Annotated in this window: 56 protein-coding genes and 1 riboswitch (2 of these 57 only partly in view); of the genes, 30 read left to right on the top strand and 26 right to left on the bottom strand. The window is 45.5% G+C overall.

Translation table 11 applies throughout. From position 1 onward, the window contains the following. On the top strand, nucleotides 1-1215 hold the final stretch of the coding sequence (locus BSQ33_RS11020) for a valine--tRNA ligase (RefSeq protein WP_088134103.1). 1647 nt of this gene lie to the left of the window's left edge; 1215 of the gene's 2862 nt are visible here — the last part of the coding sequence; the start codon falls outside the window, past its left edge; it ends in the stop codon at nucleotides 1213-1215. 88 nt (nucleotides 1216-1303) lie between these two features. Here BSQ33_RS11020 and BSQ33_RS11015 read toward each other — a convergent pair whose 3' ends face one another. The 4 genes from BSQ33_RS11015 to rluA form a co-directional block, all read right to left on the bottom strand. Next, nucleotides 1304-2299 (bottom strand): M48 family metallopeptidase, encoded by a 996-nt coding sequence (locus BSQ33_RS11015; protein ID WP_088134102.1) that lies wholly within the window; start codon nucleotides 2297-2299, stop codon nucleotides 1304-1306. Next, the gene (locus tag BSQ33_RS11010; protein ID WP_021020239.1) at nucleotides 2299-3471 is read right to left on the bottom strand and encodes a YjgN family protein; all 1173 of its coding nucleotides are present in this window, start codon (nucleotides 3469-3471) and stop codon (nucleotides 2299-2301) included. The genes BSQ33_RS11015 and BSQ33_RS11010 overlap by 1 nt, the downstream gene beginning before the upstream one ends. A 205-nt stretch (nucleotides 3472-3676) precedes the next feature. Continuing rightward, a complete protein-coding gene (locus tag BSQ33_RS11005) occupies nucleotides 3677-4639 on the bottom strand; it encodes a D-2-hydroxyacid dehydrogenase (protein ID WP_088134101.1) in 963 nt (320 codons plus the stop codon). Nucleotides 4640-4689: 50 nt separating this feature from the next. Then, a complete protein-coding gene (rluA, locus tag BSQ33_RS11000) occupies nucleotides 4690-5427 on the bottom strand; it encodes a bifunctional tRNA pseudouridine(32) synthase/23S rRNA pseudouridine(746) synthase RluA (RefSeq protein ID WP_021020237.1) in 738 nt (245 codons plus the stop codon). Between the two features lie 354 nt (nucleotides 5428-5781). Between rluA and BSQ33_RS10995 the strand changes: the two genes are divergently transcribed. After that, nucleotides 5782-7071, top strand: coding sequence for an NRAMP family divalent metal transporter (locus BSQ33_RS10995; protein ID WP_021020236.1), 1290 nt, complete (start codon nucleotides 5782-5784; stop codon nucleotides 7069-7071). A gap of 111 nt (nucleotides 7072-7182) precedes the next feature. On the opposite strand, the gene rapA is transcribed toward BSQ33_RS10995, so the two are convergent. Beyond that, the gene (rapA, locus tag BSQ33_RS10990) at nucleotides 7183-10089 is read right to left on the bottom strand and encodes an RNA polymerase-associated protein RapA (protein ID WP_088134100.1); all 2907 of its coding nucleotides are present in this window, start codon (nucleotides 10087-10089) and stop codon (nucleotides 7183-7185) included. Between the two features lie 471 nt (nucleotides 10090-10560). Between rapA and BSQ33_RS10985 the strand changes: the two genes are divergently transcribed. The 9 genes from BSQ33_RS10985 (at nucleotide 10561) to BSQ33_RS10945 (ending at nucleotide 20727) form a co-directional block, all read left to right on the top strand. Beyond that, the gene (locus tag BSQ33_RS10985; RefSeq protein WP_021020234.1) at nucleotides 10561-10860 is read left to right on the top strand and encodes a hypothetical protein; all 300 of its coding nucleotides are present in this window, start codon (nucleotides 10561-10563) and stop codon (nucleotides 10858-10860) included. 50 nt (nucleotides 10861-10910) lie between these two features. Beyond that, the gene (locus BSQ33_RS10980; RefSeq protein ID WP_021020233.1) at nucleotides 10911-12287 is read left to right on the top strand and encodes a PhoH family protein; all 1377 of its coding nucleotides are present in this window, start codon (nucleotides 10911-10913) and stop codon (nucleotides 12285-12287) included. Nucleotides 12288-12882: 595 nt separating this feature from the next. Beyond that, nucleotides 12883-14274, top strand: a complete 1392-nt coding sequence (locus tag BSQ33_RS10975; protein ID WP_088134578.1) for a glycoside hydrolase family 1 protein — start codon at nucleotides 12883-12885, stop codon at nucleotides 14272-14274. Nucleotides 14275-14476: 202 nt separating this feature from the next. Continuing rightward, nucleotides 14477-16345 carry a beta-glucoside-specific PTS transporter subunit IIABC gene (locus BSQ33_RS10970; RefSeq protein WP_088134099.1) on the top strand — a complete coding sequence of 623 codons (1869 nt, stop codon included), beginning with the start codon at nucleotides 14477-14479 and terminating at the stop codon, nucleotides 16343-16345. A gap of 95 nt (nucleotides 16346-16440) precedes the next feature. Beyond that, the gene (gene licT, locus BSQ33_RS10965; protein ID WP_198298097.1) at nucleotides 16441-17289 is read left to right on the top strand and encodes a BglG family transcription antiterminator LicT; all 849 of its coding nucleotides are present in this window, start codon (nucleotides 16441-16443) and stop codon (nucleotides 17287-17289) included. Nucleotides 17290-17568: 279 nt separating this feature from the next. Beyond that, nucleotides 17569-18573, top strand: a complete 1005-nt coding sequence (locus BSQ33_RS10960; protein ID WP_021019070.1) for an ornithine carbamoyltransferase — start codon at nucleotides 17569-17571, stop codon at nucleotides 18571-18573. Between the two features lie 273 nt (nucleotides 18574-18846). Next, a complete protein-coding gene (gene pyrB, locus BSQ33_RS10955; RefSeq protein ID WP_021019069.1) occupies nucleotides 18847-19776 on the top strand; it encodes an aspartate carbamoyltransferase in 930 nt (309 codons plus the stop codon). Nucleotides 19777-19790: 14 nt separating this feature from the next. Continuing rightward, nucleotides 19791-20255 (top strand): aspartate carbamoyltransferase regulatory subunit, encoded by a 465-nt coding sequence (gene pyrI / locus BSQ33_RS10950; RefSeq protein ID WP_021019068.1) that lies wholly within the window; start codon nucleotides 19791-19793, stop codon nucleotides 20253-20255. 85 nt (nucleotides 20256-20340) lie between these two features. Next, complete coding sequence (locus BSQ33_RS10945) at nucleotides 20341-20727, top strand: RidA family protein (protein ID WP_021019067.1); 387 nt, start codon at nucleotides 20341-20343, stop codon at nucleotides 20725-20727. 115 nt (nucleotides 20728-20842) lie between these two features. On the opposite strand, the gene BSQ33_RS10940 is transcribed toward BSQ33_RS10945, so the two are convergent. The 8 genes from BSQ33_RS10940 to mlaF form a co-directional block, all read right to left on the bottom strand. Then, nucleotides 20843-21586: a 1-acylglycerol-3-phosphate O-acyltransferase gene (locus BSQ33_RS10940; protein WP_021019066.1), complete on the bottom strand. Its 744-nt coding sequence runs from the start codon at nucleotides 21584-21586 to the stop codon at nucleotides 20843-20845. 95 nt (nucleotides 21587-21681) lie between these two features. Further along, the gene (murA, locus tag BSQ33_RS10935; RefSeq protein WP_021019065.1) at nucleotides 21682-22947 is read right to left on the bottom strand and encodes a UDP-N-acetylglucosamine 1-carboxyvinyltransferase; all 1266 of its coding nucleotides are present in this window, start codon (nucleotides 22945-22947) and stop codon (nucleotides 21682-21684) included. 9 nt (nucleotides 22948-22956) lie between these two features. Beyond that, the gene (gene ibaG / locus BSQ33_RS10930) at nucleotides 22957-23211 is read right to left on the bottom strand and encodes a BolA family iron metabolism protein IbaG (protein ID WP_021019064.1); all 255 of its coding nucleotides are present in this window, start codon (nucleotides 23209-23211) and stop codon (nucleotides 22957-22959) included. A 17-nt stretch (nucleotides 23212-23228) separates the two neighbouring features. Then, a complete protein-coding gene (locus BSQ33_RS10925) occupies nucleotides 23229-23537 on the bottom strand; it encodes an STAS domain-containing protein (protein ID WP_021019063.1) in 309 nt (102 codons plus the stop codon). Next, nucleotides 23534-24169, bottom strand: coding sequence for a phospholipid-binding protein MlaC (gene mlaC / locus BSQ33_RS10920; RefSeq protein ID WP_021019062.1), 636 nt, complete (start codon nucleotides 24167-24169; stop codon nucleotides 23534-23536). The genes BSQ33_RS10925 and mlaC overlap by 4 nt, the downstream gene beginning before the upstream one ends. Before the next feature lie 3 nt (nucleotides 24170-24172). Further along, nucleotides 24173-24682: an outer membrane lipid asymmetry maintenance protein MlaD gene (gene mlaD / locus BSQ33_RS10915; protein WP_021019061.1), complete on the bottom strand. Its 510-nt coding sequence runs from the start codon at nucleotides 24680-24682 to the stop codon at nucleotides 24173-24175. 2 nt (nucleotides 24683-24684) lie between these two features. After that, nucleotides 24685-25476, bottom strand: a complete 792-nt coding sequence (gene mlaE / locus BSQ33_RS10910) for a lipid asymmetry maintenance ABC transporter permease subunit MlaE (protein ID WP_021019060.1) — start codon at nucleotides 25474-25476, stop codon at nucleotides 24685-24687. After that, nucleotides 25466-26269, bottom strand: coding sequence for a phospholipid ABC transporter ATP-binding protein MlaF (gene mlaF, locus BSQ33_RS10905; RefSeq protein WP_021019059.1), 804 nt, complete (start codon nucleotides 26267-26269; stop codon nucleotides 25466-25468). Before mlaF ends, mlaE begins: the two co-directional genes overlap by 11 nt. Nucleotides 26270-26799: 530 nt before the next feature. Here mlaF and BSQ33_RS10900 point away from each other — a divergent pair. From BSQ33_RS10900 to mgtE, 12 genes are all read left to right on the top strand, one after another. Next, nucleotides 26800-27765 carry a calcium/sodium antiporter gene (locus tag BSQ33_RS10900; RefSeq protein WP_021019058.1) on the top strand — a complete coding sequence of 322 codons (966 nt, stop codon included), beginning with the start codon at nucleotides 26800-26802 and terminating at the stop codon, nucleotides 27763-27765. 21 nt (nucleotides 27766-27786) lie between these two features. Further along, nucleotides 27787-28758: an arabinose-5-phosphate isomerase KdsD gene (gene kdsD / locus BSQ33_RS10895; protein WP_021019057.1), complete on the top strand. Its 972-nt coding sequence runs from the start codon at nucleotides 27787-27789 to the stop codon at nucleotides 28756-28758. 8 nt (nucleotides 28759-28766) lie between these two features. After that, a complete protein-coding gene (kdsC, locus tag BSQ33_RS10890) occupies nucleotides 28767-29315 on the top strand; it encodes a 3-deoxy-manno-octulosonate-8-phosphatase KdsC (protein ID WP_420070632.1) in 549 nt (182 codons plus the stop codon). Next, nucleotides 29312-29875: an LPS export ABC transporter periplasmic protein LptC gene (gene lptC / locus BSQ33_RS10885; RefSeq protein WP_021019055.1), complete on the top strand. Its 564-nt coding sequence runs from the start codon at nucleotides 29312-29314 to the stop codon at nucleotides 29873-29875. The genes kdsC and lptC overlap by 4 nt, the downstream gene beginning before the upstream one ends. After that, on the top strand, nucleotides 29856-30353 hold the full coding sequence (gene lptA, locus BSQ33_RS10880; RefSeq protein WP_021019054.1) for a lipopolysaccharide transport periplasmic protein LptA: 498 nt from the start codon (nucleotides 29856-29858) through the stop codon (nucleotides 30351-30353). The genes lptC and lptA overlap by 20 nt, the downstream gene beginning before the upstream one ends. Before the next feature lie 3 nt (nucleotides 30354-30356). Further along, the gene (lptB, locus tag BSQ33_RS10875) at nucleotides 30357-31082 is read left to right on the top strand and encodes an LPS export ABC transporter ATP-binding protein (protein WP_021019053.1); all 726 of its coding nucleotides are present in this window, start codon (nucleotides 30357-30359) and stop codon (nucleotides 31080-31082) included. A gap of 73 nt (nucleotides 31083-31155) precedes the next feature. Continuing rightward, nucleotides 31156-32631: an RNA polymerase factor sigma-54 gene (locus BSQ33_RS10870; protein WP_021019052.1), complete on the top strand. Its 1476-nt coding sequence runs from the start codon at nucleotides 31156-31158 to the stop codon at nucleotides 32629-32631. A gap of 24 nt (nucleotides 32632-32655) precedes the next feature. Continuing rightward, nucleotides 32656-32943 (top strand): ribosome hibernation promoting factor, encoded by a 288-nt coding sequence (hpf, locus tag BSQ33_RS10865; protein WP_021019051.1) that lies wholly within the window; start codon nucleotides 32656-32658, stop codon nucleotides 32941-32943. Between the two features lie 2 nt (nucleotides 32944-32945). Further along, the gene (gene ptsN, locus BSQ33_RS10860) at nucleotides 32946-33395 is read left to right on the top strand and encodes a PTS IIA-like nitrogen regulatory protein PtsN (protein ID WP_021019050.1); all 450 of its coding nucleotides are present in this window, start codon (nucleotides 32946-32948) and stop codon (nucleotides 33393-33395) included. A gap of 18 nt (nucleotides 33396-33413) precedes the next feature. Then, complete coding sequence (gene rapZ, locus BSQ33_RS10855) at nucleotides 33414-34280, top strand: RNase adapter RapZ (RefSeq protein ID WP_021019049.1); 867 nt, start codon at nucleotides 33414-33416, stop codon at nucleotides 34278-34280. A gap of 40 nt (nucleotides 34281-34320) precedes the next feature. Further along, nucleotides 34321-34599 carry an HPr family phosphocarrier protein gene (locus tag BSQ33_RS10850; protein ID WP_021019048.1) on the top strand — a complete coding sequence of 93 codons (279 nt, stop codon included), beginning with the start codon at nucleotides 34321-34323 and terminating at the stop codon, nucleotides 34597-34599. A 112-nt stretch (nucleotides 34600-34711) separates the two neighbouring features. Next, nucleotides 34712-36070 (top strand): magnesium transporter, encoded by a 1359-nt coding sequence (gene mgtE, locus BSQ33_RS10845; protein WP_021019047.1) that lies wholly within the window; start codon nucleotides 34712-34714, stop codon nucleotides 36068-36070. A 165-nt stretch (nucleotides 36071-36235) separates the two neighbouring features. On the opposite strand, the gene BSQ33_RS10840 is transcribed toward mgtE, so the two are convergent. From BSQ33_RS10840 to pmbA, 5 genes are all read right to left on the bottom strand, one after another. Beyond that, complete coding sequence (locus tag BSQ33_RS10840) at nucleotides 36236-36730, bottom strand: Hcp family type VI secretion system effector (protein WP_021019046.1); 495 nt, start codon at nucleotides 36728-36730, stop codon at nucleotides 36236-36238. Nucleotides 36731-36854: 124 nt separating this feature from the next. Next, nucleotides 36855-37328, bottom strand: coding sequence for a hypothetical protein (locus tag BSQ33_RS10835; RefSeq protein WP_088134098.1), 474 nt, complete (start codon nucleotides 37326-37328; stop codon nucleotides 36855-36857). A 53-nt stretch (nucleotides 37329-37381) separates the two neighbouring features. Next, nucleotides 37382-37840 (bottom strand): DUF1240 domain-containing protein, encoded by a 459-nt coding sequence (locus BSQ33_RS10830; RefSeq protein ID WP_088134097.1) that lies wholly within the window; start codon nucleotides 37838-37840, stop codon nucleotides 37382-37384. After that, complete coding sequence (locus BSQ33_RS10825) at nucleotides 37840-38715, bottom strand: hypothetical protein (protein WP_088134096.1); 876 nt, start codon at nucleotides 38713-38715, stop codon at nucleotides 37840-37842. The genes BSQ33_RS10830 and BSQ33_RS10825 overlap by 1 nt, the downstream gene beginning before the upstream one ends. A 254-nt stretch (nucleotides 38716-38969) precedes the next feature. Further along, nucleotides 38970-40316, bottom strand: coding sequence for a metalloprotease PmbA (gene pmbA, locus BSQ33_RS10820; RefSeq protein WP_088134095.1), 1347 nt, complete (start codon nucleotides 40314-40316; stop codon nucleotides 38970-38972). A 109-nt stretch (nucleotides 40317-40425) separates the two neighbouring features. On the opposite strand from pmbA, the gene yjgA reads away from it, so the two are divergent. Beyond that, complete coding sequence (gene yjgA / locus BSQ33_RS10815) at nucleotides 40426-40953, top strand: ribosome biogenesis factor YjgA (RefSeq protein WP_021019041.1); 528 nt, start codon at nucleotides 40426-40428, stop codon at nucleotides 40951-40953. A 318-nt stretch (nucleotides 40954-41271) separates the two neighbouring features. Here the strand turns inward: yjgA and thiQ are convergent, their stop codons facing one another. The 5 genes from thiQ to mpl all read right to left on the bottom strand — a co-directional run bounded on the left by thiQ (nucleotide 41272) and on the right by mpl (nucleotide 46802). Beyond that, on the bottom strand, nucleotides 41272-41979 hold the full coding sequence (gene thiQ / locus BSQ33_RS10810) for a thiamine ABC transporter ATP-binding protein (RefSeq protein WP_027694100.1): 708 nt from the start codon (nucleotides 41977-41979) through the stop codon (nucleotides 41272-41274). After that, complete coding sequence (thiP, locus tag BSQ33_RS10805) at nucleotides 41966-43564, bottom strand: thiamine/thiamine pyrophosphate ABC transporter permease ThiP (RefSeq protein ID WP_088134577.1); 1599 nt, start codon at nucleotides 43562-43564, stop codon at nucleotides 41966-41968. Before thiP ends, thiQ begins: the two co-directional genes overlap by 14 nt. A 14-nt stretch (nucleotides 43565-43578) precedes the next feature. Further along, nucleotides 43579-44589, bottom strand: a complete 1011-nt coding sequence (thiB, locus tag BSQ33_RS10800; RefSeq protein WP_021019692.1) for a thiamine ABC transporter substrate binding subunit — start codon at nucleotides 44587-44589, stop codon at nucleotides 43579-43581. Nucleotides 44590-44644: 55 nt separating this feature from the next. After that, nucleotides 44645-44781: riboswitch (TPP riboswitch) on the bottom strand. Nucleotides 44782-44821: 40 nt separating this feature from the next. Continuing rightward, on the bottom strand, nucleotides 44822-45445 hold the full coding sequence (locus BSQ33_RS10795; protein ID WP_021019691.1) for a flavin prenyltransferase UbiX: 624 nt from the start codon (nucleotides 45443-45445) through the stop codon (nucleotides 44822-44824). Next, nucleotides 45438-46802, bottom strand: coding sequence for a UDP-N-acetylmuramate:L-alanyl-gamma-D-glutamyl-meso-diaminopimelate ligase (gene mpl / locus BSQ33_RS10790; protein WP_021019690.1), 1365 nt, complete (start codon nucleotides 46800-46802; stop codon nucleotides 45438-45440). The genes BSQ33_RS10795 and mpl overlap by 8 nt, the downstream gene beginning before the upstream one ends. Before the next feature lie 304 nt (nucleotides 46803-47106). On the opposite strand from mpl, the gene fbp reads away from it, so the two are divergent. Then, nucleotides 47107-48120, top strand: a complete 1014-nt coding sequence (fbp, locus tag BSQ33_RS10785) for a class 1 fructose-bisphosphatase (protein WP_021019689.1) — start codon at nucleotides 47107-47109, stop codon at nucleotides 48118-48120. Between the two features lie 135 nt (nucleotides 48121-48255). Next, nucleotides 48256-48786, top strand: a complete 531-nt coding sequence (gene ppa, locus BSQ33_RS10780) for an inorganic diphosphatase (protein WP_021019688.1) — start codon at nucleotides 48256-48258, stop codon at nucleotides 48784-48786. Nucleotides 48787-48872: 86 nt separating this feature from the next. On the opposite strand, the gene BSQ33_RS10775 is transcribed toward ppa, so the two are convergent. The 3 genes from BSQ33_RS10775 to BSQ33_RS10765 form a co-directional block, all read right to left on the bottom strand. Then, complete coding sequence (locus BSQ33_RS10775) at nucleotides 48873-49223, bottom strand: gamma-glutamylcyclotransferase family protein (RefSeq protein ID WP_021019687.1); 351 nt, start codon at nucleotides 49221-49223, stop codon at nucleotides 48873-48875. 150 nt (nucleotides 49224-49373) lie between these two features. Further along, nucleotides 49374-53150: a translocation/assembly module TamB domain-containing protein gene (locus BSQ33_RS10770; protein ID WP_088134094.1), complete on the bottom strand. Its 3777-nt coding sequence runs from the start codon at nucleotides 53148-53150 to the stop codon at nucleotides 49374-49376. Next, entirely contained in the window at nucleotides 53147-54865 is a 1719-nt protein-coding gene (locus tag BSQ33_RS10765) for an autotransporter assembly complex protein TamA (protein ID WP_021019685.1), read from the bottom strand. The genes BSQ33_RS10770 and BSQ33_RS10765 overlap by 4 nt, the downstream gene beginning before the upstream one ends. Nucleotides 54866-55315: 450 nt before the next feature. On the opposite strand from BSQ33_RS10765, the gene msrA reads away from it, so the two are divergent. From msrA to BSQ33_RS10740, 4 genes are all read left to right on the top strand, one after another. Next, nucleotides 55316-55945 (top strand): peptide-methionine (S)-S-oxide reductase MsrA, encoded by a 630-nt coding sequence (gene msrA, locus BSQ33_RS10760; protein ID WP_021019684.1) that lies wholly within the window; start codon nucleotides 55316-55318, stop codon nucleotides 55943-55945. 85 nt (nucleotides 55946-56030) lie between these two features. Then, a complete protein-coding gene (locus BSQ33_RS10755; protein ID WP_021019683.1) occupies nucleotides 56031-56345 on the top strand; it encodes a DUF2607 family protein in 315 nt (104 codons plus the stop codon). Between the two features lie 233 nt (nucleotides 56346-56578). Further along, nucleotides 56579-57274 carry a zinc uptake protein ZrgA gene (zrgA, locus tag BSQ33_RS10745; RefSeq protein WP_088134093.1) on the top strand — a complete coding sequence of 232 codons (696 nt, stop codon included), beginning with the start codon at nucleotides 56579-56581 and terminating at the stop codon, nucleotides 57272-57274. Nucleotides 57275-57335: 61 nt separating this feature from the next. Then, nucleotides 57336-57671, top strand: partial view of an ABC transporter ATP-binding protein gene (locus BSQ33_RS10740; RefSeq protein ID WP_021019680.1) — the beginning only. The gene runs 375 nt beyond the window's last position; the window shows 336 of its 711 coding nt (coding positions 1-336); its start codon is at nucleotides 57336-57338; its stop codon lies beyond the right edge, outside the window.

The raw sequence follows: 57671 nt of genomic DNA, 5'->3' as shown, positions 1-57671 counted from the left end.
GAAAACGGCGATAAAATGTCGAAGTCCAAAGGGAATGTTTTGGATCCTATCGATATGATCGACGGCATTGACCTCGAAACGCTGGTTACCAAGCGAACCGGCAATATGATGCAGCCTCAACTGGCGGCTAAAATCGAAAAGAATACGCGCAAAACTTTCGAAAATGGTATCGAAGCTTATGGTACCGATGCGCTGCGTTTCACACTGGCCGCAATGGCATCAACCGGACGAGATATTAACTGGGACATGAAGCGTCTGGAAGGTTACCGGAACTTCTGTAACAAACTCTGGAATGCCAGCCGCTATGTGTTGATGAATACTGAAGATCAGGATTGCGGATTCACAGCGGATGCCCAGCTTGAATACTCACTGGCTGATCAGTGGATCGAATCTCAGTTTGAACTGGCAGCCAAGAACTTTAATCTCCATATCGACAACTTCCGCCTTGATATGGCAGCCAATACCCTGTACGAGTTTATTTGGAACCAATTCTGTGACTGGTATCTGGAACTGACCAAACCAATTTTGTGGAAAGGCACTGAAAATCAGCAACGCGCAACTCGCCGTACCTTGATTACCGTACTGGAGAAAACATTGCGCCTGGCTCATCCTGTCATTCCTTATATTACTGAAACGATCTGGAAGAGCATCAAACCGCTGGTTGCTGGTATTGAAGGGGAGACAATCATGTTGCAGGCGCTGCCACAATATGATGAAGCAAACTTCCACCAGAAAGCGCTTGATGACATTGAATGGGTGAAATCTTTTATTACCAGCATTCGTAATCTGCGTGCCGAATACGATATTAATCCAGGTAAACCATTGTCTGTCATGCTCAAAGCTGCTGATGACAACGATGCTGCTCGTCTGGCAGCAAACCAACAAGTGTTAACTTCTCTGGCAAAACTGGCAGATGTACGCATCTTAAACGCAGGTGAAGAAACACCGGCATGTGCAACAGCACTTGTAGGTAAATCTGAACTGATGATTCCAATGGCTGGCTTGATTGATAAAGTTGCGGAGCTGGATCGCCTCGCGAAAGAGATTGCCAGAACGCAGGGTGAAATCAAACGGATTGAAGGCAAGCTCGGGAACGAAGGGTTTGTCGCCAAAGCACCTGAAGCGGTGGTGGCTAAAGAACGAGAAAAACTCGCCGGCTATCAAGAAGCATTGGTGAAACTGGAAGAACAGAAAACGACGATTGCAGCCCTGTAATCGCCAAGACACCAAAGACAAAAACAGCGGCAAATGCCGCTGTTTTTCTTGAATCATCGATTGTTATCAAATCCACCGGTGTGTTTTCCTATGGCTGACGCATCGATTCAATCCGTTCTGAGAAATTAGGATGTGAACTCAGCCAGTCCGGCATATGTTGCATTTGCTGCTGCCGAAGTAATTCAAACATCTCAGCCATTGGCTCACTGGTATGATAAATCTTCAACATTGCCTGTTTAGCAAACAGATCGGCCTGACGTTCCATATCACGCGACAACCCCGTATTCATCACAAAAACACCAGCACCAATCATCTGATGCACAACACCTGATGTATCCCCTGTCAGCGAAGCCACGACGACCGCTGTCAAACTCGATTCAACCAGTCGCGTCATCATGTGACGATGATAAACGTGCCCCATCTCATGCAAAATCACCCCATCGAGTTGCTGATCGCTCTGAGCAAGTTCAACCAAAGGATCAAGGAGTACGATTTTGCCACCGGGCAACGCGAATGCATTGGCGATCTCACTGTCGCGAAACTCAATCTGTACAGGGAAAGGCATTGCTGGGAGTTGCTTTTGGAATAAAGCAACCCGCTTTCTGATAGCTTGTTGCTGCTTGAGCGGAATCTGGCTTGTTGTAAACTGTTCACCCAGTTGATCGAGGATTTTTTCTCCGACAAAAACAGGGACACGCTCAGGCAACATTCGAGCCGCGTAGTGACTCACCCATGGAATTCCATACCGATAACCGGTAAACAGCATCGCGATACAGAAAACAATACTCACTAAAATCAACCATAGGTTAGATTCAACCTGGCGGATTCTGAGTGATTTCTTGCCCTTCTTTTGCAGCAAACTGTCGATATCTTTATTTTGCTCAGGGACAAACACCCACCCATCGGGAAAAGTGATGCGTACGGGGAGATTACCAACACTGTCACTGAGTGTTAACAGCTCAAGCGAAGTCTGACTAACCAACTCGTTATCACAACGCAATGCGATCTGCTCTCCGGAGATTTCAATATCCGCAGAACACCGCTGTGATAAACGGGGCGGATAAGCCGCCCCTTCGGCTCGCATTATCCAATTCCTAAATTGATATCAAACGCTTGCACCAGCTCATCTCCCAGAGCAGAACGCACATCAGAATCTTGATCCACAGCTTCGAGTATATCTAAATCACCGATCACTTGTGTCTGCTCAGCAGCATAATTCGCCATACGCACTTTCACCCAAGGATGTGCTAACCCTAAGGTGAAAATTAACCCCAACATATTTGTCAGTAATAACCCCACATACTTCAATACTGAGAAGCTAGAATTGAGCTTAAGTGACTGGTTATCCAATGAAACAATCGTTTGAGAATAAACGTAATTTCGAATTCGGACACTCATATAAGCAGCGGAAATCATCCCAATTATAATGAATAAGAGATAGCCAATGATTATCCCACCAAGCATAGTGTCATTCATCGAATACATTAAGCTGTCGATATCCATGATGATATTCATCACCATTGAATAAAAGAAAATGCTGCCAAGCACCAACATCATCAACGCGCCACCGATAAAAATACCAATCGCACCTAAATTAATGAAAAATAGCTTTTTACTGGTAAGAACCGCTGAAAATTCAGCATTACCATATCGGTAGCCATTCATAAAATAGCGCCATACTCCTGTCATCACCCATGCTTGAATAAATGCACACAATGCAACAAAAGCAATTGCCATCACGACAGTCAACAACACACTATTGACCATCCGTGTGATAACGACGATACCAGCAATCCCCAGAATAAATCCGAGAATGGCAACCACACCACGCCCCATAAAAGTGATATAAGCTTGTTTCAGTGTGCCTGCAAAAGCAAAGTGTGTATTTCGGTAACTGGTCATTGCCGAATCAAAGCGGACATTACTCCACATCATCCAAGGCAATACCAAATAAAACAAAATTAATAAGACAGCAGACGCCACTTCAGAGACAGAACTCAACATCACCCAAATTAATAAACACAGCATGGCAACAGCGCGCCCTTTGAGGATTTGTTTCGGTGTCCCGTGATATTCAAAGTTATCCTGAGCGAGATAGGTATTGCCATAGAAATAACGTTTGGTTCTTACTTTGGCCCAAGCCGAATAAATTCCCAAAGTCACAACGGAGAGCAAAATATTCACAATCCAAATGCCAAAAAACTCCCCAGTCCGTCCATTAAAACGGAGAGGATTCACAGTATTATTTTCGTTCATGAGTCAATCCTGACGTTACATTCAATAGAGCACCAAATCACCAACGTAATAATTTGGCTAAATCATATAAGCTGGCAATATTATCAACAATACGAATAGCCTGCACGCGTCTAAACGACAAGCTCATAAATGTGAGATGTCTTGCCAAAAAATAGCGCTCAGATATCCCCATTTACTTATTTAACGTGATGATATTCATCATTGACTAAACAATTCGGTTCTGTTTTTTCCCTTGATGAAATACCGTAATATTGTCGACGAGTCGCTGAACCAGTTGCTGAATCGCAGAATCACTGCCCCAAGCTATATGAGGCGTCAATAACAGGTTGGGTAAATCCATACTGGCAACCAGTGGATTGCGTTCATCGGCAGGCTCCTGCGTAAATACATCGACACCGGCAGCAGCAATGGTGCCAGATGTCAATGCATCAACCAGTGCGGCTTCATCCACAAGCCCCCCTCTTCCGGTATTGATCAGAATCGCGTTGGCTTTCATCATCGATAACTCATCCGCACCAAGCAAATGGTGAGTCTCTTCGGTTAAAGGGCAATGTAATGAAACCACATCAGCCTGACGTAACACCGTTTCAAACGGCAAAAATCCTTCTCGGCAAACGGATGCCCCTTTACGCTCAGCAAAGATAACCTGCATCCCGACAGCCCGGGCCAGTTCAGCGGTTGCTTGTCCCAGTGCACCATGACCGATAATCCCGATAGTACTACCGGCCACATCACCGATTGGATGCGTGAAAAAGCAGAACTGACCATGCTGTTGCCACTCTCCCCGGCCAATATCTTGATGGTAGGCCATCAAATGACGACGGAGTGCGAAGATCATCCCAATCACATGTTCGGGCACTGAACGTGTCGCATAGCCCTGCACATTTGTGACCGCAATGTCATGCGCCCGACAATAATCGATATCGACATTGTTCACGCCGGTTGCCGCAACCGCAATCAGGCGTAATTTAGGAAGTTGAGACAATGAATCCGCGTTGAGCACCACTTTATTGGTAATAATCATGTCTGCATCGCGAACTCTTTCCAGTAACTGCGATGGTGATGTTTCATCATAACTCACCCACTGATGTTCAAAAGGAAGCTCAGGCACATGAATATGGGCGGGGATTGTGGCTCGATCAACAAATACGACTCGCGGTAATGACATCCTTTTCTCCTTATCTGGGTTAGAAACCCGAATCTAGGTTGGCAACCTGACTATGGCCTCGGCAGCTTCTTATAATCCGGCAGTTTTCTCTCGGGGTCAAAATGTTCGAAGATAATCTCTTCCGCTGGCGGATAAAACTCACACGGCACGAATATACGTCTTAACCAATGATTTTTGGGATGATAGAAACTCAGTTCTGCGGCATGTAAATGGAGTCGCGTGGCAAACGCTTTAGCTTCTTCTGGCGCATAAAACTCATCCCCCACAATCGGATGACCAATTGCCAGCATGTGAACCCGCAACTGGTGGGAACGCCCCGTCACCGGGAAAAGACGGACAACCGTTGTCAACGCTTCTCTGGCAACCACCTGAAACAAAGTCCGGGACGGCTTACCGGTTTCAAAACAAACTTTCTGGCGGGGGCGATTCGGCCAGTCACAAATCAATGGTAAATCAACTTCACCTTCATCCTGGGCAACATTGCCCCACACTCGTGCATAGTAGACCTTATGCGTTAATCGATACTGAAACTGTTTTTTCAATGCACTTTCTACGTGTTTATTCTTGGCAAACAGCATCAGTCCGGACGTCGCCATATCCAAACGGTGAACGACCTGAATTTCCGGATAGTCCGCCACCAACCGAGACCACATGCTGTCATAGTGTTGCGGATCTTTGCCGGGTACAGAAAGCAAGCCAGACGGTTTATTAACCGCCAAAATATGCTCGTCCTGATAAATAATCTCCGTCCACGGTGTGGTCGGAGGCGTGTACGATGTCATTGCCATATCAGCATCTCTAGGGAAAAACGCGCTGCATTATATACCGAAATCCACGCAAGATGCAGTGCGGTTAATCTGGCGTCACATGTCAATTCAACATAAGAAAATTGTCGCCAAGAGATCGTACCACCGGGTGATTTGTCCTCATTTCTTAACATTTATGTCTATATAAATTGACACCTACTACAAATGTGATATTCATGTGCTTTATTGACAAAATAACAAAAACACGCATGGAAAACATAGCGTGCATGTTCAACCTGTCGTCACCAACGATAGCGCAAACACACAAAATAAAAACGACACAACATCGCTGCAAACAATTGCTTCAAACTATTTGCTTTAAACTAAGGAACAAGAATGGAAAATGCTGCCGCTTATCCCTCTCCACAGGGGTTTTCATTGTCCAGAGTGATCAAATCACTCGGTCCCGGAATTATGATGGCTGCCGCAGCCGTCGGTGGATCGCATCTCGTGGCATCAACGAAAGCCGGGGCAATCTATGGCTGGCAACTGGCAGCCTTAATCTTGCTCGTGAACTTTTTTAAATACCCTTTTTTCCGGGCAGGAATTCAATACACAATGGGGACAGGGGAATGTCTGGTGCACGGTTATGCACAACTCGGCAAACCTTATCTGTGGATTTTCATGCTGCTGAGTATCATTTCGGCGGTGATCAATACGGCAGCGCTGACGCTCTTTAGTGCCAGCCTGCTGGGATATTTCATGCCGTTTGAATTATCCAGCCTGACTTTATCGATCATGGTCGTTACCACCTGTTTGATCATTTTATTTGCCGGCCACTATAAAGCGCTCGATTCACTGGCGAAAGTGATCATGGCAGTGCTCACAATTGCCACGCTATCAGCCGTCGTTATTGCAATTGGACATCCCGTTGCAACCGTGCCCAGCGCACCTGATCCATCGCCCTGGACACTTGCGGCAATCGGCTTTCTGGTTGTGACCATGGGATGGATGCCGGCCCCGATTGAGATTTCGAGCCTGACCTCAATTTGGCTGAAAAATCAGTGTGCCCAACAGAATGTCACACCGAAATCAGCGCTGTTCGACTTTAATGTCGGCTATATCGGGACTGCGATTCTGGCCATTATCTTTCTGGCGCTCGGTGCATTACTGATCCATGGCACAGGCACCGAATTGTCGAAATCAGGGATTGGATTTACCCACCAGTTAGTCAACTTATACGCATCAACCATTGGTGAATGGGCCCGTTACCTGATTGCGGTCATCGCTTTCTTCTGTATTTTTGGCAGTACGATTACCGTTATCGATGGCTATTCGCGCGTGATAGCTGAGTCACAACGTCTGTTAACACAGCAACCAACCAATGAGAAAACGGAGACAAAAAAACATCGTTATCTCTCGCCCTGGATGCTCATCGTTTCGGTAGCTGCGCTGAGTATTCTTGCTTTTGCTAAATCGGCCTTACTGCCGATGCTGAATTTCGCCATGATTATGGCATTCGTTACGACGCCCGTGTTTGCCCTGCTCAACTATATTCTGGTCACCAGAACACCATTGCCGGAATCGCTGACTCTGGGGCCTAAAATGAAATTATTGTCGATCACCGGGCTGATTTATCTATTTGGCTTCCTTGCACTCTTCCTCTGGTGGAAATGGTTCATGTAAACGGTCAATACGCTCGGTTCAGTACTTCTGCGTATCAAAAAAGCCATCATTACTGATGGCTTTTTTGTGCTTGTATGGTGATGAATACGACTGACTGATATCAAACCACAATCATTGATGTGAAACCACAATCAAACGTAGTGAATCCAACTGATACTGCGCTTGCTGAATCAACACAGACAATACTGAAATCTGATTACCCAGAATCTCAATTTCTTCTTCCCGAATATTCGGATTGACTGCTTTCAGCGCCTGTAAACGTTCGAGCTCGCGATTCAAGGCCGAGACCATTTCCTCTTGAGCCGTGTGTCGAATGCTCTCCACCTTCGACTGGATCACCGCTTCACTGCGCTGAATCAGTTGATGAACCTCTTGCTGAACGGAGGTCACCAGCTTGTTTGCTAAATGACGGTTAACCGGACTCAGTTGGCGATTGAATCCTTCGAATGCTACCTGAGATGACAGGTCATTGCCCTGCGCATCCAGCATCAGACGAATTGGTGTTTTAGGTAAGAAGCGGCCGATACCGCTGCTTTTAGGTGCCTGAGCATCCACGACATAGACTAACTCGAGTAAAATCGTCCCGACCGGCAGTGCTTTATTCTTCAACAAAGAAACGGCTGACGTTCCGACCCCCTCACTCAGGAGGAGATCAATCCCTCCCTGAATCATCGGATGCTCCCACGTCATAAAGTGGATATCTTCCCGCGAGAGTGCGGTTTCCCGTTCAAAGGTAATCGTCGCACCTTCATAAGGTAACCCAGGATAACTTGGTACCATCATGTGCTCAGAAGGGGTCACTATCAGCGAGTGCTCACCGCGATCATCCTGATTCAGCCCAATGGTATCGAACAGGTTCAACGCAAAAGCGACCAATTCGGTATCACCATCCGTTGCTGCAATGTCACGAACAATCTGTTCCGCTTTTTCACCGCCATGAGAATGCATTTCCAGTAACCGATCTCGCCCGTGTTCCAGTGCGGCTTTCAAGTCGTGATTTATCTTACGGGCATCGCTGATCAACGAATCCAACTGGTGCGGATCTGATGACGATAATTGCGCCATCAAACGTTCAGCGAAGGATTCAAATACAGTATTCCCCGTCGGGCAAGTTTCCGCGAAAGCATTCAAGCCTTCATGATACCAACGGGCGATAACTTCTTGTGACGAGCCCTGTAAATAAGGCACGTGGATCTCAACATCCTGTTTTTGACCAATCCGATCCAGACGTCCGATACGCTGCTCTAACAGATCCGGATTCATCGGCAAATCAAACATAACCAACTGACTGGCAAACTGAAAGTTTCGTCCTTCAGAACCAATCTCACTGCAAACCAGTACCTGCGCACCACCTTCATCCTGAGCAAAATAAGCAGCGGCTTTATCACGTTCAATAATCGACATACCTTCATGAAAAACCGTCGCCCGAATGCCTTCGCGTTCGCGCAATGCCTGTTCAATCTGAAGTGCGGTCTCCGCTTCGGCGGCAATCACCAAAATTTTATCACTACGCTTCGACTTCACTTTATCGAGCAGCCAGTTGATCCGCGGATCAAACATCCACCACACCTGCGAGCTATGCGCCTGAGCATGATAGGCACGTTCAGGGTACATACCGCTTTCGATTTTCAGACTGTGGGCTGCATCAAGTGAAGCAATATATTGCTCAATAAAATCTAGATATTCCAATGGTTGCGCCAGTGGAATCAGATTGACACAACGCTGTGGAAATCCCTGAATGGAAGCGCGCGTATTACGAAACAGTACTCGTCCGGTCCCATGACGGTCCATCAAGTTACCAATTAACTCATCTCTCGCACTGACTTTTTCTTCACTGCTGGTATTGCCGTCAATGATCCGGAACAGCGGTTCGACATCCTGCTCAGAAAGCAGCTCGACAATATGATTTTTCGATGCATTGGATAACGCCCGGTCTTCAGCCAGTGCAGACACTGCCTCAGCAACGGGTTCATAAGACGCTTCTTCTTTAATAAATGCATCAAAGTCATAAAAGCGGTCGGGGTCTAATAAGCGTAATCGGGCAAAGTGGCTTTCCCGGCCCAGCTGTTCAGGCGTTGCCGTCAATAACAGAACGCCGGAAATCTGTTGCGCCAGCGCTTCAACAATCAGATATTCGGGGCTAGGCTGATCAACCTCCCACGCCAGATGGTGCGCTTCATCAACGACCATCAGATCCCAACTGGCTGCTTTGGCTTGTTCAAAACGCTGCGGATATTGCCGGAGAAAATCAAGAGAACAGAGCACATACTGCTGAGTTTCAAACGGATTTTCAGCCTCACTCTGTGACTCGATACAGCGTTCTTCATCAAAAATAGAAAAGTGCAGGTTGAAACGACGCATCATTTCGACCAGCCACTGATATTGAAGAGTTTCAGGGACAACGATCAAAATTCTTTCTGCTCTGCCCGCCAATACTTGTTGGTGGATGATCATTCCCGCTTCAATCGTTTTCCCCAATCCGACTTCATCAGCCAGCAGAACGCGAGGCGCATGGCGTCGCCCGACTTCATGAGCAATGTAAAGTTGGTGGGCAATCAAACCAACACGGCCACCACAAAGTCCGCGCATTGGGCTTTTATGCTGCTGATGCTGATTGACTAATGCGCGGTAGCGCAATGCGAAATTGTCCATCCGATCGATCTGACCGGCAAACAGTTTATCCTGAGGTTTATTAAATCGAATTTGGTGGCTTAAAAATATTTCTCGCAATTCAACCTGAGTTTCCTGCGTATCCTGACGGGTACCGATATAAGTGAGCACCTCATTGTCTTCACTCACCTGTTCAATCAGTAACGTCCATCCTTCTTGGCTATCGACGGTATCACCGGCATGAAAAATAACTCGGGTGACCGGTGCATCATGGCGTGCATAAACCCGATTCTCTTCTGATGCAGCAAACATTAATGTGACAGTTCTGTCATCTAATGCCACTACAGTTCCTAATCCTAAATCGCTTTCGGTATCACTTATCCAACGCTGCCCCAACGCAAAAGCCATGAATCAACCACCTCATTTTGATCAAAGTATCACTAAAAAATCTGCCCTTTACTAACCCGTATCATTATGACCGTGATTCCAACAAGGTGCAGAAAATGGGGGCTCATCTTACTTGATGCTGTGATACAGGTCACGTGAAATCCACTCCGCTACGGGATGACATAAAAATGTAAAAAAATGATGTCATTTGTAAACAGATTGATTGCTATACTTACATCATTCGGTATATAGCAGAATTTGAAACTTGGGCAGCACAATGGAAGTGCATGAATCGGGTCATTCAGTTGGCATGATGCCCACAACAAATAGCGTAGTAAGCAACAACCCAGTTTCAGTGACTGCGTTTGTTGCACTGGTTTGTTAAAAGGTTTGCAGTACGTCGAGAGACATACAAACCCAACATAGTATGACTCTGACAGGTGCTGACAAGCTATCTCTTCTCAGTCGCCGCTTAACGGCAAGGAGACGCTTATGGACGATACCGACCGGAAACCATTTGTCTTGGCCTTGGATACCAAGACCCGCCCCCCTCAATCGCTGGCGATTGATTCCTTCCAGCAATATGATGTCGCCTCAATTTCTCCCCCTCCCAACCGAATTCAAGACGATAAACCAGATATCACAAGGGATACTCGCGTCACAATCCGTGCTTTGGACTCTCAGTACCAGACCGGAAACTATCGGTGTCAAAAAGGACAGCACATTCGAGCGATACAGATATTCTCAACGCAGTGCCTGCTCTCTCACAGCAGCGATAACGTCATGAGATAAATCATGATGACAGAAACATCGGTCTTTCCATTCTATGTAGGAAACAGATTATGATATCAAGAACCAACACTCCCCGAGTTTTAGATACTTCAGCGTTAGTCCACGACCCGAAAAGTTTACTCGCATATCAAGATGATGTTTATATTTGTTTAACTGTACTCGAAGAGTTGGACAATCTAAAAGAACGCAGAGAAAAATCAGTCAGTGCCGATGCTCGCGTCTGTATACGAATGCTCGAAGATTTAGTCAATGGTCATAATGCAGAAGAGTTACAAGCAGGTATTGACCTACCATCGAGTGAAGTCGGTCAAAGAGGCAAATTATTCATTGCTGTAGATACCAATATTGAAGTCGAAGAATCCCTTCGTCACGGGATTGGCAGTGATGCCGATAACCACATCATTAATTTTGCATTCCAACTGCAGAAAAAGCTCGGCAGAGATGTGTCGTTGGTCAGCCGCGATATCAATATGCGACTGAAAGCCCGAACGATTGGCGTATTCTCTGAAGATGTGCCGATTGATAATCAAATTACAGACATCGACTTACTTTATTCCGGCGTACAATATTTTGAAGGCGATTTATTTAATCGGATAGAGACGGATAAAGATTTCAAACTATCCGGTGACTGTTATCAATTCGATCGCCATTTATTTAATGAAGACGTTCAAAAAAATATGTACTGGTTTGATGATGAACAGCATATTGGGGTTGTGACACAAGTCACCCCGACACATGTCATTACAAAGCTGTTACCGAAAAAACACGGAAAAGTCTGGGGAATTAGTCCTAAAAATCAAAGACAAGCAATTGCATTAAATCAGTTAACCGACCCCAATTATGACTTGAATATCATGCTGGGTCCTGCGGGGTCAGGGAAAACATTCTTAGCGGTCGCAGCCGCATTACATCAAGTGATCGAAACAAAGCAATATAAGAAAATTGTCGTGGTCAGAAGCCGGGATTTTATGGATGACGATCCGGGATTTTTACCCGGTGACTTAAAAGAGAAATCGCTCCCGCTCATGGTCGGTATCACAGATGCTCTTATATCCATGCATTCCGGCGAAGGTGAGGATTGTAATGTTCATCAAACGGTCGAGCACATTATCGAGCGGGCCAACATTGAATTTACAAGTATGGCTTACTTCAGAGGTCGTTCGCTGGACGATGCGGTGTTAATCATTGATGAAGCACAGAATATGACGCGTGCACAAGTCAAAGGGATGCTGAGCAGAGGCGGCAAAAATTGTAGAACAATATTACTTGGCAATCTAAGTCAGATTGACGATAAATTTGTGAGTGCCGCATCCAGTGGTTTATCCGCAGCGGTCAATGTTTATAAAAACTATGAAAAAGGCTCTATTCTCATCTTTGATGAAGTAGAAAGAAGCTCACTCGCTGAGTTCACAGAAACCTACTTCTAAATTTTAAACGCAAGGCTCGCAGTAAATATTCTATGGCGAGCCTTTCCGACATATGACGAATGTAAACATATGTTTAGAAATGCTGACTCAAAGCGTATTGCCGTTAAATTAAGCCAGTAAGAGTAAAAATAGCCAAGACAGTGAATACAAAATTTAGCTGATTAAATAACACGCTGATTCTCAACGAACTGATAGCGTTTCAACCCGATAGATGTCAGTAAACGATTATTGGTACGCTCGACACACTTTATGTAGCATTCACCGTTCAAAATCATAGGCACTTTCCTTGAATGACGCCGATTGAAGGCACTCTGAATCCTGCATCTTGAGGTTACTTGGGTATAACCCTATAAGCAATCAGTGTCGCTAATATGTTATAACGATCAAACTATCAATTATTCCATGTGATAATCATCACATAATTACACTATGCTAGTTTTTTTGTTCTATTGATTTGTTTATGGTCTCTGAAAATAAAAGGGCGTTACCTTTTTTTGGGCGAAACCTGAGATAAACGTAGTTAAATACTGCGTTTATCTCAGGTTTTTTTTTGGATTCCGGAAATGAAAACCGGATGATGAATCGGGAGATAAAGATGAAAGGCTTTCCAGAAGATTTTTTATGGGGCGGAGCAGTTGCTGCAAATCAGGTAGAAGGCGCATGGAATGTTGGCGGAAAAGGTGTATCAACTTCAGATATGCAATTAAATGGCATTCATGGAGCGATCACTCACAGAGAAGATTCTAACGTAGAGTGCATTAAAGATATTGCGATCGATTTTTATCATCAGTACCCGGAAGATATCAAACTTTTCGCCGAAATGGGTTTCAAGGTATTACGGACATCAATTGCGTGGTCAAGAATATATCCCAATGGGGATGAAGCTGAGCCCTGTGAAGCCGGGTTAGCATTTTATGAGCAATTATTTGCCGAGATGGCTAAATACAATATCCAGCCTTTAATTACATTATCTCATTATGAAATGCCATATGGTCTGGTAAAAAAATTAGGTGGATGGATTAACCGAGCAACCATCGATCATTTTGAAAAATATGCTGTAACAGTATTTAAGCGCTATAAAAATCAAGTCAAATACTGGCTGACTTTTAATGAAATTAATATGTCTCTTCATTCTCCTTTCACAGGTGTTGGACTTGAAGGTAGCCCTGATGAACAACAAATTTATCAGGCAATTCATCATCAGTTAGTCGCAAGTGCCCGAGCAGTAAAAGCTTGTCATGAGATCATTCCTGATGCCTCGATTGGCAATATGCTACTGGGAGCCTTACGTTACCCGATGACCTGTCACCCTAAAGATATGTTAGAAATGCAAAAGAAAAACCGAGAATGGTTATTCTTCGGTGATGTTCAGATTCGTGGTGATTATCCGGCATGGATACAACGATATTTCAGTGAAAATAATATTCATCTCGATATCACTGAAAGTGATTATGCAGATTTAATGAATACTGTTGACTTTGTTTCTTTCAGTTATTACATGAGTGGCTGCTCGACTTGGGAACCTGAAAAATATGAGGGGTCTCGAGGTAATATTATCCGACTCATTCCTAACCCGCACTTAAAAGCATCCGAATGGGGCTGGCAAATTGATCCAGAAGGTTTACGTTACTTACTGAATGAGTTGTATGATCGTTATCAAAAACCACTTTTCATTGTAGAGAATGGATTTGGTGCACGAGATGTCGTTGAAGAAGATGGTAGTATCCATGACGACTATCGTATTGAATATTTACGCCAACATATTGCTCAAATGAAAGAAGCGATAAAAGATGGCGTTAAGATGCTAGGTTATACCAGCTGGGGGCCTATTGATCTGGTGAGTGCTGGTACAGCTCAGATGGAAAAACGTTATGGTTTTATTCATGTTGATCGTGATGATCAAGGAAATGGAACTTTAATTCGTAGACGCAAAGACAGTTTCTATTGGTATAAAAAAGTCATCTCAAGTAATGGTGAATGTTTGTAAATATCTTATACCGTAAATATACACAGTTTAATATATGCCCTAACATCTAGGGCATATATGACAAGACAAATTTAAACTTTCTAATTATGGGATTGAATGTTGCAACTCTACTAAATCTTATTTGTAGCCACACAATCCTCTCATAGATTTATGACTTTAATATATCGATTTGTTCAGTACCTTATTATTAAGAGGAATTCTTATGAACACTAAAGAGCTAGCCTCCAACATTTTGCAAGAAGTTGGTGGTGAAAATAATGTAGCTTCGTTAGTTCATTGCGCGACACGTTTACGTTTTAAAATTTTAGATATAAATAAAGTAAACATGAATGCACTTAATGAACTAGATGGCGTTATCACAGCGATTAACTCTGCTGGACAAATTCAAGTTGTTATTGGTAATCGAGTTTCAGATGTCTACATGGAATTTGGTTCTATTTCATCAGTTTTGAGCGAAAATAAAAAATCAAATACACATAATGATGCACCAGAAAACAAAGGAAACATACTAGAAAAGCTTGTCGATGTTGTTTCATCTATTTTTACACCATTATTAGGTGCGATGGCAGCATCAGGTGTACTGAAAGGGGTCCTTTCGATTCTAACGGCACTGGGCCTACTATCTCATACACAAAATGAATATGTTATACTCTCCGCTGCATCTGACAGTATTTTTTATTTCTTACCAATCCTATTAGCAATCACCTCCTCAAGAAAATTTGGTGCCAATACTTTTGTCTCTGTCTCTATTGCAGGAGCGATGATTTATCCAACGATTCAAGCTCTTTATGAAAGCGGTCAAGATGTGGCGTTTTTTGGTATCCCTGTTATTTTAATGAAATATACAGGTTCAGTGCTTCCAATTATCCTTTGTATCTGGGTAACCAGCTATTTAGAGAAAAACTTAAAAGATTTATTCCACGATAGTATTCGCAATATAGTGACACCATTTTTGTTAGTGACAATCATGGTACCACTGACTTTAATGTGTATTGGTCCTGTCAGTGTAACTGTCAGTACAGCTGTCGCTGAGGTCTTTGTTGGTATATATAAATTCAACCCAATCATCGCAGGCGCACTATTCGCAGCATTCTGGCAAATCTTTGTTATTTTTGGCATTCATTGGGGCTTTGTTACGCTTTTCATCAACGATTTATCGATTCTTGGTCGAAGTTATCTGAAAGCCGCGACCGGACCGGCTGTATTTTCACAATCAGGTGCCTTATTAGCCGTTATGGTACGTACTAAAGATGAAAAAATGAAAGCCTTAGCCGGGGCTGCATTTATTACTTCATTATTTGGTATTACCGAACCCGGTGTTTATGGTGTGACACTGAAGCTGAAAAAACCATTCATATGTGCAGTCATTGCAGCAGGTTGTGGTGGCGCCATCGTCGGCTATGCTCAAAGTTCTGCGATTTCTATGGGAATGACCAGCTTACTAACCGTACCTATTTTTTACGGCCCGGGCTTCACTGGATTTATTTTAGGCTGTCTCATCGCTTTTGTGGTCAGTTTTATACTGACTTTGATTGTTGGCTTCCAGAATACAGCGACAGCTAAAGAGCAACCCGAGGTATCTGCACCGACTAATCTTACGCCAAATGAGTTACCGAAAGTTGTCGGAGACAAACTGCTTGTTGCCGATAAAATGATGAGTCTTCCGATTAAAGGTGAGGTTATTGCACTGGAGAGTGTTGATGATAAAGTATTTTCCTCCGGCGCCGTCGGTGATGGTATTGCAATCATACCGGCAGAAGGGCTCGTGTACGCACCAACCGATGGAATCATTGCTCATACCTACGATAGCGGCCATGCCATTGGATTACTTTCAGATACTGGCGCAGAAATCTTGATTCATGTCGGCATTGATACCATACAGTTACAAGGCAAATATTTTACGATGCATGTCAAAGAAGGTGATCGCGTCGTAGAAGGACAATTGTTAATTGAATTTGATAAGGATTCGATTATCAGTGCGGGTTACCAAGTTGTAACACCGTTTGTAATTACTAACGTTGCCACAATTCAAGAACCCGACACATCAACTTTAACACCTCATACATCTTGACAATATAGTCAACAGTAAACTTTAATGAATATCAGGTAATTAAAATCAACAATAATCATATTAACATATGATTATTGTTAGATTTTTTAGGTGAGATGATGAAAATTGACCGAGTTTTAAATAATAATGCAGTATTTGTCGTGACAGATAATGGTAGTGAGTCCGTTGCATTAGGTCGTGGTATCGGATGGAACAAAAAGAAAGGCGACATCATCCAAGAATCTGATATTGAAAGCCATTTTTTCAAATCTCAGGGTGGCATTCATGATTTTTTTGCTGATATTCTGTCTGAGATGCCTCCCATCTACCTTACTCTGACTGATCAAGTGATCAAAATGGCACGTGAGGATTTACAGATCGAGCTCCAAGATACATTATTTTTATCTCTCTGTGACCATATTAACTTTGCTGTTTTACGTTACAAAAAAGGGATGACTATCCGCAATCAGTTTTATTGGGAAATTAAGCAATTCTACCCTTTAGCATATTCAGTCGGAGAAAAAGCTTTAGCATTGATCAACAAGACATTAGAACTTGACATCCCAACAGATGAAGCCGCTTTTATTGCGCTTCATCTTGTCAATGCTGCTGGTGAAAATAACATGAAAAATGTTATACAAAAGACTGAAATAGTGAAAGATATATTAAGTATTATAAAATATGATTTAAATATTAATTGGAATGTTCAAGATATCAACTATCAGCGCCTGCTGACACATTTAAAGTCTTTCGCTCAACGTCTTTCTAATAAGAACCTAGTTGACCATGAACAGGTCTCTTTATATGACGACATCGACCAACGATTAAGTTTATCTTGGAATACAGTGAATAAAATTGAAACTTATTTAAATAAAAAACATAGTTATACTCTAACTTATGATGAAAAAGCATTTTTAACCATACATATAGAACGTGTGCGTAACATAAATTTGTCCAATTCATAGCTGTCATGTCAAGTATACGGATGTTGATGCTCGATTAAAGTCAATCAGAGATAGAACCATTAATGCCCCAAAAACCTCTCTTACCCGTCCTTGATGCACCACAATCAAGCAACGTTGCTCTGCAATAACTGAGGCCCAATTTATTGAAATATGCAATAAAGAGCAAAAAATGCGGATCAACATGAATAATTTGCCATTTTTTTAAACTAATTATTCACATAATAGGGTGTTCTATGGTTTACTAACCGTATTCGTGGTGACCTTTTGCAGGACTGAAGCATGGCTTTTAATTTACGCAACCGCAACTTTCTCAAACTTCTCGACTTTACACCAACCGAGATCCAATTTTTGCTGGATCTGGCAGCAGATTTGAAAAAAGCAAAATATACCGGTACCGAGCAGAAAAAACTGCTGGGCAAAAATATTGCGCTGATTTTTGAAAAATCATCCACCAGAACCCGTTGCTCGTTTGAAGTTGCTGCATATGATCAAGGGGCACAGATCTCTTATATTGGCCCATCTGGTTCTCAGATTGGTCATAAAGAGTCGATGAAAGATACCGCCCGGGTCCTTGGCCGGATGTATGATGGGATTCAATATCGCGGTTATGGTCAGTCCATCGTAGAAGAACTAGGCGCTTACGCGGGGGTTCCCGTCTGGAACGGATTGACTGATGAATTCCACCCCACTCAAATTCTGGCTGACTTCCTCACCATGCAAGAACATAGCCGTGGCAAACATCTCTATGAAATCTCCTTTGCCTATTTGGGGGATGCCCGTAATAACATGGGGAATTCGCTGATGGTGGGTGCCGCTAAAATGGGGATGGATATTCGTCTTGTCGCCCCTAAATCATTCTGGCCGGAAGAGTCGCTTGTCAAAGCTTGCCAGGAAATCGCCAAGACCACTGGTGCAAAGATCACGTTAACCGAAGATGTTGCCGCAGGTGTGAAAGGGTGTGATTTTCTCTATACCGATGTTTGGGTATCGATGGGCGAAGCGCCCGAGGCTTGGGACGAGCGTGTCGCATTGATGACCCCTTACCAAATCAATATGCAAACCATTCAACTGACGGGGAATCCTCACGTTAAATTTATGCATTGTCTCCCGGCATTTCACAATGATGAAACAGTCGTCGGTAAGGAAATTGCTGAGAAATATGGCATGCAAGGGCTGGAAGTAACCGAAGAAGTCTTTGAGTCGGGTTATTCAATTGTATTTGATGAAGCAGAGAACAGAATGCACACCATCAAAGCGGTGATGGTCGCTACGCTCGGCGCTTAACGGCTTGCATCGCAGAGGCTGAAATTAATTCTTTGCAGACACGATGTAATCGCTTGCACTCAATCAAGTTAAGCGTATAATGCCGAGCAATTTGTCTCAGAGGGAACATCATGGGCGTTCGGGATCATGCCGCAACACACGCTTGTCAACGCTGCATTGGGGTAAGCAAAGATACTTGCCTCATCTTATGGTTCTCCTTTGTTACTCTTTTTGAAAGCCTCCCTGATCGGGGGGCTTTTTTATGCCTGTCAGAAAATACTAGGGAAGATGATCATGACGAATTCGCTATACAGAAAGCACATCATCTCAATCTCTGAACTCACACGTGATGAGTTAGAGTTGATTGTCAATACAGCAGGTCAGCTAAAAGCAACGCCTCAACCGGAATTGATCCGCAATAAGGTCATTGCCAGTTGCTTTTTTGAACCATCAACACGGACACGGCTCTCTTTTGAAACCGCGATCCAACGTATTGGTGGTAACGTGATTGGATTCGATAACGGTGGTAATACATCGTTGGCGAAAAAAGGCGAAACGTTGGCAGATTCAGTACAGATTATCTCTTCCTATGTTGATGCCTTTGTGATGCGTCATCCACAGGAAGGTGCTGCACGTCTGGCCTCCGAGTTCTCTAACGGTGTCCCGGTCATCAATGCTGGTGATGGTGCCAATCAACATCCGACTCAGACCTTGCTCGATCTCTTTACCATTACCGAAACACAAGGTCGTCTCGATGGGCTGAACATTGCATTTGTCGGTGACCTTAAATATGGACGTACCGTGCATTCTTTGACTCAGGCACTCGCCAAATTTAACAACAACCGTTTCTTCTTCATCGCACCGGATGCACTGGCAATGCCCGACTATATCTTAGAAGAACTGGAAGAAGCTGGTCATGAATATAGCCTGCATACCGATATCGAGAGCGTGATTCCTCAAGTGGACATTCTCTACATGACCCGGGTGCAGAAGGAGCGCTTTGATGAATCGGAGTATGCGCATATTCGCTCGGCTTATATTCTTAATGCAACTCAACTTCAGGATGCAAAAGAGAATATGAAAGTGCTTCATCCACTGCCTCGCGTCGATGAAATCACCACGGATGTCGATCAAACACCACACGCTTATTTCTTCCAACAGGCAGAAAATGGCGTATACGCACGCGAAGCTCTGCTGGCGCTTGTGCTGAATGAAACACTGTAAGGGAGTAACTGATCATGCCAAAAGATTCACAATTACAGGTAGAAGCCATTAAAAATGGAACTGTTATCGACCATATCCCTGCACAAATCGGCATCAAGGTATTGAAGCTTTTCGACATGCATCAATCCTCGCAAAAGGTGACTATCGGTCTGAACCTGCCTTCATCAGCATTAGGTATTAAAGACTTGTTGAAGATCGAGAATGTGTTCATTAACGAATCTCAAGCCAACAAACTGGCGTTATATGCACCTCATGCTACCGTCAACCAAATTGAAAACTACAAAGTTGTCAAAAAACTCGCATTGAAACTGCCACAACGCATCAATAATGTTTTTGCTTGCCCGAACACCAACTGTATCTCCCATGATGAACCTGTAGAAAGTAGTTTTAGCATTGTGGAGAAAAAGCATGATATCCGGTTGAAATGTAAGTATTGCGAAAAGGTTTTCTCAAGAGAAATTGTCACAGAGCGAACTTAATACAACGCAGCGATTGAGGCTTTACCTCGACTCTGAATCAAGGCAAACTGACCTTTCTGAAGCAACATGTAATGGATAGAAAACAATGACAAAAGTAATTCATACGGAATCAGCGCCAGCAGCTATCGGCCCCTACGTTCAAGGTGTTGATTTGGGTAATCTCATCATGACATCCGGACAAATCCCGGTAAACCCGGTGACAGGCGAAGTACCGGTCGAGATTGCAGCACAAGCTCGCCAGTCTCTGGAAAACGTCAAAGCGATCATTGAGTCGGCAGGTTTAACGGTCGCCAATATTGTGAAGATGACTGTTTTTGTCAAAGATCTGGGTGACTTTGCAACCGTCAATGAAGTCTATGGCAAGTTTTTCGATGAACATGACGTTGCCAACTATCCGGCTCGTTCTTGCGTCGAAGTCGCACGTTTACCCAAAGATGTTGGAATTGAAATTGAAGCTATCGCTGTCCGTTAAGCCAATTTGAAGTGTATCGGGTTTGGTTGAATGACTGATACATCGACATCGACATCGAAAAAGGTTGATAGCAATATCAACCTTTTTCATCACTAAGATAAACGCGTCATGCGTATCAGTTCGTCACTGATCCTCGGCCCTGATTTAAAACCGCAACCTCTTGATCCAACGATTCAAGCTTCTCTTTCATCACTCGATGAGATTCCTTAGCCAAGCGACGCACATCTTCTTTTTGCATGCCTTCCGTCGGAATCGGAGCCATCATCTCAACAATCACGTGGCCGTTATTCCAGCGATTTAACTTCAGATGATTGGTTGAACTACACACAATCGGTACAACCGGCACGCCAGCGGCAATTGCCGCATGAAACGCACCGACTTTAAAAGGCAATAACCCGCGTCCACGAGAACGAGTCCCTTCCGGAAACATCCATACAGAGACACGATTGTTTTTGACACTATCGACCACCTGATCAATCGTACCTTTCGCTTTGGCTTTATTGGCACGATCAATCAGGATGTTGCCCGTCAGCCAATAGAGCTGTCCGAAGAAAGGAAGCCATACCAGACTTTTCTTCCCAACCGTAACGACTCTCGGTGTCACCGCCGCAGAAACGGTAAACATATCCCAGTTACTCTGATGGTTAGCGATATAGATACTTTGCGTCTGCTGAAGAGCATTCTCTGGCAAACGCAACTCAAGCTTAACTCCGAAAATCCGGGACATTCGAGCAAACAACCGCCCAAATGTATAAACATGCTTCGGATTACGGGGACTCAATAAACAGTAACCGCATCCGAAGACAAACATGAATAGCGCAAATATCACGACAGCTAATACACGTAATAGTGCAATCATTCTGTTCTCCTACAAGAGCGCCCCTCCATACGGGCAGCCCCACACAATAAAAAAGCCGAAACCCGACGGTTTCGACTCACAGTCCAACATATTGATTAACCGGCGTCACTGAACCTTTCAATGCGAGCGCCCAGTGCGGATAATTTATCTTCAATACGTTCATATCCACGATCGATGTGATAAATTCGATCAACAATGGTTTCACCTTTGGCAATACATCCGGCAATCACCAGACTGGCTGATGCACGTAAGTCGGTTGCCATGACCTGAGCTCCGCTCAATTCATCAACATCACCACAGATAACGGTATTGCCTTCGATCTCAGCTCTCGCTCCCATTCGCATTAACTCAGGCACATGCATAAATCGATTCTCAAAAATCGTTTCTGTAATCACACCACCGCCTTTTGCCATGATATTGAGCAACGTAAACTGCGCTTGCATATCAGTCGGAAAGCCTGGATGCGGTGCCGTCCGAACCGATACCGCTTTTAGTGTTCTTCCGGTCATATCCAGCGAGATCCAGTCTTCACCGATTTCAATCAATGCACCGGCTTCTTCCAATTTCGCTAAGACTGATTCAAGCAGATGCGCATGTGTATTGCGACAAACGATTTTGCCACCAGAAACGGCTGCTGCGACCAAAAATGTACCGGTTTCAATCCGGTCAGCCACAACGGTATGTTTACCACCGCCTAACCGTTCAACCCCTTCGATGGTGATTGTATCCGTTCCTGCACCAGAAATTTTTGCCCCCAATGTGTTCAAAAACATTGCTGTATCAACAATTTCCGGCTCACGTGCGGCATTATCTAAAACAGTCACGCCTTCAGCTAGTGTTGCCGCGCACATCACGGTGATTGTCGCCCCGACACTCACTTTATCCATGACAATATGCGCGCCCTGCAAACGACCATCCACAGTGGCTTTCACATAGCCATCTTCCAACACGATTTTAGCGCCCAGTTGCTCCAGCCCCTGAATATGTAGATCCACAGGACGCGCGCCAATCGCACAACCGCCTGGCAGAGAAACTTGTCCTTGACCAAAACGGGCAACCAGTGGGCCTAACGCCCAAATAGAGGCACGCATCGTTTTGACTAAATCATAAGGTGCACAGTATTGATCGATACGGCTGGGATCAACGTGCACTGAACCATTCCTGTCTACTGTTGCGCCTAACTGCTGCAATAAAGCCATGGTTGTATCAATATCACGCAAATGGGGAATATTAGCGACTTCAACCGGTTCCTGAGCCAGAATTGATGCAAACAGAATCGGAAGCGCTGCATTTTTAGCCCCGGAAATAACGACTTCTCCCTGTAAAGGTCGATCTGATCCGGTTACTCGAAATTTTTCCATGAATCAACCTTACAAAGACATCAGTTTTTTATCGCGTTCCCATTCAGCCGGGGTGTAGGCTTTAATGGAAACCGCATGAATTTCATTACGCTGAATATATGCCATTAAGGGGGCATAGATGAGCTGCTGTTTCTTCACTCGGCTCATCCCATCGAAGCATTCATCAACTGCGATCACTTCAAAATGGCTGCCTTCCCCTTTAACATGGATTTCGTGAAGATGAAGTGCCTCATCTAAAATCTCTTGTACTTGTGCACTATCCACTATCTACCCCTAATTACTTATTCCGAAATATGGTTTGTTACGAGCGACTCAACGTTACTTAACTGAAATAACATTTGGAGTTGCTCTGGCACGAAACTGAGCATTATATGACAGTTTCGTTTTTTTGCATGTTCTATTAAATGGATGAGCAATACCATGCCTGCGGAATCGACTCGTACCACATTTTCAAGTGAAAGCATGATTTGCTCATGGGTTGGCTGCCACTGCTGCAGAAACTGCCACAGTTCAGGGACCGTTTCCCGATCCAGTGCCCCACTTAACTCAATATTGTCCTGCTCAAGCGGATGCCACTGCGGATGTGTCATGACTTTTTCTCAATTGTTATCGGTTGCTGAGAGAGTGCTTTTAACTCTTTCGCCACCGCTAATATACCGTCATTATTAATTTTGCCGCTCCATTCAGAGCGTTTACTGGATAGCATACTGATACCTTCAGCTATCATATCGAAAGCCTGCCATTCACCCGCCTTCGATTTTCTCAGTTTAAACTCAAGTTTAATATCAGGATTCGGTGTATCAATAATATTAACCATCACGGTCGAGATCCGGTCTGTTGCATCAATCTTCGGCGCGGGCCCGAATTGAATTTCCTGATCACTGTACTGCGTTAAAACCTGCGCATAACTACTAATGAGATATCCTTGAAACGCATCGATAAATGCCAGTACATCATCTCTCTTGGCCCCTTTCAGATAAGGACCTAACAATTTCAGTGCCGCATACTGGTAATTGACATAAGGCATCAGTTCATCTTTGACGATCACTTTCAGATAGTTCGGATCCTGATGAATCTTACCTTGTTCAGATTTCAAACGCTGAAACGTCTTTTCTGACACTTGCTTCATCATCTGATAAGGATTGTGCATATCAATGGTTTTCGCCTGACTCGTCATCGAACAGAACAAAACCACCAGTAACATCATATAACGCATTAACATCCCTTACTCCTTCGTATCTGTCTGCTTTTTCTTATCATCGCCAGAATTACCACTCCGATAGAGGAACTGCCCGATCAAGTTTTCCAGCACTAATGCAGACTTCGTATCTTCAACCTTATCGCCATTACTCAGCAACTCGGTTTCATCTCCCCAGACAAATCCGGGTACTAAACTAATATACTGTTCCCCAATCAACCCGGATGTCAAAATCTGCAGACTAGACGTCGCGGGAAATTCTTTATACTGACTGCTGATTGATAATTTGACCATCGGCTTCAATGATTGTGGATCCAAGCTGATATCAGACACCCGCCCGATAACCACACCACCGACCTTGACAGGAGAACGGACTTTCAGACTGCCAATATTGTCAAACTCTGCGGTCAGTTGATAAGTATCATCCGCTCCCAGACCTTTTACATCAGCGACTTGAAAAATCATCACCAAAATTGCGCAAATTCCGGTAATAACGAAAGTGCCCACCCAAAATTCTATTTTTCGTGTTTGTTGCATGTTTAGTTCCCAAACATCAGTGCAGTTAAAACAAAATCAAGACCTAAAACAGCGAGAGACGAATAGACCACTGTTTTTGTTGTCGCTCGGCTGATACCTTCAGAGGTCGGCATCGCATCATATCCATTAAACAGAGCAATCCATACGACGGTAAAAGCAAACGCAAAGCATTTCACCATACTGTTACCAATATCATGCCCTAACTCAACATTGGCCTGAATGGTTGACCAGAAGCTCCCATCGTCAATCCCTTTCCAGTCGACACCAACCAATTGTCCTCCCCAGATACCGACTGCCATAAAGATCATTGCCAAGACTGGCATTGAAATGACACCAGCCCAAAACCGAGGTGCGATAACGCGCTTCAATGGATCAACAGCCATCATTTCAAGGCTCGACAACTGCTCGGTGGCTTTCATTAACCCAATTTCAGCCGTCAGGGCTGAGCCTGCTCGTCCAGCAAATAACAAGGCAGTCACAACCGGCCCTAATTCGCGTAATAACGAGAGAGAGACTAATGTCCCCAAACTACCTTCAGCCCCATAATCAACCAGAATGACATACCCCTGCAAACTCACAACCATGCCGATAAACAATCCCGACACAATGATAATGGCCATGGATAGTACACCGACACTATAGATTTGCTTGACGAGCAGCGGAAAATTCTTCACTGGGTGAGGTCGGCTCAGTAACGCGCCAAGCAACATAAATGTCGCACGACCAAATGCTTCACAGATGTCAAATGTTCTCCGCCCAGTGTGAACGGCAAACTGAATAAAACTAGCCCACATGAAATAGGTCCTTCTCAAGTGATGGCGCAGGGTAGCGGAAAGGAACCGGCCCGTCAGCTTCACCCTGTAAAAACTGCCTGACCCGGGGATCATTGTTTTGTCTCAATGATTCAGGCGAACCTTTGGCAATGATTTTCCCGTCGGCGAGAATATATACCCAATCCGCAATACTCATCACTTCCGGAACATCGTGAGAGACAACAATCGATGTGATCCCCAAAGCCTGATTCAGGTGACGAATCAATTCCACCAATACGCCCATGGTCATGGGGTCCTGTCCGACAAATGGCTCATCAAACATAATCAACTCTGGATCGAGTGCGATTGACCGAGCGAGTGCTGCACGACGTGCCATTCCACCGGATAACTCACTCGGCATCAGATGTGCAGCGCCTCGTAAACCAACGGCTTCCAACTTGAGTAACACCAGCGTACGAATGAATGCTTCATTCAGCTCCGTATGCTCACGTAGCGGGAATGCCACATTGTCGTACACATCCAGATCGGTAAATAAAGCACCAGACTGAAACAGCATACTCATTTTCTTACGTGCCTGATAAAGCTTGCCGCGCCCCAACGCTGGAATATTTACGCCATCAAACCAGATCTCTCCGGATTCAGGCAGCAGTTGCCCGCCAATTAAACGGAGCAAAGTCGTTTTCCCAATACCAGAAGGCCCCATAATCGCGGTGACTTTCCCCTGAGGGACATGAAGTGACACATCATCAAAAATCTTTCTGTCACCACGAGAAAACGTCAGATTGTTAATCGTTACCAGATCAGACTCGGACATACACAGCCTATCGTTCCTTTCCTATATTCATTGTTCATGACGTCATACATCGTGAACAAAAAATGCAATCATAAGTATAATTTCAAAAATTTAAAGCACTGCATCATGATGATACTGACCTCGTGATACCTTTAAAACATTCACGCTGAGCATCATGTCAGACGAGCTGTATCATACCATCACTGGCGCAAGAATCATTGCCTTACTTTATTGCAGCCAATCTTGCCCTTTTCATCCCATCGAAAAAACAGGCACCCCACACCAGTTTGACATCCCTATTTCCCATTTTGATGGTAATATGCTCGTCCTTTGTCAGGGTGCTTACAGGTGTCTGACAAAGACAGACAGAGAATGCCATTCTGTTAATGATATGGTTTGCTGAGCAACATTGTGAATTCACTCAGAAAGAGAAATAAATCTAAATCTGCAATTTTTTGGTCAATAAATGAAGAGGTTTCACTTTTCTTTTGCAAGCCAAAACGTCAAAATCGACGGTTAAATATTTTTATCTTTACCCACTAGGAATACACATGCTTACAGCTGTTGCTTTATTGATTGTCGGACTCATCTTACTGGTATGGAGTGCAGATCGGTTGGTTTTTGGCTCTGCAGCGCTGGCACGTAATGTTGGGATTTCACCGTTGGTGATTGGTATGACGATCATTGCAATGGGCTCATCAGCGCCAGAGATGATGGTATCTGCAACAGCAGCGCTCGCCAACAAAACGGATACCGCTGTTGGTAACATTCTGGGTTCGAATATTGCCAATATCGCCTTAATTCTGGGTATAACAGCCCTCATTAAACCACTATCGATTAACTCAGAACTGCTGCGCAGAGAACTTCCATTTATGATTGGAGTCACACTACTATCTGGTGTGATTCTTTGGGATGGACACCTTGGTTTCTATGAAGGTGTCTTGCTATTTGTGGTATTTGCCATATTTATTCTGGCAATGCTCAAAATCAGCCGTAGTGAAAACAATCAGAAGGATCGCCTTCTGGCTGAACAAGAGTCAGAAGTACCAGAAGGTATCAATAGTAAAATAGCGCTGTTCTGGGTCATTGTTGGTCTGATTCTGTTGCCGCTGTCTGCTGATATTCTGGTGAATAATGCTGTCATCATTGCCAAATACTTTGGCATGAGTGATCTCGTTATCGGTTTGACGATTATTGCAATTGGAACCAGCCTGCCTGAACTCGCAGCCTCACTGGCTGGGGTACTGAAAGGTGAAGATGATATGGCGGTGGGGAATATTATCGGTTCGAATGTGTTCAACATTCTGGCGGTGATGGGTATCCCCGGGATCCTGAATCCTTCAATCATCAGCGAACATGCCATGGACAGAGACTTTTGGGTCATGTTGGGGCTTTCTCTGCTTCTGGTTTTGATGGCATTAGGAAAATCACGAAGCATCAACAGAATCGAAGGATTTATTCTGTTCGTTATATTTATTGTCTATCAGACTTATTTGTTCATGAACATGAGCGCGTAATAAGAGAGAACGGAGTTGAGAATGTCACAACTGAACTACACCCAGTCAGCAAAACAGGTTTTAAATATAGAAATCAAATGCTTAGAACAAATAGAACAATATATTGATGAGCATTTCAGCCAAGCCTGCGACATGATTTTGAGTAATACGCAAGGCAAAGTGATTGTCATGGGTATGGGTAAATCCGGCCATATTGGTAAAAAAATGGCGGCTACCCTCGCAAGTACCGGAACACCATCATTCTTTGTTCATCCGGGCGAAGCTGCTCACGGGGATCTCGGAATGATCTCTGAAGGCGATATCGTGATTGCGATCTCCTATTCGGGAGAATCATCAGAGATACTACCGCTTTACCCAGTATTAAAGCGTCGCTCGATTCGCATCATTAGCATGACCGGTAACCCACAATCCAATATGGCGAAACTTGCTGACATCCATCTACAAGTCTCCGTCTCAGAAGAAGCTTGTCCGTTAGGGCTGGCACCGACATCCAGTGCTACCGCAACGCTGGTGATGGGCGATGCTCTGGCGATTACGCTCTTACAGGCGCGCGGATTCACTCAGGAAGACTTTGCACTCTCACATCCGGGAGGCGCCTTGGGTCGCAAACTGTTACTCAAATTGGGTGACATTATGCATTCCGGTGATCAACTCCCCCTTGTCAGTCCTGACGCTTTAATCCGTGATGCCTTGATGGAAATCAGTCAAAAAGGGTTGGGCATGACAGCCGTGGTCGATCAACAACAGAAAATACTCGGTATTTTTACCGATGGCGATCTCAGAAGAATTCTGGACAAACGTATTGATATTCACAGTGCAAAAATTTGTGATGTGATGACCCCAAACCCAACCACGGCATCACCTCATATACTTGCCGTTGAAGGGCTAAATTTAATGCAAGACAAACGAATCAACGGTTTGATGTTGGTTGAAAACGGCCAATTGGTCGGCGCTCTCAATATGCACGACCTTCTGAAAGCAGGAGTGATGTAGTGACAGAGATGGTTGAAACACTTTATGGCTCAGTAACGCCATCCATATGGGAAGTCGCGAGCCGGATCCAATTGCTCATCTGTGATGTTGATGGTGTTTTTTCCGATGGCCGAATCTATTTAGGTAATCAGGGGGAAGAGCTGAAAGCCTTTCATACCCGGGATGGTTATGGCATAAAGTCGCTAATGAATGCAGGTATTGAGGTTGCGGTTGTGACCGGCAGACATTCAAAAATAGTCGAAAACCGGATGAAAGCTCTGGGTATTTCACTGATTTATCAGGGGCAGGATGATAAAGTGAGCGCATACGCTGACATCTGTCAAAAAACACAGGTTTTACCGGAACATACCGCATATATTGGTGATGATTTGATTGATTGGCCAGTCATGGAGCAAGTTGCGTTAAAAGTGTGTGTTGCCGACGGCCATCCATTGCTGGTCAAAAGAGCAAACTACGTCACGACAATTCCGGGCGGTCATGGTGCCGTGCGGGAACTCTGTGATTTAATCTTACAATCCCGGGGTGAGCTGGAAATGCACAAAGGTTTGAGTATATGAGTCTGGCTCGTACCATTTATATACTCTTGTTTTTCGTTATCTGCTGGTCAATTTACTACCTGATCGATAATGAAAGAAAAGCGAATGTACAAGTAGCGCCGAATACGGAGCTACCGATGTTTAGTGGTGAGCATCTTTCCAACATTTCGTATGGTGCAGACGGTGTGAGAAGTTATACCATCACATCAACTCATCTGGATTATTATGCCAAAAGCGGCAACACCATATTTGAGCATCCGATTTTACAGGTTTACCGTAATGGGCGAGTCATAGAATGGAAAGTGACAGCCCAACGGGGAATTCTGACAAAGAATAAAATATTAACGCTTTACGACAACGTGATTGGTAAAAACTTACTTGAGAATTCCAGTTTTGAATCACTCGAAACCGCAAAACTCAGTATGCAATTGGATAACCGTGATTTTTGGACAGACACACCCGTCTTACTGAAAGGTCCACTATTTGAAACACAAGGTCAGGCGATGAAAGGCAATTTTGCCGATCATAGCGCCTTACTTTATAACCATGTACAGGGTAGATATGAAAATCTCGCACCTTAGTTTGCTCGCTTGTCTATTTATCTCAAGCGGCGCTTTGGCATTATCAACAGATACCGAACAACCGGTCTACATCGATTCGGATAGTCAGCAACTTGATTTAAAAAGTAATCAGGTGACGTTTGTGGGCAATGTAACCCTCAAACAAGGAAGCATCAATATTCATGCTGACAAATTAATCGTGACTCGAAATCCTCAAGACGGACAGATTGAGGCAATTCAGGGGTTCGGCGATCTGGCCACGTTTTCTCAGTTGACCGATGAAGGGAAAACCCTCTATGGCGAAGCTAAGAAACTCAATTATCAAATGGCTGCGGATCAATTGACCATGACAGATAAAGCAATGCTGTCACAAGATGACAGTGTCATTCGGAGTACCAAAATCCGTTATAAGATTTCTGCACAAAAACTGATTGCAGACGGAAATTCAAACGAGCGCGTATCAACAGTCCTACAACCGCAGGCAACGAATAAAGAATAAACCATGGCCATACTAAAAGCAGAGCATTTAGCCAAAAGCTATAAAAAGAGAAAAGTCGTCTCTGATGTCAGTCTACAGGTCGAGTCAGGACAAATTGTCGGCCTACTTGGTCCAAACGGTGCAGGCAAGACAACATCGTTTTACATGATTGTTGGCCTCGTCGCCCGCGATGAAGGTTCGATCCAAATTGATGACCAAGACATCAGTGTCCTACCCATGCACCAGCGCTCTCGCATGGGCATCGGTTACCTGCCACAAGAGGCTTCTATTTTTCGTAAACTTTCCGTTGAAGACAACATCATGGCGGTGTTGCAAACACGGGAGAAAATGTCACGCGAGGAGCGTCAGGACAAACTCGAAGACTTGCTGGACGAATTCCATATCGGACACATTCGCTATAGTGCTGGTATGGCCCTCTCTGGTGGTGAACGACGCCGCGTAGAGATCGCCCGGGCTCTGGCTGCCAACCCACAATTCATTTTGTTAGATGAGCCATTTGCCGGAGTTGATCCTATTTCAGTCATTGACATCAAAAAAATTATTGAGCACCTCCGGGATCGGGGACTCGGTGTTTTGATTACTGATCATAATGTCAGGGAAACCTTGGATGTTTGTGAAAAAGCCTATATCGTAAGCCAAGGAAACCTAATCGCAGAAGGAACACCTCAAGAAGTTCTCAATAACGAGCAGGTCAAACAGGTTTATCTCGGTGAACAATTCCGTCTATGATTAAAGCAAGAACGGGATTTTGGCCAGACAAACATCAGAATACGGCAACACAGAATAAGGCAATCGAAACTGAATGAAACCGTCACTACAACTCAAGTTAGGTCAACAGTTAGCCATGACACCTCAGTTGCAGCAAGCGATTCGATTGCTGCAACTCTCGACGTTAGATCTCCAACAAGAGATTCAGGAAGCACTCGATTCCAACCCACTACTTGATGTTGAAGATGCACAGGATGAAGTCAATTCCCAAGAAGAAAAAGCAGAAGCGTTAAAAGAAGCAACTGCGGATGTGGTCGATAGCGAGCCGGAGCCACAAGACAGTTCAGAAATGATTGAAAAATCAGAAATCAGCAATGAGCTTGAGATCGATACAACTTGGGATGATGTATACAGCGCCAATACAGGTAGTACCGGTATTTCACTCGATGAAGATACACCGGTCTATCAGGGGGAAACCACGCAAACACTACAAGATTACCTCCTGTGGCAATTAGATTTAACCCCCTTCAGTGACACGGATCGAGCCATTGCGCTGGCGCTCATTGATGCCATCGACAACTACGGCTACCTGACACTCTCTCTTGAAGATATTCTGGAGAGTGTTCAAAACGAGGAAGAAGAAGACGACATCGAGCTGGATGAAGTCGAGGCGGTCAGAAAACGCATTCAGCAATTTGATCCTTTAGGTGTCGCATCCCTGAATCTACAGGACTGCCTGTTATTACAACTGGCAACATATCCTAGTGACACACCATGGCTCAACGAAGCCAGACGCCTGCTGACGGATCATATAGATCAATTGGGAAACCGGGATTACAAACTGATCCAAAAAGAAGCAAAGCTAAAAGAAGACGAACTACGAGCCGCTTTGCAACTCATTCAAGAACTCAACCCACGCCCAGGAAATGATATTCATGCGGAACATGCAGAATATGTCATTCCAGATGTTTCGGTCTTCAAGGACCGGGGAAAGTGGGTTGTCACCATTAACCCAGACAGCATGCCAAGGCTAAAAATCAACCAGCAGTATGCAGCACTGGGGCGGGGAAATGGCGCAGACAGTAATTATATCCGAACAAATTTACAAGAAGCAAAATGGTTAATTAAAAGTTTAGAGAGTCGAAACGAGACGTTGCTCAAAGTTGCCAAGTGTATAGTTGAACATCAACACGATTTCTTCGAGTATGGGGAAGAAGCAATGAAACCGATGGTTTTGAATGATGTCGCCCTTGCCGTTGACATGCATGAATCAACCATCTCACGGGTCACAACCCAAAAGTTTATGCATACCCCTCGGGGCATATTCGAGTTGAAGTACTTTTTCTCTAGCCACGTCAGTACCGACAATGGTGGAGAATGTTCATCAACCGCAATTCGTGCACTGATCAAAAAACTGGTTGCCGCAGAAAATCCGGCCAAGCCACTCAGTGACAGTAAAATTGCAACACTACTAGCTGATCAGGGGATTCAGGTCGCTAGACGTACCATTGCAAAGTACCGAGAGTCTTTGGGTATATCCCCATCGAGTCAGCGTAAACGCCTGCTATAAGGGCCCAACAGAGAAGGAAAGTCTATGCAAATCAATATTAGTGGCCACCACATTGATCTGACCGATTCAATGCAAGACTATGTTCACTCAAAATTTGATAAGCTTGAGCGATTTAATGACCATATCAACAGCATACAGGTCATCTTACGTGTTGAAAAACTTCAACAAATCGCTGAAGCGACGCTTCATGTTAACCAAGGCGAGATCCATGCGACCGCAGAAGATGAAAACATGTATGCAGCAATCGATAGCCTAGTTGACAAGTTAGTCCGTCAACTGAATAAGCATAAAGAAAAATTAAGTAGTCATTAATCATGCAACTCAATGAAGTTCTGTCTCTGGACTGCACGAAAAGTGCAGTCCAATGTTCGAGTAAAAAGCGAGCATTAGAAATCATCAGTGAAATCGCAGCCAATTATACGGGTAAGAATGCTACCGAACTGTTTGAAAACATGCTCTCCCGAGAAAAAGTTGGCAGTACCGGTATCGGTAACGGCATTGCCATTCCACATGCGAGAATGACATTGAGTGAAAATGCGGTGGCGGTTCTCATTCAATGTGAGGAACCGATTGGTTTTGATGCTATCGACAATCGTCCTGTTGATATTCTATTTGCCTTGTTTGTACCGGAAGAACAATGCCAAATTCATTTAAAAACGCTCGCTCAAATGGCTGAACGATTGAATGACAAACAAGTATTAAAGCAGCTTCGTAAAGCTGAAAACGATCAAGAACTTTATGATATTATGGTCAACCAGTCCTGATTTTCTGAGTATGTCACGATGCGCTTAATTGTTGTTAGTGGTCAATCCGGTGCCGGTAAGAGCGTCGCCTTAAGGGTGCTGGAAGATCTTGGATACTATTGTGTCGATAACCTCCCCATTGATTTATTGGATGCTTTTCTTCAATCCGTTCAGGGCAGTAAGCAGAATGTGGCGGTCAGTATTGATATCCGTAACTTACCCCGCGACCCGTCACTGCTCAGCGAAACCTTCCTCTCACTGAAACAGTCCGTCTCGCATAATGTCAATGTCCTGTTCCTTGATGCCACCGAAGATGCACTACTCAAACGCTATAGCGAAACCCGCCGGATACATCCCCTGTCCTTACACAACAGTAATTTAACGCTGGCACAAGCTATCGCTCAAGAAAAACGCATCCTCGCACCGTTAAAACAACAGGCCGATATGCTGTTCAACAGTACCAATAAATCGATTCACGAGTTGAGTGAAACGATTCGTATGCGGGTCGAGGGAAGAGAGCGCAAACATCTGATAATCGTCTTTGAGTCTTTTGGCTTTAAATACGGCTTACCCAGTGACGCTGATTTCGTTTTCGACGTTCGGTTTCTACCCAACCCCCACTGGCAACCGGAATTACGTGAATTTACCGGACTTGATGCACCTATAAAATCTTTCTTGGAACAACACGCTGAAGTGCTTGATATGCGCCAGCATATTCAATCATTCATTGATTATTGGCTCCCTTCTTTAGAGAAAAATAATCGGAGTTATCTGACCATTGCCATTGGCTGTACCGGTGGAAAACACCGTTCTGTCTACCTAACTCAACAAATCGGCGAATACTTCTCCCAACTGGGGCATCAGGTACAAATTCGCCATACGTCTCTTGAACAACATCACTCCTGAAACCAGCGCTTCTCGAGACCAGCAAACAGAGGATCATGCGATGCCACAGCTCAGTAAAACGGTTTTAATTGAGAACAAGCTAGGACTTCATGCCAGAGCGGCCGTTAAACTTGTGGAACTAGCCCAATCATTTGATGCCATCCTGACGATTCGCAGTCAGGAAGGAAAAGAAGCCACCGCTGATGGTGTTATGGGGCTACTGATGCTTGAGTCCGCTCAAGGGCAATATGTCACCATCTCAGCAGAAGGCAGTGAAGCGGAGCCAGCATTAGACGCGGTTTGCTGTTTGATCGAAGATAAATTCGAAGAAGAAGACTAACCAACAATTTGAACGCAAAATAAATTTCATCCTGTAATAACTTCTGATTAAATCAGGCATAGAATTAAGTTACTATGTCACTTACATAATAAATACAACACAGGGGGAAGTTATGGCAGAGCATATTGAGTTTGATCAGGCTCACCTTACCCTCCGGGAAGTCACAGAAGCTTTAGAAAATGGTCGTTTTGTCCATGTCCGTCGCCAACTTCAGGACATGGAACCAGAAGATATAGCTCACCTTCTGGAAGCCTCACCGCGTAAAAGTCGTAATGTCCTCTGGCAACTGACCGACCCAGAAGACTACGGTGAAATCCTCGATGAACTCAGTGAAGACGTTAAAGACGCACTGGTGTCAAAAATGGCACCGGAACGGCTGGCAGAAGCGACTGAAGGCATGGATACCGATGACCTTGCTTACGTGTTGCGAAGTCTGCCTGATGGTCTCTCCCGAGAAATTTTATCCCAGATGGATAATGTCGACCGTTTACGGGTCGAAATGGCGCTGTCATATCCGGAGGATACAGCCGGTGGACTGATGAACACCGACTTCGTCACGATCCGCGGCGATGTGGATGTGGATGTTGTACTCCGTTATTTACGGATGAAAGGTGAATTGCCACAGGCAACCGATGCTCTATATGTGATTGATGAAGAGAGTAAACTCATCGGTCACCTCTCGCTTTCCAGCTTATTAACCAGTCAGCCGGATATCCGTATCTGCGACATTATGGAAGATGCTGATGAAGCGATTCAGGTCGATGCCAAAGATTCTGATGTTGCCAGCTTGTTTGAACGTCGGAACTGGGTCTCCGCGCCAGTCGTTAATGCAGAACAACACCTGTTAGGCCGGATCACCATTGATGACGTGGTCGATGTCATCCGTGAAGATGCCGAGCACTCAATGATGAGTTTAGCGGGGATGGACGATGAAGAAGATACGTTCGCACCGGTCATGAAATCGGCCCGTAAGCGGAGTGTCTGGCTGGGGGCGAATGTCCTTGCAGCGCTGGCAGCAGCGTCAGTCTCCAATATGTTTGAGACCACGCTCGAACAGATGGCTTCGATCGCAGTACTGATGACCATTGTTCCCTCGATGGGCGGGGTTGCCGGCAACCAAACCATTGCTCTGGTGATCCGCGGGCTGGCTTTGGGACACATCGGTGACAGTAACAAACGAGAACTACTTCTCAAAGAAGCAGCTGTCGGTCTGCTCAACGGTTGTCTATGGGCTTTGCTGATTGGCGGTATTGTCGTGCTATGGAAAGGTAACTGGTTACTTGGCGGCATTATTTCCGCAGCGATGTTGACCAACCTGACGGTCGCAGGTATTGCCGGAGTGACCATTCCGATCATCCTTAAAAAGATGAAAATTGACCCGGCACTCGCTGGCGGTATGGCTCTCACCACCGTCACCGACGTAATTGGTCTGTTCGTGTTCCTCGGACTGGCAACCATTTTTATTGCATGATGTCTTATACCCAAATGACCTCAAGATGCAGTTTCAGCGAGAATCACTGGGCTCAGAGGCAAGGCAGAGATTTGAGTCATAGCCATTCTATGGCGAGAATCTCTAACGCAGTCTCTGAGTTCAGTGAACTCGCCCTTCGGGAGTACTTCAATCTAAGATGTGAAATTAGGCACTCCAACCGCCCTGATCCCAATTATCAAACCCCATCGTCCCGCTAATGCTATGTTGCCAGGTAATTTCCTGATAACTGAATTCAATCACCTCATGCATCTCTTCCTGATGCGCATGGACAGTATGTGGCAACGCAAAACTCATCCCACTGATAATCGCTTTTTTGAGTTCAATTGAATAAAACTTTTCGTTATAGCCCTGCTCATTGGTACGATAAAAATGAATCACACAATCGAGGTGCTCCTGCCGGGCAAATGCTGTGGATAGCAGCGGGCTCGATTTATCAATATTTTTAATCATACGGATGGGGGCATGGCTTTTACCATGTTGATGCGGAGCTTTCGCCATATGATGATCACAAGAAAGAATTGTGATTTCATCGGCATGAGATTCCTGATACTTATTTCCCATTGAATCTTTGGTGTTACATCCGCTGGAAATTAAGCCCTGTTTTTCCCCATTAATTGTCATGTATGCGATGTGCGCCATAAAAACCAACCTTTTTATCATGAAAATGATCATGTCTCTTTTTCATCAAATCGATCTATTGTTATAGAGAACATAATCGCTGTTAAAAAACAGACTGAATACAGCATTGATTCAGCCCTTTTCGTTAATACCTTCCGGCTTGTTGCTTTTCTTCTATTAATCGTTCACAGGCTTGTCGATTATCGGTATAGATATGAGTACGATATATTGGCCACGATGCTCGGCGCTCTGCTTTGTCACAGCGTTGATAGCCTTTAGCTTCGATAAAACTTGGTAAAATAAATCCAGAAACGATAGGAAGTGTGAAAATTAATATCAAACCTAGAGCCATTCCTTTGCTCATACGGCTTTCTGCTTTCGGTGAAATTTTCCGATACAACAGTAAAACGATAAACCCTGAAAAAACACTTAATAAGACAATACCAGCACCTAGTCCATATAACGCACCTCGTTCATATTCAATTATTGCGGGTGAAGACATGAAATCATCCACCAAGTTATATATGGAAAGACAAAATAATATCAAGCAAGGAGTACCGACGCTACCGAACAAAATCATCCCTAATAATGCTTTGGGTATAGTTATTTCTTCTTTCATAGCAAATTTAAATGATGGGGAATAAATTCCCTATTCAATCAATATATCCCCGCTTATTTCTTTTCTTCAATCAACTGTTTACAAACTTGCTGACTATCGCTATAGATATGAGCACGAAAAATTGGCCATGAAGGTCGGTATTCTGCACTTTCACACCGAATATAACCCTTGCTTTCTATCAAATAAGGGATAGTAAAGCTAGAAAAAATAGGTAATATGAACATCAGTACTAAGCCATAAATTATTCCTTTTCCTATTCGACTTTCAGCTTTTGGGGAGATTCTCCGATAAAATATCAAGATCACAAAGCCAATACAGAAACTAGAGAGTCCAACCCCTCCACCAAATCCATACATAGCACCTCGGTCAAATTCAATCACATCTGGCAATTCAATAAAATTATCAATCAACTGAAATAAGGCAATACCAAAAGCAAGAAAAGCGAATAAAGCAAAACATGCAAAGAACAAGAGTGCTAATAATAGCTTAGAGATGCTAACTTCTTCTTTCACTAGAAATATACCTTGGGTTGAGGAGACAAAAATCGGTCAATTGAATGTTTAGTAAAATCAATTATCATCTGTTGCGCTGACTCCAGAACATAATCAATCACAGAACCGGCAGCACGTGCCATTGTATCTTCAAATTGGTGTTTAGCCCGAGCAAGATAATCATTAACACCATTTCCCATTTCATCTAAAACCTCAACAACTCTATCTGTGATATGGTAACGATTATCGATATAGGTTAAAGCTATATTTCCAACAAAACCGATAAATACAACAGCAGCAAGCGGCCCAATAGCAAAAGAAAGGAGTCCAGCTCCGTAAGCAGCTACAATAGAAGCCCCAGTAACGATCCCAATCTTCACCACATCGGTTGCCAAAGAGCCAATTAATCGAGATAAAGTGATTTCATCGGTTAAAACATAATCGGCAATCCGATAAAGACTCATTAAAATGATAGAAACCACACCACCAACTTTCGCACCACTAATCGCAGCCGCCTTTCCTAACCCCATTGTCACGACCTTGGCGTTTTTCACTCCATATTTTGTCCCAGTCAGCACTGTTCTCAAACGGGGATTACCCTTTAAAATAATATGTGGTTTACCACCATAGGTCTTTACATAAGCTTTGGTGCCAATACCGCCCAAATCACTAATCAGTTTGACAAGGGTTAGGCTATCATCAGCCGTAGCATACCAGTTTGTCCCGTCTCCAACTCTGTCTCTAAGTTTCTTCCAGGTATCTTTTACGGTCTTCGAATAAGCATGAGGTGAAGATTTCACAATATTATCCATCTCTTCAAAAGAGATGACGTAGATTTCATGCTGGTTGGATTGAATATCTTGTTTGATTGCTGCGCGTTCTTGAGGGGATAGCATCACTTTATTCCTTATCGACAACGTCGATGATTCGTTCAACGCCGTACACGGGACTGCGCTGAAAACCATAAAGGAGAACCGGAAAAAATTGGCTATAAATTAACACAACAATTCAAAACGTTACGTCCCATTGTTATGACTCGTGATATTTTACTCAAAATAACTATCAGGCATTGATAGTTGTAGCATTAATCAAAAAAGCGAGCTATTCAGCTCGCTTTTTTGTCAACTTGAGGTTTGGCCAAGAACAATCACTATTCTCCGGCGACTTTCATTGATTCAATCAGAATAGAACCGGTCTGAATCTGAGAACGCACATCCACATCATTCCCGACAGCAATAATCCGGCTGAACATATCCTTCAACCCACCAGCAATGGTGATTTCAGAGACCGGAAACTGAATTTCGCCATTTTCAACCCAGAACCCGGCAGCACCACGGGAGTAGTCTCCGGTGACAATATTGACGCCCTGCCCCATCACTTCTGTGACTAGAAAGCCAGTGCCCATTGCTTGCAGCATCTGCTTGAAGTTCTGTTCACCGGAGGATTTCACAAACCAGTTGTGAATACCGCCGGCATGACCGGTCGGCGTCATGTTGAGCTTTCTTGCCGCATAGCTGGAAAGCAAGTAAGTCCCTAATACACCATCAGTCACGATATCCTGATCCCGAGTCGCCAACCCTTCACTGTCAAACGGGCTCGAAGCCAGACCGCGCAGAATATGGGGCCGCTCTGCAATCGAGAACCAGTCCGGGAAAACTTTCTCGCCTAAATGATCCAACAGGAATGATGATTTACGGTACAAATTGCCGCCGGAAATCGCCATTACGAAATGACCGATCAGCCCTGTCGCAACTTCTGGTGCAAACATCACCGGATAGTGACCGGTTTTCAGTTTTTGCGGATCCAACCGGCTCACAGTTCGCTCGGCCGCAAGCTGACCAACTTGCTCGGGAGTCCACAGCTCATCTTTATGCCGTGCAATGGTATAGCTGTAATCCCGCTCCATACGATCCTGTTCACCCTGTCCAATCACACAACAACTGATACTGTGACGGCTGGATGCATAGCTGGCGAGCAGACCATGACTGTTTCCGTAAACCCTTACACCGTAGTGACTGTCATAACTCGCACCATCACTCTGTTTTATCTTGGTACTGTAATCCAGTGCTGCCCTTTCTGCGGCAATCGCAATACTGGCAGCCTGATCCGGATTGGGTTCATCCGGGTGAAACAAGTCCAGATCCGGAATATCTGTCACCATCAATTCTTTCGGCGCTGGACCGGCAAACGGGTCTTCCGAGGTATAATGGGCAATATCCAATGCAGCCATGACCGTCTGCTGAATCGCCTGTTCACTCAGATCGGATGTCGAAGCACTGCCTTTGCGTTGCCCCCGATACACTGTAATCCCCAAGGCACCATCACTGTTGAACTCGACATTCTCGACTTCACAAAAACGGGTTGAAACACTGAGCCCCGTACTCTTGGTGATCGCCACTTCTGCGGCGTCCGCTTGTGACGATGCAAGCTCTAAAGCTTTCGCGACCGCAGCTTCAAGCTCACTGCGCTGTTGTGCAACTTGCTGTTTTACATTCATAACTGATGTCTCTTCTTGAAACTATTTCGATAGCATAACAAGAAATGCTCGTTCTCCCCACGATTCTTGCTAAAATAACGGACATTGATAAGCAGATAAGTTAGAGACTATGGCGCGCAAAAATCAAAAAGCTCCCTGGGAAGAAGAAGAAGAGATCATTTGGGTCAGTAAAACCGAAATGAAAAATGACATGATTGAGTTGCAACAACTCGGGGAAGCGCTGGTTGAACTCAAGCCGGCCGCTTTGGAAAAGTTCCCGTTACCTGCGGATCTTGCCGAGGCAATCAAAGATGCGCAACGCTTTAAGAATGAAGCAAGAAGACGACAACTTCAGTACATTGGTCGTTTGATGCGTCATATCGATGTAGAACCGATTCAGGCTGCATTGGACAAATACCGGAACAAACATGCACAGGCAACCGCTGCATTCCATCGTCTGGAACAACAGCGGGATCAATTGATTGAGGAAGGTGACACGGCTATCAATGCCGTCATTGAAAAATATCCTGAAGTCGACCGCCAACAGCTCCGTCATCTGGTTCGTCAGGCAAAGAAAGAACAACAGAGCGGAAAATCATCAAAAGCTGCCCGAGAGATTTTTCAACTGCTAAAAACGTTGGAAGAAGACCTACAATAATCGCCATTCGAGGCGTCATGCTCTAATGAAGGCATGACGCATCGTTAGGGGTTGCTGACCTTTCGTGGTTAAATTTTGTTCAATCTGAACGGGTATTGATCGCGGCGCGGGGCATGCCGCTTAGCTATCCTAAGCAAATGACCCGCAACAAAGGGCAAGACACGTTCAGATGAACCCTCTGGGCAGCATTTGTCGCTCATTTATCCAGCGTTAGGTCATGGTTCATATAGAGCGCTACACTTCACATGACCTGCCTTGACGAAATGCACGACAAATTGCTGCAAAAACCATCACGAAGGGGCGAAGGGGCAACGGCCCCTAGCCATTTCCTGCACGGATAAATGCATTCAGCGACGCATTTGAATGCGATTCACTTAACGACTCAATGCCCCCCGTCACCTGTATATGATTTTCATCGATATAAGCAAAATGACTGGCCATATTCTTCGCATCACTGACATGATGGGTGACCATCAAAACTGAGATATGCCGCTCGTTGGCCAAGCGTCTGACCAAGGCCAGCATATCTGCCCGTAAAATCGGATCCAATGCGGAAAAAGGTTCATCCAGCAACCAGTGTGAACGTTCCTGCACAAAACAACGTGCCAGTGCGACGCGCTGCCTTTGCCCGCCGGACAACTGCTCCGGCCGTCGGTCTAACAGCGTTTCGATGCCCACTTGATGCGCTGCATGGACAACTTTATCCCAGTCTTGACGCGTCAGTTTCAACCCGGGGTGTAACCCCAATCCGATATTGTCACGCACAGACAAGTGAGAAAAAAGGTTGTGTTCCTGAAACAGCATCGAGAATGGGCGTTCATACGGTGGCAATGACAACACAGACTGATCATTGACCCGAATATCACCGGACTTCGGAGCAATAAACCCGGCGACCAGACTTAATAACGTTGATTTCCCAGCACCGCTCGGCCCCATCAAAGCCCAAATACTGCCTTGAGGCACCGAGAGCGAGAAATCAAACCACTCTTGCTGATATTCATAACGCACCTGATCAAGTGTCAGCATTGATATACTCCCCGCGCCGGAACAGACGCTCGACAACAAAAAAGCATCCGAGACTGATCAGCAATAAACAACTTGCCACAACCGCAGCCGATTCCATCTGATAACTTCCCAATAACTGATAAAGATAAAGCGGCAAGGTTCTGAATTCTTGGCTGCCGAATAACGCAATGGCACTTAAATCCCCCATCGCCACCAAAAAGCTGATCACCCATGCATGAATGATCGGTTTTCGCACCGCACGCCACTCCACCAGCCAAAGGCGACGCCATCCCCGCATTCCCAGACTGTCACACAGTGACTGATATTGCTGCGCTAACATCCACAACGGTTGTTGCAGCGTTTTAATCACATAAGGTAAAGCCATCATCGCGTTGACGGCCACGACGACCCCATAGGCAAAATCAAACGCATTGGTAAACGCACGTAACAGCAAAAACAGTCCGGTACTGATCACCAAGCCCGGTGTGACCAAAACCATCATGCCGACTGTTTCCAGCATATCGGCACGTCGTCCCTGACGGTTCAGTCGCCAGCTCCGGCTCGTCAACAAGACGCCGATACCGGCTGCCAGCGCGAGTGAACCGGCAACACAGGCAACACGTAAAGAGCTGGCAAGCGCCTGCCAAAACCCCGCACCACTTAACACAGGCCACAAATGTGAATTGACTCCGGAAATAAGCACCATCATCAACGGTGGTAGCACCAACAAGCCACAACAAACAATCCATCCATAATCCCAGTAACGCGCCAGACCACTATCGCGGAATAAAGGCTGACGGGGAGAATCACCCTGACTTCCGACATTGATGGTTTTCGTGATGCTTTGTAGTATGAAAGCCAACAAACCACACAGTAACATTTGCCATAGCGCCAGTATGGCACCGGCACGAAGATCAAAATCAAACTTAATCGCCTGATAAATAGCCAATTCAATTGTCGTAGACTGCGGACCGCCACCCAAGGCCATGACTGTGGCAAAGCTGGTAAAACACAACATGAAGACCAATCCGGCCACATGAGGCATCTGCTGACGAATCCGCGGCCAGTGAACGTAACGAAATATTTGCCACGGGGTCATTCCCAGATGACAGGCTAATAAGGTTTGCTCTCTCGGGATCATTTCCAGCGAATGTAAAAACAGTCGGCTGGCATAAGGCAGATTAAAAAACACATGAGCCAGTAAGATGCCATTCAGGCCGTAGACTGAAAAGCTGAAATCCAGATGTAGTGTATGCAGTACACTGGCTAAAAAACCGCTGCGCCCATAAATTGCCAGCAAACCAAATACTCCGACTAACACCGGCATCACCAGCGTGGTCGAAAATAATTTGATCAGCAAGTTGCGGCCGGGAAATGCACGACGGTGCAACGCCAAGGCAACCGGAATGGCCGGAATTACACTCAACAACGTGGATAGCAATGCCTGATAAAAACTGAACCGCGTGACATGGAGGTAATACGGATCACTCAGTACCGCTGTCAGTTCAAGGCCGGATGCATGAACCAGCAATGCCCCGAACGCACTGAGAATAAAGATCACCACCCCAGTGGCGACCCAAAGTCCGATGCGGGGAGCGCGTTGAATAACCACAGTCGCTGCTACCGAGCCTGTGTGAGCGCTGTTTGCCATTCACGAATCCAATGTCTCCGGTTTTTAGCAACTTCCGTTGCAGAAAACCGCAATGTTTTTTCCGGTACAGATAAGTGACGGAAAGCGTCCGGCAGCGTGACCGAAGTCACCGGATACATCCAGTTCGTCGTCGGGATGACTGACTGGAATTCATCACTCAACATAAACTGCATAAACTGATCGGCAAGCGCCTGATGCGGACTCCCTGCTAACTTCGCAGCCACTTCGACCTGCATGTAATGCCCTTCCGAAAATTCAGCCGCAGCATAGCGATCATCCTGTTCAGCAATCTGATGATACGCTGGTGAGGTGGTGTACGACAGAACCATATCCGACTCACCTTTCAGAAACATCGAGTAGGCTTCAGACCAACCTTTGGTCACCGTGACCGTTTTCTTCGCCAGTTGTTGCCAAGCCTGAGCAGCCTGATCACCGTAGACGGATTTCATCCACAATAAAAGTCCCTGACCGGGTGTTGATGTTCGGGGATCCTGATAGATGATTTTCAGATCAGGTGACTGCTCAACCAGTGCTTTGAGACTCTTGGGCGGGTTAGGCAGTAAATCCTGACGATAGACAAAGGCAAAATAACCATAATCGTAAGGGACAAAAACATCATCATGCCATCCATTGGGCAATGTTAACGCTGCGGTATCGACATGATGCTTCGCTAACAGACCGGTCTGTTTCGCTTCTGCCATCAGGCTGTCATCCAGCCCCAGAACAATATCCGCCTGACTATGACTTCCCTCAAGGCGCAGACGGTTGAGAATCGAGACCCCGTCATCGAGTGCGACGTAATTCAGCTTGCACTGGCAATGTGCCTCAAATGCTTGCTTAATCGCAGGTCCGGGGCCCCATTCCGAGGTGAAAGAATCATAGGTATACACGGTCAGTTCAGGGGACTGAGCCTGTACCACGCCAGTGGTTAAACTCAAGATGAAGATGCCTGCATAAATCGAGGCTTTAGCATTGTTCATTGTCACGGCTCGCTCTCCTTGATACGAGCGGCACAGGGTTGAGGCAGGCCTCAGAGGGCAGACCAAACTCAATTCCTACGCCAGCATTATCTGGTTCAGGTCGTTGCGGGTTCTGGGCAATGGCCCAATCTCAGCACCATGACAAAATACCGAGTCGGTTAATGTGTCATGGAAGCTCCCCGATGAGTGCGAATGATTTTACTGTGAATTGAATCAATGTGCTACTGATGATTCAGTGCTGATACCCCCAGCGTGGTACCACAGTCTGCTCGATCCCCAGATGGTCAAGAATCCGCGCAACCATAAAATCGACGAGATCATCGATCGACGCTGGCTGATGGTAAAATCCGGGCGCAGCCGGCATGATGGTCACGCCAGCCTGAGACAGCTTCAACATGTTTTCTAAATGTATGGTTGAAAATGGCGTTTCCCGTACCACCAGCAACAGCTGTCCTTTTTCTTTGATGACCACATCTGCCGCGCGCTCAATCAAATTATCTGACATGCCATAAGCAATCGAAGCCACACTGCCTGCTGAACAAGGACAAACGACCATCTGTTTTGGTGCTGACGAACCGGAAGCAACCGGAGAAAACCAATCTTCTTTGCCACACACAATCAATTGCTCATGACGACATTGCAGATGCTCAACCAAGGTCTGGTGGGCTTTATCCGGTGCTGCGGAAAGCTTCAAACCATGCTCCGTCGCCAGTACCACTCTCGCTGCTGACGAGATGAGCAGATAAACCTGATAATCCGCAGCTAACAAATGCTGAAGCAAACGTAATCCGTAAGGCGCACCAGAAGCCCCCGTCCAAGCGAGTGTGATGGCTTTTTCTTGCTGAAGATCACGCATGATAGCCTCTCTCCAACTGCAACAGCAGTTTGTCATGAATCCCGCCGAAACCACCATTGCTCATCACCAGAATCGAATCTCCGGGATGCGCAACCTGAACCACTTGTTGCACTAAAGCATCAATCTCATCGGCCACATAGCCCGGCTGGTGACATTGTGCCACCACATCAGCAACCGGCCATGTCAGTTCTTCCGGCTGGTAAAGGAATACCATATCAGCCTGAGCCAAGGCATCGGCCAGAACCTGCTTATGCACGCCCATTTTCATGGTTGCCGAGCGAGGTTCCAATACCGCGATAATCCGTTGTGAACCAACTTTTGCTCGTAGCCCTGCTAAGGTTTGTTGGATGGCTGTCGGATGATGAGCAAAATCATCATAAACCGTCACACCATGTACCTCACCACGCAGTTCCAGACGACGTTTGGTGTTAATAAATTGCCCCAACGCTTCACAAGCCATCTCCGGAACGACACCGACATGACGGGCAGCTGCAACAGCCATGATGGCGTTATGCACATTATGATCCCCGATCAAATCCCATGACACGGTGCCAACTGTCTCCCCATTCAATAAAATATGGAATGAAGATCCATCTTTTTCTAATTTCGTTGCATTCCAGTTTGCATTCTCACCGCAAAGTTCTTGCTCGCTCCAGCAACCCTGTGCCAAAACATCATTTAAAGCAGCATCATTTTGGGGAGAAAGGATACGACCAATGCCGGGAACCGTCCGAACCAAATGATGAAATTGTTTCTTAATTGCCTCAAGATCGTCAAAGATATCAGCATGATCGAACTCTAAATTGTTCAGGATCAGCGTATTCGGATGGTAGTGAACAAACTTAGATCGCTTATCGAAAAAAGCACTGTCATATTCATCGGCTTCAACGACAAAAAAGTCACTTTCACCCAATCTGGCAGAAATGCCGAAGTTACCGAGCACACCACCGACCAGAAAACCGGGCTGATAGCCACAATATTCCAGTATCCAGCTCAACATACTGGCAGTTGTGGTTTTACCATGTGTTCCGGCCACCGCCAGTACCCATCGTTCCCGCAGCAAAAACTCACTCAACCACTGTGGTCCGGATGTGTAGGGCAGACGATGATTGAGGACATACTCGACACAAGGGTTACCCCGACTCAGTGCATTACCGATCACCACTAAGTCCGGCCGAGGATTGAGTTGCTCAACGTCAAAACCCTCTATAATTTCAATATCTTGAGATTCCAGCAACGTGCTCATTGGTGGATAAACATTGGCATCGGAACCGGTGACCCGGTGTCCCATCTGGCGAGCCAGCGTCGCAACGCCACCCATAAATGTGCCACAAATTCCGAGTATATGTATGTGCATGAATCTCTCAGTCCTCTGTTCTGATTTTCGCTCATCTTACTGACCTTCATTATCATGATTCACATCATAAAAGCGAGTCGGAAATCGACAATCCGACAGAGATTTTACTCTCAGCCTGCCAGGATTCACGCTTGTCGTTATCTTGTATGAAAAATGGGATCTGAGTCAGTTACTTTATTACCTTAAATAAGATCTGGATCATAGAATCTTATTTAAAGGGCATCCATCGCCCATTTGCATAATGCCAATTTGCTGTCTTTCAGACGAATGGTAAGTGTTCATGATTGCTTTTCAAGGAAATAACATGTCAGAAATGAGAACCTTAGGAGAATTCATTGTTGAGAAACAGACCGATTTTCCTCATGCAAGCGGAGAGCTCTCTTCCCTACTTGCTTCGATACGTTTGGCAGCAAAAATCGTAAACCGTGAAATCAATAAAGCGGGACTCGTCGATATTACCGGCGCTGTCGGTACGGAAAACATTCAGGGCGAAGATCAGCAAAAACTCGACGTTTACGCCAATGAGAAGTTTAAAGCAGCGCTTGAAGCCAGAGATCAGGTCTGCGGTGTCGCCAGTGAAGAAGAAGACGAAGCAATCATATTTAATAAAGAATTGAATAAGAATGCTAAGTATGTCGTGTTGATGGACCCGCTTGACGGCTCAACCAATATTGATGTGAATGTGTCGGTCGGAACCATTTTCTCGATTTACCACCGTGTCTCTCCGATTGGTACCACCCCGACAGCGGAAGACTTTCTGCAACCGGGTCATAAACAGGTCGCAGCCGGATACGTCATTTATGGTTCTTCGACAATGCTGGTATACACCACCGGCAATGGCGTCAATGGGTTTACTTACGATCCGTCATTAGGCACCTTCTGTCTCTCCCATGAGAATATGATGATTCCGGAAGATGGCAGAATCTATTCGATTAACGAAGGGAATTACATTCGTTTCCCGACCGGTGTAAAAAAATACATTAAACACTGTCAGGAAAACGTACCGGAAGATAACCGTCCTTACACGTCACGCTATATCGGATCGCTGGTTGCGGATTTTCACCGTAACCTCCTCAAAGGTGGCATTTACCTGTATCCAAGTACACTCAGTCACCCACAAGGTAAACTCCGCCTACTGTACGAATGTAATCCTATGGCATTCCTGATGGAGCAAGCCGGTGGTATTGCCACCGATGGCATGAAACGGATTCTAGACCTGAACCCGCAAGAGCTACATCAGCGTGTACCGTTTTTTGTCGGTTCCAAGAACATGGTCACCAAACTCCAAGCATTTCTGGAAGCCCATCAAGACGATTAAATCTCATCATCAGCGCCTCCGGGCGCTTTTTCTTGGCCCGTCACGATTCAGTGATCAACACTTTTTGCGTTCAACGGTGAAGTGAATAATAATAGGCCCTTCAAAAACGTCCGCTAAACAGTAAGGAATACATTCATGAGTTTGAATAACGTACCAGCAGGTAAGTCTCTGCCTGATGATATCTATGTCGTCATTGAAATCCCGGCAAATGCTGATCCAATCAAATATGAAGTAGACAAAGAGTCTGGTGCTGTATTTGTAGACCGCTTTATGTCTACACCGATGTTCTACCCATGTAACTACGGTTATGTAAACAATACGCTTTCTTTGGATGGTGATCCGGTTGACGTGCTGGTCCCGACACCTTATCCGCTGGTTCCTGGTGCAGTTATTCGTTGTCGCCCTGTCGGTGTGCTGAAAATGACAGATGAATCTGGTGAAGATGCAAAAGTTGTTGCTGTACCACACTCAAAACTGACTAAAGAATATGACCATGTTCAGGATGTCAATGATCTGCCTGAGCTGCTGAAAGCACAAATCAAACATTTCTTCGAGCGCTACAAAGAGCTTGAATCAGGCAAATGGGTGAAAGTTGATGGCTGGGAAGATGCCGCATCAGCTCGTGCAGAAATCCAATCCTCTTATGAGCGCGCACAAAACAAATAATTCGTCTGTTGACTGAGAAGCATAAGGAGAGATTTTTATCTCTCCTTTTTCTTTATATGAAGATAGAAGCTGATTGCGCAATGAACTCAGATCCGCTGACACCAGTCTCCGGATGCAATTGCCTGACTTAACTTAGAGACATCCTGATAAAAATAGATCCAAGCCATCCCAAAGGGCGTTTCAATCTGCTCACGACGGTATTCAACGGGAACATTTTCCAACTCATCCAAACGGAACAAAGTTTGATCATCCACGACATAGATCTCGCCCATAACCGACTGATGGCCTTCTATTAACCCCGGATAAGGCCCGAGATCATATAAGGAAAATTCCGGTGGCGTTTCGTAATATCCCAGCATCGGACTTTCACCCAGATACCAATGATTATATTCTCCATCACGCAACGTCCCGTAGACAAACACTAAATGCTGCTGCATAAACACTCCTTGTTTATTCTCTCATCACGTTTATTTGAATCCTTTCACCGCGACATTTCTAAACATAGACGCTCTCGCCACAGAAATCATGCAACATGGCTACCTTTCACGATGAAAGTTGATGGATGACATCAAGTCATCGCGCTGTCTTTAATTAAACTCAAACTGATACAAGACATTCATAGTACTCGTCAGCCCGGAGATCGCTTCAATATACAAGTCACTCATCAGGCGATAACGTACCGTGAACTCACCAACAGAGTTAAAAATACCAACCCCATATTTCACTTGCAATCCCGGTAGAATATAACCACTGACCGTAACCTGAGACTGTTCTCCCGAACCGGATGTATCTAACTGGAGATCCTGAACACCAAATGCCTGCCCGATCTCTCCGACTAACTTCCCGCTCTGGGCGAGACTCAATCCAATCAGGCTCGTCGTCAACGCGCCATTATTCGACTCTGCATCGAGGTTTTGTCCACGAATTAAGTAAGAGAGCGCATTCGCCTGCGCCATGGTTGGCTCCGAAAAGACTGACACGGATGGATTATCTGCCGGTCCGTTCACTTTGATCCCTGCCGTGACATTATCGGCAATATTATTCGGGTTACGAATCGCGGTAATCGACACATAAGGCTGACTGATCGGCCCATTGAGAATCACTTTGCCCTGTTGAATGACCAAATCTTGTCCCAGTGAACGGTATGTCCCGTTCAGAATATTGACTTCTCCGGTCATAAATGGGGTATTGTCTCGCTGTGAAATTCTCAGTTCACCTTGCAGTTTCCCATCCAGTCCGAAGGCTGACAGCCGAACCCCAGAACCAATCTTCACCGTCACTTTACTTTCCAGATTAAACGGCAAGGATTGCGTCTGCTTCACGGTTTGAGAATCTTGGATAATGACCTGATCGGGAGAGACCTTAACCGCACTGTCCGGTAGTTTATCAACGGTAATCTTCCCTTCTGGTAACTCAATCGAGCCTTCAACTCGCGCAACGTCCGGAGTCAGTGTCAGCGTCATATCCGGGATTGCCTTCAGCGCTACATAAGGAGGAAAATCGATATCCACTCCGTCAGCATATAATCGGGAATGAACCGCCCAGTCGTCGAGCCTTGTCCAGTCTGCATCCCCTGAGAGATGTAACTCACCCTCGGGGGTCTTGACCAACGCTGCAAGCTGGGCCTGATACCCTTCAAACTGAATGTCGATATTCCCCTGCTGAATATCGACAGGTGTCACTTCCCCTTGCAACTGAATTTGGCTGACAGCCAGTTTTCCCGTGATCTGAGGATGTAACAAATCGCCATGTACTTTCAGGTGTCCATCAGCAATAGAATCAAACTCACTGTAATCCCCTAACAAGGATTGCATCAGGCTCAGATCCAACCGATTGATATCGATATTTGCCGTCATCTGTTTTTGTTGCTGCTTGATATCGGGAATCTTGACCGCCAAATCAAGCGCACCATGCTCGGCCAGATCAATCTGGCCGGTCGCAGCAAGATGGTTGTCTTTGAGATCCATTTGAAACTTCATCTGCTGCCATGCCACGACCAAAGGCTTCATGGCAATCTGCTGCTGTAACTGACCTTGTTCAACAAGCACGGTTAGCTCAGCTTTAGGCGGTAACTGTTGGTCCTCTCCTTGAGCCCATTTCAGAAACGCCTCGGCATCGACGCGTCCTTTCAATGTTGTTTCTTCTGGCAACAAATACGCTAAGCGAGCTAAATCAAGCTGATGCAATGACACATGAAGCTGGCCTGACGATGGTTGAATCGTGATGTCTTGATCAAGACACAAAGAAGAAGATTGATCCTGCCAACAATGCGCCTGAATACTCAATTGTTGCTCTGATGGCAGCAAATCAATTTGCACTGGCGACTGAAGCGTCAGTTGATGCTTTTCTCGCGATAGCGTGGCACGGTCGAGTGTCCCTTGCCAACGATGAAACTCACGGTCAGTCGCTCCGGTAATCTTAAGCTGCACACGCCCTTCCGACGTATCCGCATCAAGATTCACCACGTGTTGAGATAAGCCACCGCGCCCGCTTAACGTAACGGTTTTCAAGATATACTGCTGATAACGCCCCTGCTGCAAAGTCAGGACGACGTCCCCATGCACCTGATTCAAATCACTGATTTTGCCATGTAACGAAACATTGTTGGCTTGAATTAAATCTTGCCACTGAATCTGTGTACCGGTCAGAGACACCTCTGCTTCAGGGTGACGCAAGTTTCCTCGTAAACGGATATCGCCTTGGATATTACCTTTTCCCTCAGGCAAACTTTTCGACAAATCAGGGACAGCTATGCGCACATCCATATCCCAGCGTTGATCGATAGTCCCCTCGACCCGAAGCTGATTTTTCCCATGAGCAACAACCAGTGCCGGAGTCATGGCTTGGATCTGACTTCCTTCTGTCCCACCGGAGACCGTCAATGGCCCTGACACATGCAGAGGGTATTGTTGCAACGTCCCATTCAGTTCAAGTTGAGTCACATCGAGCTGCCATTTCGTCCCGGACACCGACGCCTTAAGATCGATCTGCCCATCTAATTTCCCCGACACGTCAGGCCATTGAGCCTGAGGTTCAATCTGCCGGAATGATAACTGTGAACCCAACGTGAATGCTTTTTGCCACGCCAACTGACTTTGCCCTGAAATCACCCCGTTGAGTGTTTTGATTTGTAATGCCGAAAGTTCAAGCTGAGTGAGTGTTCCCTGACCCGAAACATCAACCTGAGTCGAGGGAATCGCTTTGCCGTGTACCAATCCTTGTAAGGCGAGCTGATATTGGTTGAGTTGTCCTTCAAGATTCAGATGTCCAAGATCAAGCTGATATTGTGCATCCCCCGACAAAGGCCACTGTCCTGCAAGATCGTTAATCTTGATGTTGAACGGCAACCCGGCCGAAAGCGGTTCAAGCTGGGCAGAAATACTTCCCTGAACCCGTTCAGCCAATGTGGCAGAGAGCTGCATTTTGGCTAGGCTGCCACGCACTGCGGCTGTGACACGCTGTCCCTCAATTTCCGGCAAATGCAGTATAGAATTCAGGTGGATATCCAGTGGATAACCTGCGGATAACGTCATGTTACCATGACCATCTGCTGCAATTTCCGGTGTTGTGACATCGAAATGTTCGATCCGGATCCGGTGGCGGTATGCCTGTGCGGATAAATGCAGTTTCTCAATATCACGCTTGCTCTCACTATCACTGCCACTGCGAATCTGCATATCCTTGAGCCGGAACTGATTCACACGGATATCCAGCGGAATCCATATGTCGGGTAATGTCACCGCCGGGTAGGAAAACGTCGCCAACGATTCGGTTGCTGCCGGTTGAGCTTCCGGTGCCGATTCGACATCGATCTTTGTCTGCTGTAAGGCCACTTTATCCAGAGTCAGTCGGCTTCGATACCACGATACCCCACCCTTTAATGTCTGCCATTGAAGCCGTACTTGCGGTAAATCCAGCGTGACATCTTCGAGAGAAAAATGAGTCACAGAAAGTGGAATGGGCAGATTAAGGAGCTGTTTGGGCGACGTATCCTGATCCGACTCAGAAGATGCACCATTTTCCGGGATTGAAACCAGCACATGGCGGGCCGTCAAAGAATCAAGACACAACGCAGGCTGAAACAAACAGCGACTGCGTACTGATAATCCGACGTGTTCCAGTTGCAGTTTCATCTGAGTCTGAGAGTCTTGGTATGCCACATCATACAAATCCAGCTTTCCGGCTAAGATGCCTTCCGCCCGGCTGATTTGCAAACCGGGAACAAACCGTTCAGCCCCGGAGACGGCCAGATGTAATCCTGCGGGCGTATAAAGTAAAACCCCCGTTAAGGTAATCAATACCGCAAGCAACAATACGATGGCAATGATCACCCATTGACTGGTACGTAACGCAAACCGAATCATAAATCCGGCCCCAATGTGAAGTGAATATGGAATTCATCGCCCGGAGTTGAATCCAGCCCCCAAGCAAAATCAAGACGAACCGGGCCTATCGGGGAAACCCACCGCACGCCAACGCCAGTCCCTCGTTTCCAGTTCGGGGTCGAATTGAATGCATCACCATAATCGTAAAACAGGGCCGCCCACCAGTTACCAGAGAGATTGTATTGATACTCCAGCGATGCTGTCGCAAGATATTTTGCACCGCTCAATGCACCCTTTGCATCTCTCGGTGAAATCGATTCATACGAATAACCGCGAATACTGTTATCCCCCCCGGCAAAGAATCTTAGCGATGGCGAAACCTGATTAAAATCATCCACCAAATTGGCACCGCCCCTCACACGAAATAATCCGCGGTGACGTTCTTCATAAGTCCGTATCCACGACGTCCCTGCTCGAATCCTCAAAATATCGGTTTCTGAGTACAAGTTCTTATTCCCGTATTCTAATGTCAGGGTTTCTTTATCTCCCCAAGTAAGCAAGCGCTTACCACGAATCCGAGTCCGGGAAAATGTAATCCCCGGCAAAACGAACTGGCCGACGTCATCCAACGTTCCCAACTCATAATTCTCGATCAGATAACGCGTGAATAGCGTCCGGTGCCAACCATTCGACAACCGCCAATGCCGTTCAACTGAAAGGTTAGATTCAATGCTTTTCGTATCCAGCTTATCGACTCGTTTCAAACCGTACTGAAGCTCGTAATACTGATTCAACACATCTTCCAGGGGTATTTTATAACTCGCGGTCACGATCTGTTCCGGATTTGACAATGAGAAACTGCTACTAAAACTATGTCCTTTATCGTTAATCCAAGGCTTATTCCACTTCAGTAACACCGTTGGCCCGACGTCTGTCGAATAACCGGCCCCCGTTTCAATCTGATTTTGACTAGCAGGTGCCAAGGTCACATGCATCGGTAGTTCTTGCTGTGTATCCAACTGACTCAAATCCGGCTCGACTAACACCGAAGAAAACCAATCGGTACTCGCGAGACGCTGATTAAACTCACCGACTTTAGACACCAGATATGGGTCTCCGGGTCGATAAGTCTGTAACGACGCGACTCGTTCCGGTTCAATCTGGCTCCCGACCATCGTGGTCTTGCCGAAACGATAGCGAAGCCCACTATCAAAGTGCAAGATCACCCGGGCCAGATTATCATCTTGCAAAATTTCTAAACGACTTTTGGCAAACTTCGCATTAAAGTAACCGCGCTCTAACGCCAGACTCTGGAGCCGGGATTTGAGCTGTGTATAATCAGCGTGATTGAGAATGTCACCCTTTTTCAGCGCACTGGCTTTTACAACGCGCTGGAAATACTCATCTTGCTGGGCATCGCCCAAGAGTTGGATATCCACGACATCGATTCGTGTCGGCGGACCGGGATCAACATGGACCGTGATTTCGGCATCGTCCTGATCAAATGCAAACCGAATCACCGGATGGTAGTAGCCAAGCGCCTGCAACGCCTGCGATATATCGTCTTCGAGATGGGCCTGAAAACGTAAACTCGGGGCATAGTCATTGGGAGAAATAGATGACAGATAGGCTTCGACATTGTCATACAAATCGCCGTCCAGCCCATCGATGGAAAGGGATATCTGACGTTCCGCAGATACAGCTGAGAAACACAGCCCAAACAGTAGCCCAAAAAATGAAAAATATTGTCTCATACAAGCGTTATGTAACGTCACAGGATAAAGCGTCAAAACAGTATCTTAACCGTAGATAGGTCATTCGTCTGTATGCGCTGCGTAAATTTTGTCATCTCACACACTTTGTCATGTCACTTGCGATGCGGTTCTGACATCGTTTGTTGCAATTCAATGCTCCGACCATGCTGACTGTTGACCGTTATCCAGTAGATATGCGGAATCAATCACCCTAAAATATGGATATATTCGCTAGAATTTCCCCCGCAGAAAAGGGCGCTATCACTTGTCACATAGAAGACAGTTAACAGTTTTTAGTCAACTGAGTATAACATCATCATGTTCTGCTCATTTTAACGACAAGAAAACCATAATCAGGTTCGCGCCTTACCAAAAATGCACTACATTTATACACTCGGTGACCTCAAGGTTCAGTATTCATACTTCACCTGAGAAGAGAAAGGTAAACTCATGTCAGACAAACAACAGATGGTTACAGAAGAAACTGCGCTGAAAGGCCGTTTCACTCCCCTTGAAATAGAAGACAGTCATTTCGTTAATCACTCCCGTCTTACGGCCGAGCCAGAAAAAGGCCAACAAAAAATATTGCTCGGGATGGGCTGTTTCTGGGGTGCGGAAAGACTGTTCTGGCAACTTCCCGGTGTTATTTCGACCTCGGTCGGTTATTCGGGCGGATATACACCGAATCCAACCTATGAAGAAGTCTGTACCGGTCAAACCGGCCATGCCGAAGTTGTGCGAATCATTTATCAGCCACAACAAATCTCGCTGGAAACACTGTTAGGTTACTTCTGGGAAAATCACGACCCAACGCAAGGCATGCGTCAGGGCAATGATCTCGGTACACAGTACCGTTCAGTCATCTATGTTTATCATGATAAACAACGCTTAATCGCTGAACATTCGCGACAAACCTACCAAAAATCACTCAATAGTGAGGGGAAAGGGAAAATCACCACGGAAATCCTCTCTGCCGGGCCTTATTACTTTGCGGAAAGTTACCACCAGCAATATCTGGCAAAAAATCCAGATGGTTATTGCGGACTAGCGGGGACAGGCGTTTGCTTCATGCCACTCTAAGTGATTGCTGAACGCTATACGAATAATACTTGCGCCTGTGGATTATTGTTATATTATAACATTTTCCATTCATTGCGGATGTCCCATGTTGGCTGCCAGTAAAACGATTCGTCCCCCAATGACGTCTCTCCCCAGAAAGATGGTTGCTCTTGCGGCCATCTTTTTAATGCTCTGGCTCAGCGCGGCTTACATTATTCATCAAGCTGACACATTGGCGGAGCATCATCAGCACCATGACTGTCAGTTATTTGCCGGGATTCATCATGCCATTCAATCTTTTGTGCCGATTCTGCCGGTTATCGCGTCTCACGGATATAGCGAGCCGACATCTGAAATCATCAGGATAAGCCTGCCATTTTTAGCTTATTTTGCGCGCTCACCTCCGCTAGTCGTTCAGTAAACCTCAATTCGGGACATCCCCCTGTGTGATATATCAGGCGGACTTTGCTGTGTCACGATTTGCAGACGGCGCATGATTTTTATACCCCGTTCCACTTTCAAGATAGACGGAATGGCTATCAAATCGGCCACGATCAAAAATACAGTGATCACTGCATTCAAGCGGGACATCGCCCCAATCCGAGGTTTTATCATGAATTGTATTTAAATCATCTTAACGACGGAGTTTTTTTCATGTTAAAAACACATAACCTTGCACTGCTTGCAGGGCTCATCACCGCAGTATCTGCACAAGCCGAAGAAGGTTTTCGTCAGCACGAAGCGCATGTTCACGGTGTTGTCGAAATGAATGTTGCTCAGGATGCTGATGCATTGTTAGTTGAAATCACGGCACCGGGAATGGATGTCGTTGGTTTTGAACATCCGCCACAAACGACCCAGGAGCATCAAGCGCTCGATCAAGCGATGGCATTGCTGGAACAAGCCGATGATCTCATCACGATCAACTCAGCAGCTGGCTGTACACTTGAACATAGTAATGTTCGTCAGACCTCTCACCACCACGACCATGAGCATGAGCATGAGCACCACGATCATGACCATGATGCAGACCATCACCACGATGATGGCCATGACCACGAACACCACGACCATGATGAAGGCGCCCATGAAAGCGGACATCATCATGACCACGATGAAGATGCAGAACATCATCATGACCACGACGGTGATGAGCACGAGCATGGCATGCATACAGCCTTCTCAATTCAATACACATACACCTGCCGAGACAGCGGAAAGTTGGATCATCTCTCCACCCAGTGGTTTAGCCATTTCCCTCGCTCACATGAGATTCATACCAATGTCTTTACGGATCGTCAGCAGACTGCCATTAAGCTGAATCCAGATCAGACTGAGGTATCTTTGTAACATCAAACTTCACGCATCGGCAGGACATCAAATGTCCTGCCTTCTCAGAGGATTTCGAGTAATGAAGGATTCACAACCATCTGGCTCAGAATACGTCATCGAGCTCCGCAATGTGCAATTTCGGTGGGCTGCTGATGCACCACTGACCATTGATATTGAGCATCTGACCGTCAGTGCTGGTGAGCATCTATTCATCAAGGGACCAAGTGGCTGCGGCAAATCGACGCTGCTTGCTCTCCTGACAGGGATCAATACGTGTCAGTCTGGTTCACTCTCTGTCTTAGGTCAGGTCTTATCCGATTTACCATCCAGACAACGGGACCGCTTCCGCGCGGATCATATCGGTTATATATTTCAACAATTCAATCTGCTCCCGTATTTATCGGTGATCGACAAT

Source organism: Vibrio gazogenes (assembly GCF_002196515.1).
Taxonomy (GTDB): Bacteria; Pseudomonadota; Gammaproteobacteria; order Enterobacterales; family Vibrionaceae; genus Vibrio; species Vibrio gazogenes_A.
This window is presented reverse-complemented; position numbering and strand designations above follow the sequence as displayed.

Excerpts from the sequence above, each read along its gene's own strand:
- kdsC (WP_420070632.1), top strand. The coding sequence starts at position 28,767 with ATGGTTGAAACACTTTATGGCTCAGTAACGCCATCCATATGGGAAGTC.
- thiB (WP_021019692.1), bottom strand. The coding sequence starts at position 44,589 with ATGAACAATGCTAAAGCCTCGATTTATGCAGGCATCTTCATCTTGAGT.
- BSQ33_RS10870 (WP_021019052.1), top strand. The coding sequence starts at position 31,156 with ATGAAACCGTCACTACAACTCAAGTTAGGTCAACAGTTAGCCATGACA.
- murA (WP_021019065.1), bottom strand. The coding sequence starts at position 22,947 with ATGGAAAAATTTCGAGTAACCGGATCAGATCGACCTTTACAGGGAGAA.
- yjgA (WP_021019041.1), top strand. The coding sequence starts at position 40,426 with ATGGCGCGCAAAAATCAAAAAGCTCCCTGGGAAGAAGAAGAAGAGATC.
- mlaC (WP_021019062.1), bottom strand. The coding sequence starts at position 24,169 with ATGTTAATGCGTTATATGATGTTACTGGTGGTTTTGTTCTGTTCGATG.
- mlaE (WP_021019060.1), bottom strand. The coding sequence starts at position 25,476 with ATGTGGGCTAGTTTTATTCAGTTTGCCGTTCACACTGGGCGGAGAACA.
- BSQ33_RS10995 (WP_021020236.1), top strand. The coding sequence starts at position 5,782 with ATGGAAAATGCTGCCGCTTATCCCTCTCCACAGGGGTTTTCATTGTCC.
- licT (WP_198298097.1), top strand. The coding sequence starts at position 16,441 with ATGATGAAAATTGACCGAGTTTTAAATAATAATGCAGTATTTGTCGTG.
- lptC (WP_021019055.1), top strand. The coding sequence starts at position 29,312 with ATGAGTCTGGCTCGTACCATTTATATACTCTTGTTTTTCGTTATCTGC.
- kdsD (WP_021019057.1), top strand. The coding sequence starts at position 27,787 with ATGTCACAACTGAACTACACCCAGTCAGCAAAACAGGTTTTAAATATA.
- thiQ (WP_027694100.1), bottom strand. The coding sequence starts at position 41,979 with ATGCTGACACTTGATCAGGTGCGTTATGAATATCAGCAAGAGTGGTTT.
- BSQ33_RS10765 (WP_021019685.1), bottom strand. The coding sequence starts at position 54,865 with ATGAGACAATATTTTTCATTTTTTGGGCTACTGTTTGGGCTGTGTTTC.
- hpf (WP_021019051.1), top strand. The coding sequence starts at position 32,656 with ATGCAAATCAATATTAGTGGCCACCACATTGATCTGACCGATTCAATG.
- BSQ33_RS10945 (WP_021019067.1), top strand. The coding sequence starts at position 20,341 with ATGACAAAAGTAATTCATACGGAATCAGCGCCAGCAGCTATCGGCCCC.
- BSQ33_RS10970 (WP_088134099.1), top strand. The coding sequence starts at position 14,477 with ATGAACACTAAAGAGCTAGCCTCCAACATTTTGCAAGAAGTTGGTGGT.
- lptA (WP_021019054.1), top strand. The coding sequence starts at position 29,856 with ATGAAAATCTCGCACCTTAGTTTGCTCGCTTGTCTATTTATCTCAAGC.
- BSQ33_RS11015 (WP_088134102.1), bottom strand. The coding sequence starts at position 2,299 with ATGCGAGCCGAAGGGGCGGCTTATCCGCCCCGTTTATCACAGCGGTGT.
- BSQ33_RS10925 (WP_021019063.1), bottom strand. The coding sequence starts at position 23,537 with ATGACACATCCGCAGTGGCATCCGCTTGAGCAGGACAATATTGAGTTA.
- ppa (WP_021019688.1), top strand. The coding sequence starts at position 48,256 with ATGAGTTTGAATAACGTACCAGCAGGTAAGTCTCTGCCTGATGATATC.
- BSQ33_RS10940 (WP_021019066.1), bottom strand. The coding sequence starts at position 21,586 with ATGATTGCACTATTACGTGTATTAGCTGTCGTGATATTTGCGCTATTC.
- BSQ33_RS10840 (WP_021019046.1), bottom strand. The coding sequence starts at position 36,730 with ATGGCGCACATCGCATACATGACAATTAATGGGGAAAAACAGGGCTTA.
- BSQ33_RS10900 (WP_021019058.1), top strand. The coding sequence starts at position 26,800 with ATGCTTACAGCTGTTGCTTTATTGATTGTCGGACTCATCTTACTGGTA.
- fbp (WP_021019689.1), top strand. The coding sequence starts at position 47,107 with ATGTCAGAAATGAGAACCTTAGGAGAATTCATTGTTGAGAAACAGACC.
- BSQ33_RS10770 (WP_088134094.1), bottom strand. The coding sequence starts at position 53,150 with ATGATTCGGTTTGCGTTACGTACCAGTCAATGGGTGATCATTGCCATC.
- rapZ (WP_021019049.1), top strand. The coding sequence starts at position 33,414 with ATGCGCTTAATTGTTGTTAGTGGTCAATCCGGTGCCGGTAAGAGCGTC.
- mlaF (WP_021019059.1), bottom strand. The coding sequence starts at position 26,269 with ATGTCCGAGTCTGATCTGGTAACGATTAACAATCTGACGTTTTCTCGT.
- mlaD (WP_021019061.1), bottom strand. The coding sequence starts at position 24,682 with ATGCAACAAACACGAAAAATAGAATTTTGGGTGGGCACTTTCGTTATT.
- BSQ33_RS10850 (WP_021019048.1), top strand. The coding sequence starts at position 34,321 with ATGCCACAGCTCAGTAAAACGGTTTTAATTGAGAACAAGCTAGGACTT.
- BSQ33_RS10975 (WP_088134578.1), top strand. The coding sequence starts at position 12,883 with ATGAAAGGCTTTCCAGAAGATTTTTTATGGGGCGGAGCAGTTGCTGCA.
- mgtE (WP_021019047.1), top strand. The coding sequence starts at position 34,712 with ATGGCAGAGCATATTGAGTTTGATCAGGCTCACCTTACCCTCCGGGAA.
- BSQ33_RS11010 (WP_021020239.1), bottom strand. The coding sequence starts at position 3,471 with ATGAACGAAAATAATACTGTGAATCCTCTCCGTTTTAATGGACGGACT.
- BSQ33_RS10960 (WP_021019070.1), top strand. The coding sequence starts at position 17,569 with ATGGCTTTTAATTTACGCAACCGCAACTTTCTCAAACTTCTCGACTTT.
- BSQ33_RS10835 (WP_088134098.1), bottom strand. The coding sequence starts at position 37,328 with ATGAAAGAAGAAATAACTATACCCAAAGCATTATTAGGGATGATTTTG.
- BSQ33_RS10775 (WP_021019687.1), bottom strand. The coding sequence starts at position 49,223 with ATGCAGCAGCATTTAGTGTTTGTCTACGGGACGTTGCGTGATGGAGAA.
- BSQ33_RS10985 (WP_021020234.1), top strand. The coding sequence starts at position 10,561 with ATGGACGATACCGACCGGAAACCATTTGTCTTGGCCTTGGATACCAAG.
- pyrB (WP_021019069.1), top strand. The coding sequence starts at position 18,847 with ATGACGAATTCGCTATACAGAAAGCACATCATCTCAATCTCTGAACTC.
- zrgA (WP_088134093.1), top strand. The coding sequence starts at position 56,579 with ATGTTAAAAACACATAACCTTGCACTGCTTGCAGGGCTCATCACCGCA.
- msrA (WP_021019684.1), top strand. The coding sequence starts at position 55,316 with ATGTCAGACAAACAACAGATGGTTACAGAAGAAACTGCGCTGAAAGGC.
- BSQ33_RS10755 (WP_021019683.1), top strand. The coding sequence starts at position 56,031 with ATGTTGGCTGCCAGTAAAACGATTCGTCCCCCAATGACGTCTCTCCCC.
- pyrI (WP_021019068.1), top strand. The coding sequence starts at position 19,791 with ATGCCAAAAGATTCACAATTACAGGTAGAAGCCATTAAAAATGGAACT.
- rapA (WP_088134100.1), bottom strand. The coding sequence starts at position 10,089 with ATGGCTTTTGCGTTGGGGCAGCGTTGGATAAGTGATACCGAAAGCGAT.
- pmbA (WP_088134095.1), bottom strand. The coding sequence starts at position 40,316 with ATGAATGTAAAACAGCAAGTTGCACAACAGCGCAGTGAGCTTGAAGCT.
- rluA (WP_021020237.1), bottom strand. The coding sequence starts at position 5,427 with ATGGCAATGACATCGTACACGCCTCCGACCACACCGTGGACGGAGATT.
- lptB (WP_021019053.1), top strand. The coding sequence starts at position 30,357 with ATGGCCATACTAAAAGCAGAGCATTTAGCCAAAAGCTATAAAAAGAGA.
- BSQ33_RS11005 (WP_088134101.1), bottom strand. The coding sequence starts at position 4,639 with ATGTCATTACCGCGAGTCGTATTTGTTGATCGAGCCACAATCCCCGCC.
- ptsN (WP_021019050.1), top strand. The coding sequence starts at position 32,946 with ATGCAACTCAATGAAGTTCTGTCTCTGGACTGCACGAAAAGTGCAGTC.
- mpl (WP_021019690.1), bottom strand. The coding sequence starts at position 46,802 with ATGCACATACATATACTCGGAATTTGTGGCACATTTATGGGTGGCGTT.
- BSQ33_RS10980 (WP_021020233.1), top strand. The coding sequence starts at position 10,911 with ATGATATCAAGAACCAACACTCCCCGAGTTTTAGATACTTCAGCGTTA.
- BSQ33_RS10795 (WP_021019691.1), bottom strand. The coding sequence starts at position 45,445 with ATGCGTGATCTTCAGCAAGAAAAAGCCATCACACTCGCTTGGACGGGG.
- BSQ33_RS10825 (WP_088134096.1), bottom strand. The coding sequence starts at position 38,715 with ATGCTATCCCCTCAAGAACGCGCAGCAATCAAACAAGATATTCAATCC.